51 protein-coding genes and 1 pseudogene (2 of these 52 only partly in view) are annotated in these 57,458 nt (G+C 71.5%); 40 read left to right on the forward strand and 12 right to left on the reverse strand.

Going from position 1 to position 57,458, the window contains the following annotated elements; genetic code table 11:
* From AB0I71_RS13345 to AB0I71_RS13395, 11 genes are all read left to right on the forward strand, one after another.
* On the forward strand, positions 1-736 hold the 3' portion of the coding sequence (locus AB0I71_RS13345; RefSeq protein WP_357584127.1) for a proline dehydrogenase family protein. Its footprint begins 185 nt before the window's first position; only the last 736 of its 921 coding nucleotides appear in the window; its start codon lies off the left edge, out of view; the stop codon is at positions 734-736.
* Between the two features lie 92 nt (positions 737-828).
* On the forward strand, positions 829-1,629 hold the full coding sequence (locus tag AB0I71_RS13350) for an alpha/beta hydrolase (RefSeq protein WP_357584129.1): 801 nt from the start codon (positions 829-831) through the stop codon (positions 1,627-1,629).
* Positions 1,622-2,209: a WHG domain-containing protein gene (locus tag AB0I71_RS13355; protein WP_357584131.1), complete on the forward strand. Its 588-nt coding sequence runs from the start codon at positions 1,622-1,624 to the stop codon at positions 2,207-2,209. The genes AB0I71_RS13350 and AB0I71_RS13355 overlap by 8 nt, the downstream gene beginning before the upstream one ends.
* Before the next feature lie 71 nt (positions 2,210-2,280).
* On the forward strand, positions 2,281-3,672 hold the full coding sequence (locus AB0I71_RS13360) for a hypothetical protein (RefSeq protein ID WP_357584133.1): 1,392 nt from the start codon (positions 2,281-2,283) through the stop codon (positions 3,670-3,672).
* A gap of 42 nt (positions 3,673-3,714) precedes the next feature.
* Entirely contained in the window at positions 3,715-5,103 is a 1,389-nt protein-coding gene (locus AB0I71_RS13365; protein ID WP_357584135.1) for an HlyD family efflux transporter periplasmic adaptor subunit, read from the forward strand.
* Positions 5,100-5,876 carry an ABC transporter ATP-binding protein gene (locus tag AB0I71_RS13370; protein ID WP_357584137.1) on the forward strand — a complete coding sequence of 259 codons (777 nt, stop codon included), beginning with the start codon at positions 5,100-5,102 and terminating at the stop codon, positions 5,874-5,876. The genes AB0I71_RS13365 and AB0I71_RS13370 overlap by 4 nt, the downstream gene beginning before the upstream one ends.
* Positions 5,873-7,057: an ABC transporter permease gene (locus tag AB0I71_RS13375; RefSeq protein WP_357584140.1), complete on the forward strand. Its 1,185-nt coding sequence runs from the start codon at positions 5,873-5,875 to the stop codon at positions 7,055-7,057. The genes AB0I71_RS13370 and AB0I71_RS13375 overlap by 4 nt, the downstream gene beginning before the upstream one ends.
* 226 nt (positions 7,058-7,283) lie before the next feature.
* The gene (locus AB0I71_RS13380; RefSeq protein WP_007465625.1) at positions 7,284-7,493 is read left to right on the forward strand and encodes a helix-turn-helix domain-containing protein; all 210 of its coding nucleotides are present in this window, start codon (positions 7,284-7,286) and stop codon (positions 7,491-7,493) included.
* A 221-nt stretch (positions 7,494-7,714) separates the two neighbouring features.
* Positions 7,715-7,816 (forward strand): AURKAIP1/COX24 domain-containing protein, encoded by a 102-nt coding sequence (locus AB0I71_RS13385; RefSeq protein WP_007465623.1) that lies wholly within the window; start codon positions 7,715-7,717, stop codon positions 7,814-7,816.
* A gap of 117 nt (positions 7,817-7,933) precedes the next feature.
* A complete protein-coding gene (locus tag AB0I71_RS13390) occupies positions 7,934-9,007 on the forward strand; it encodes an NAD-dependent epimerase/dehydratase family protein (protein WP_357584142.1) in 1,074 nt (357 codons plus the stop codon).
* Between the two features lie 62 nt (positions 9,008-9,069).
* Entirely contained in the window at positions 9,070-9,975 is a 906-nt protein-coding gene (locus AB0I71_RS13395) for a lysophospholipid acyltransferase family protein (protein WP_357584292.1), read from the forward strand.
* On the opposite strand, the gene AB0I71_RS13400 is transcribed toward AB0I71_RS13395, so the two are convergent.
* Positions 9,917-10,591: a hypothetical protein gene (locus AB0I71_RS13400; protein WP_357584144.1), complete on the reverse strand. Its 675-nt coding sequence runs from the start codon at positions 10,589-10,591 to the stop codon at positions 9,917-9,919. The two genes, AB0I71_RS13395 and AB0I71_RS13400, sit on opposite strands and share 59 nt — an antisense overlap.
* A 215-nt stretch (positions 10,592-10,806) precedes the next feature.
* Here AB0I71_RS13400 and AB0I71_RS13405 point away from each other — a divergent pair, with 215 nt between their 5' ends.
* Both AB0I71_RS13405 and AB0I71_RS13410 read left to right on the forward strand, forming a co-directional pair.
* Positions 10,807-11,292 carry a hypothetical protein gene (locus AB0I71_RS13405; RefSeq protein WP_357584146.1) on the forward strand — a complete coding sequence of 162 codons (486 nt, stop codon included), beginning with the start codon at positions 10,807-10,809 and terminating at the stop codon, positions 11,290-11,292.
* A gap of 51 nt (positions 11,293-11,343) precedes the next feature.
* Positions 11,344-14,298, forward strand: a complete 2,955-nt coding sequence (locus tag AB0I71_RS13410) for a hypothetical protein (RefSeq protein WP_357584148.1) — start codon at positions 11,344-11,346, stop codon at positions 14,296-14,298.
* A gap of 144 nt (positions 14,299-14,442) precedes the next feature.
* Here the strand turns inward: AB0I71_RS13410 and AB0I71_RS13415 are convergent, their stop codons facing one another.
* Both AB0I71_RS13415 and AB0I71_RS13420 read right to left on the reverse strand, forming a co-directional pair.
* Positions 14,443-15,303, reverse strand: a complete 861-nt coding sequence (locus AB0I71_RS13415; RefSeq protein WP_357584150.1) for a DUF5667 domain-containing protein — start codon at positions 15,301-15,303, stop codon at positions 14,443-14,445.
* Between the two features lie 283 nt (positions 15,304-15,586).
* Complete coding sequence (locus AB0I71_RS13420; RefSeq protein WP_357584152.1) at positions 15,587-16,537, reverse strand: ECF subfamily RNA polymerase sigma factor, BldN family; 951 nt, start codon at positions 16,535-16,537, stop codon at positions 15,587-15,589.
* 604 nt (positions 16,538-17,141) lie between these two features.
* Here AB0I71_RS13420 and AB0I71_RS13425 point away from each other — a divergent pair.
* The 9 genes from AB0I71_RS13425 to AB0I71_RS13465 all read left to right on the forward strand — a co-directional run bounded on the left by AB0I71_RS13425 (position 17,142) and on the right by AB0I71_RS13465 (position 26,726).
* Positions 17,142-18,716, forward strand: a complete 1,575-nt coding sequence (locus AB0I71_RS13425; RefSeq protein WP_357584154.1) for an AMP-binding protein — start codon at positions 17,142-17,144, stop codon at positions 18,714-18,716.
* Positions 18,709-18,960, forward strand: coding sequence for a glutaredoxin family protein (locus tag AB0I71_RS13430; RefSeq protein WP_357584156.1), 252 nt, complete (start codon positions 18,709-18,711; stop codon positions 18,958-18,960). Before AB0I71_RS13425 ends, AB0I71_RS13430 begins: the two co-directional genes overlap by 8 nt.
* 39 nt (positions 18,961-18,999) lie before the next feature.
* On the forward strand, positions 19,000-19,668 hold the full coding sequence (locus tag AB0I71_RS13435; RefSeq protein WP_357584158.1) for an HAD hydrolase-like protein: 669 nt from the start codon (positions 19,000-19,002) through the stop codon (positions 19,666-19,668).
* A gap of 336 nt (positions 19,669-20,004) precedes the next feature.
* Complete coding sequence (locus AB0I71_RS13440) at positions 20,005-20,775, forward strand: redox-sensing transcriptional repressor Rex (protein WP_357584160.1); 771 nt, start codon at positions 20,005-20,007, stop codon at positions 20,773-20,775.
* A complete protein-coding gene (locus AB0I71_RS13445; RefSeq protein ID WP_357584162.1) occupies positions 20,772-22,100 on the forward strand; it encodes a glutamyl-tRNA reductase in 1,329 nt (442 codons plus the stop codon). The genes AB0I71_RS13440 and AB0I71_RS13445 overlap by 4 nt, the downstream gene beginning before the upstream one ends.
* On the forward strand, positions 22,097-23,095 hold the full coding sequence (hemC, locus tag AB0I71_RS13450; RefSeq protein ID WP_357584164.1) for a hydroxymethylbilane synthase: 999 nt from the start codon (positions 22,097-22,099) through the stop codon (positions 23,093-23,095). The genes AB0I71_RS13445 and hemC overlap by 4 nt, the downstream gene beginning before the upstream one ends.
* Entirely contained in the window at positions 23,092-24,672 is a 1,581-nt protein-coding gene (locus AB0I71_RS13455; protein WP_357584166.1) for a uroporphyrinogen-III synthase, read from the forward strand. The genes hemC and AB0I71_RS13455 overlap by 4 nt, the downstream gene beginning before the upstream one ends.
* A gap of 35 nt (positions 24,673-24,707) precedes the next feature.
* Positions 24,708-25,691 (forward strand): porphobilinogen synthase, encoded by a 984-nt coding sequence (hemB, locus tag AB0I71_RS13460; protein ID WP_357584168.1) that lies wholly within the window; start codon positions 24,708-24,710, stop codon positions 25,689-25,691.
* A 528-nt stretch (positions 25,692-26,219) separates the two neighbouring features.
* Entirely contained in the window at positions 26,220-26,726 is a 507-nt protein-coding gene (locus AB0I71_RS13465) for a helix-turn-helix transcriptional regulator (protein WP_357584170.1), read from the forward strand.
* Positions 26,727-26,744: 18 nt separating this feature from the next.
* Here AB0I71_RS13465 and AB0I71_RS13470 read toward each other — a convergent pair whose 3' ends face one another.
* Positions 26,745-27,761 carry a GNAT family N-acetyltransferase gene (locus tag AB0I71_RS13470; RefSeq protein WP_357584294.1) on the reverse strand — a complete coding sequence of 339 codons (1,017 nt, stop codon included), beginning with the start codon at positions 27,759-27,761 and terminating at the stop codon, positions 26,745-26,747.
* Positions 27,762-27,833: 72 nt separating this feature from the next.
* Positions 27,834-29,102: a lytic murein transglycosylase gene (locus AB0I71_RS13475; RefSeq protein ID WP_357584172.1), complete on the reverse strand. Its 1,269-nt coding sequence runs from the start codon at positions 29,100-29,102 to the stop codon at positions 27,834-27,836.
* Positions 29,103-29,158: 56 nt separating this feature from the next.
* Between AB0I71_RS13475 and AB0I71_RS13480 the strand changes: the two genes are divergently transcribed.
* Both AB0I71_RS13480 and AB0I71_RS13485 read left to right on the forward strand, forming a co-directional pair.
* A complete protein-coding gene (locus tag AB0I71_RS13480; protein ID WP_357584174.1) occupies positions 29,159-29,377 on the forward strand; it encodes a zinc ribbon domain-containing protein in 219 nt (72 codons plus the stop codon).
* A gap of 165 nt (positions 29,378-29,542) precedes the next feature.
* Positions 29,543-32,371 carry an adenylate/guanylate cyclase domain-containing protein gene (locus tag AB0I71_RS13485; RefSeq protein WP_357584176.1) on the forward strand — a complete coding sequence of 943 codons (2,829 nt, stop codon included), beginning with the start codon at positions 29,543-29,545 and terminating at the stop codon, positions 32,369-32,371.
* Positions 32,372-32,420: 49 nt separating this feature from the next.
* Here AB0I71_RS13485 and AB0I71_RS13490 read toward each other — a convergent pair whose 3' ends face one another.
* From AB0I71_RS13490 to AB0I71_RS13505, 4 genes and pseudogenes are all read right to left on the reverse strand, one after another.
* Entirely contained in the window at positions 32,421-32,957 is a 537-nt protein-coding gene (locus AB0I71_RS13490) for a phospholipase (protein ID WP_357584178.1), read from the reverse strand.
* A gap of 183 nt (positions 32,958-33,140) precedes the next feature.
* Positions 33,141-33,866, reverse strand: a complete 726-nt coding sequence (locus AB0I71_RS13495) for a methyltransferase domain-containing protein (RefSeq protein WP_357584180.1) — start codon at positions 33,864-33,866, stop codon at positions 33,141-33,143.
* A gap of 136 nt (positions 33,867-34,002) precedes the next feature.
* Positions 34,003-34,254, reverse strand: a pseudogene (locus AB0I71_RS13500) (hypothetical protein); the annotation flags it as partial.
* 38 nt (positions 34,255-34,292) lie between these two features.
* A complete protein-coding gene (locus AB0I71_RS13505) occupies positions 34,293-35,930 on the reverse strand; it encodes an ABC-F family ATP-binding cassette domain-containing protein (RefSeq protein WP_357584182.1) in 1,638 nt (545 codons plus the stop codon).
* 61 nt (positions 35,931-35,991) lie between these two features.
* Between AB0I71_RS13505 and AB0I71_RS13510 the strand changes: the two genes are divergently transcribed.
* The 3 genes from AB0I71_RS13510 (at position 35,992) to AB0I71_RS13520 (ending at position 37,615) form a co-directional block, all read left to right on the forward strand.
* On the forward strand, positions 35,992-36,744 hold the full coding sequence (locus AB0I71_RS13510) for an ROK family protein (RefSeq protein ID WP_357584184.1): 753 nt from the start codon (positions 35,992-35,994) through the stop codon (positions 36,742-36,744).
* A gap of 99 nt (positions 36,745-36,843) precedes the next feature.
* Positions 36,844-37,212 (forward strand): tetratricopeptide repeat protein, encoded by a 369-nt coding sequence (locus tag AB0I71_RS13515; RefSeq protein ID WP_357584186.1) that lies wholly within the window; start codon positions 36,844-36,846, stop codon positions 37,210-37,212.
* A gap of 148 nt (positions 37,213-37,360) precedes the next feature.
* The gene (locus tag AB0I71_RS13520; RefSeq protein ID WP_013736060.1) at positions 37,361-37,615 is read left to right on the forward strand and encodes a Smr/MutS family protein; all 255 of its coding nucleotides are present in this window, start codon (positions 37,361-37,363) and stop codon (positions 37,613-37,615) included.
* A 5-nt stretch (positions 37,616-37,620) separates the two neighbouring features.
* On the opposite strand, the gene AB0I71_RS13525 is transcribed toward AB0I71_RS13520, so the two are convergent.
* The gene (locus AB0I71_RS13525) at positions 37,621-39,999 is read right to left on the reverse strand and encodes a M28 family peptidase (RefSeq protein ID WP_357584188.1); all 2,379 of its coding nucleotides are present in this window, start codon (positions 39,997-39,999) and stop codon (positions 37,621-37,623) included.
* 159 nt (positions 40,000-40,158) lie between these two features.
* Here AB0I71_RS13525 and AB0I71_RS13530 point away from each other — a divergent pair, with 159 nt between their 5' ends.
* The 7 genes from AB0I71_RS13530 (at position 40,159) to AB0I71_RS13560 (ending at position 49,086) form a co-directional block, all read left to right on the forward strand.
* Positions 40,159-41,409 (forward strand): fused response regulator/phosphatase, encoded by a 1,251-nt coding sequence (locus tag AB0I71_RS13530; protein WP_357584190.1) that lies wholly within the window; start codon positions 40,159-40,161, stop codon positions 41,407-41,409.
* Entirely contained in the window at positions 41,406-43,181 is a 1,776-nt protein-coding gene (locus AB0I71_RS13535; protein ID WP_357584192.1) for an ATP-binding protein, read from the forward strand. Before AB0I71_RS13530 ends, AB0I71_RS13535 begins: the two co-directional genes overlap by 4 nt.
* Complete coding sequence (locus AB0I71_RS13540; RefSeq protein WP_357584194.1) at positions 43,178-43,630, forward strand: response regulator; 453 nt, start codon at positions 43,178-43,180, stop codon at positions 43,628-43,630. The genes AB0I71_RS13535 and AB0I71_RS13540 overlap by 4 nt, the downstream gene beginning before the upstream one ends.
* Positions 43,623-44,432, forward strand: a complete 810-nt coding sequence (locus AB0I71_RS13545) for an inositol monophosphatase family protein (protein ID WP_357584196.1) — start codon at positions 43,623-43,625, stop codon at positions 44,430-44,432. Before AB0I71_RS13540 ends, AB0I71_RS13545 begins: the two co-directional genes overlap by 8 nt.
* A 314-nt stretch (positions 44,433-44,746) precedes the next feature.
* Positions 44,747-45,751, forward strand: coding sequence for a hypothetical protein (locus AB0I71_RS13550; RefSeq protein WP_357584296.1), 1,005 nt, complete (start codon positions 44,747-44,749; stop codon positions 45,749-45,751).
* Between the two features lie 36 nt (positions 45,752-45,787).
* Positions 45,788-47,341, forward strand: a complete 1,554-nt coding sequence (locus AB0I71_RS13555; RefSeq protein ID WP_357584198.1) for a fused MFS/spermidine synthase — start codon at positions 45,788-45,790, stop codon at positions 47,339-47,341.
* 71 nt (positions 47,342-47,412) lie between these two features.
* Entirely contained in the window at positions 47,413-49,086 is a 1,674-nt protein-coding gene (locus tag AB0I71_RS13560) for a serine/threonine-protein kinase (protein ID WP_357584200.1), read from the forward strand.
* A gap of 9 nt (positions 49,087-49,095) precedes the next feature.
* On the opposite strand, the gene AB0I71_RS13565 is transcribed toward AB0I71_RS13560, so the two are convergent.
* The gene (locus AB0I71_RS13565; RefSeq protein WP_357584202.1) at positions 49,096-49,767 is read right to left on the reverse strand and encodes a TrkA family potassium uptake protein; all 672 of its coding nucleotides are present in this window, start codon (positions 49,765-49,767) and stop codon (positions 49,096-49,098) included.
* On the reverse strand, positions 49,757-51,091 hold the full coding sequence (locus AB0I71_RS13570; protein ID WP_357584204.1) for a potassium transporter TrkG: 1,335 nt from the start codon (positions 51,089-51,091) through the stop codon (positions 49,757-49,759). The genes AB0I71_RS13565 and AB0I71_RS13570 overlap by 11 nt, the downstream gene beginning before the upstream one ends.
* 193 nt (positions 51,092-51,284) lie before the next feature.
* Here AB0I71_RS13570 and AB0I71_RS13575 point away from each other — a divergent pair, with 193 nt between their 5' ends.
* The 6 genes from AB0I71_RS13575 to AB0I71_RS13600 all read left to right on the forward strand — a co-directional run.
* A complete protein-coding gene (locus AB0I71_RS13575; RefSeq protein WP_357584206.1) occupies positions 51,285-52,406 on the forward strand; it encodes a glycerophosphodiester phosphodiesterase in 1,122 nt (373 codons plus the stop codon).
* 392 nt (positions 52,407-52,798) lie between these two features.
* The gene (locus tag AB0I71_RS13580) at positions 52,799-54,004 is read left to right on the forward strand and encodes a substrate-binding domain-containing protein (RefSeq protein WP_357584208.1); all 1,206 of its coding nucleotides are present in this window, start codon (positions 52,799-52,801) and stop codon (positions 54,002-54,004) included.
* A gap of 6 nt (positions 54,005-54,010) precedes the next feature.
* Positions 54,011-54,754, forward strand: a complete 744-nt coding sequence (locus AB0I71_RS13585; protein ID WP_099849466.1) for an ABC transporter ATP-binding protein — start codon at positions 54,011-54,013, stop codon at positions 54,752-54,754.
* Entirely contained in the window at positions 54,751-55,575 is an 825-nt protein-coding gene (locus AB0I71_RS13590; protein ID WP_357584210.1) for an ABC transporter ATP-binding protein, read from the forward strand. Before AB0I71_RS13585 ends, AB0I71_RS13590 begins: the two co-directional genes overlap by 4 nt.
* Positions 55,575-56,465 carry a branched-chain amino acid ABC transporter permease gene (locus AB0I71_RS13595; RefSeq protein ID WP_357584212.1) on the forward strand — a complete coding sequence of 297 codons (891 nt, stop codon included), beginning with the start codon at positions 55,575-55,577 and terminating at the stop codon, positions 56,463-56,465. The genes AB0I71_RS13590 and AB0I71_RS13595 overlap by 1 nt, the downstream gene beginning before the upstream one ends.
* Positions 56,462-57,458, forward strand: partial view of a branched-chain amino acid ABC transporter permease gene (locus AB0I71_RS13600; RefSeq protein WP_357584214.1) — the 5' portion only. Its footprint extends 134 nt past the window's final position; only the first 997 of its 1,131 coding nucleotides appear in the window; its start codon is at positions 56,462-56,464; its stop codon lies beyond the right edge, outside the window. Before AB0I71_RS13595 ends, AB0I71_RS13600 begins: the two co-directional genes overlap by 4 nt.

Consider the following 57,458-nt stretch of genomic DNA (forward strand, 5'->3'; position numbering starts at 1 on the left):
GGACACCGTCACCGGTGAGCAGGCGAACGCCACCCGGGACGAGTACCTCACGCTGCTGCGGATGCTCGCCGAGGCGAAGCTGACGCCCGCCGCCGAGGTCAGTGTGAAGCTTTCCGCGCTCGGTCAGGCGTTCGACGAGCAGCTCGCCTACGACAACGCCCGGGCGATCTGCGCCGCCGCCGAGGCGGCGGGCACCACTGTCACCCTGGACATGGAGGACCACACCACCACCGACTCGACCCTGGACATCCTGACCAAGCTCCGCAAGGACCACCCGTCGACCGGCGCGGTGCTGCAGGCCTACCTGCGGCGTACCGAGTCCGACTGCCGCGAGCTGGCGTCGGCCGGGTCACGGGTGCGGCTGTGCAAGGGTGCGTACCGGGAGCCGGAGTCGGTGGCCTACCAGTCGGCCCGCGAGGTCGACAAGTCGTACGTCCGGTGCCTCAACATCCTGATGTCCGGCGACGGTTATCCGATGCTCGCCACCCATGATCCGCGCCTGATCGCCATCGGCGAGGACCGGGCGCGCTGGTTCGACCGTGACCCCGACCGCTTCGAGTTCCAGATGCTGTACGGCATCCGGCCGGAGGAGCAGGCCCGTCTGGTCGGCGAGGGCTACACGGTGCGCACCTACGTGCCCTACGGCGACGACTGGTACGGCTATCTGATGCGCCGTCTCGCCGAGCGTCCCGCCAACCTGGCCTTCTTCGCCCGCGCGCTCACTTCGCGGAAGTAGCTCCGCCCGTACCCGTACCGCCGATCGACAGCCGGTCGGCGGTCCGTGGCATGCCCTTGACGGCGCTGGCTAATGGCATTAGCCTAGCGGCTATGACAACTAGCTTCGTGGAGCGTGTCGGCGGCCGGATCGCGTACGAGGTGCACGGGCAGGGGCCGCTTGTGGTGCTCTCGCACGGCATGGGGGAGAACCGCCACTCCTACCGACACCTGATTCCGCTGCTGGTGGCGGCGGGTTACCGGGTGGCCTCGATCGACGTACGCGGGCACGGCGACTCCAGTACCGGCTGGCCGTCGTACGCCCCGGTGGAGGTGGGCGCCGATCTGCTCGCGGTGGTGCGCGATCTCGGCGGCGGTCCGGCGGTCCTGGTGGGCAACTCGTCAAGTGGCGCGGCCGTGGTCTTCGCCGCCACCGACGCGCCGGACCTGGTCAATGGCATCGTGCTGGTCGGCGCGTTCGTCGGTCCGCCGAAGCTCAACCCCTTCATGCGACTGGCCCAGAGCCTGGTGCTACGCAGTCCACGGCTGTTCGGCCTGTTTCACCGCACGCTCTTCCCCGTGCACCGTCCGGCCGACGACGCGGAGTACCGCCGGGAGATGGTGGCGGCGCTGCGCCGCCCGGGCCGAATGGCACCCCTGCGGGGAGTGATCCACCCGGTGCAGCCGCACTGGACCAGTCGCGCACCGCAGGTGCGCCAGCCGGTGCTGGTGCTGATGGGCACGAAGGACCCCGACTTCCCCGACCCCGGTGCCGAGGCCCGGGCCGCCCGGCGGCTCTTTCAGGTCGCCGAGGCGAGGATGATCACCGACGCCGGCCACTACCCGCACGCCGACCGTCCGGAGGCGACGGCGAACGAGCTGATCGGCTTCCTGACGGCGGCCAACCGTGCCTAGGGCCGGGCTCAACCAGCAGGTCGTGGTGCGCGAGGCGGCCCGGCTCGTCGACGAGGTCGGTCATGACCGGCTCACTCTCGCCGCGCTGGCGAACCGGCTCGGCGTGGCGCTGCCCAGCCTCTACAAGCACGTCAAGGGTGCCGACGCGCTCGCACAGCAGCTCTCCGCGTTGGTCACCGCCGAGATCGCGGACGAGATGACCACGGCCGCCGCCGGCCGTAGCGGTGAGGAGGCGCTGCGGGCGGTCGCCGCCGCCTACCGTTCGTACGCCCGTCGGCACCCCGGCCGCTACCCGGCCACCCAGCGGGTACCGGATCCGGGCGACCCGGCACACCTGGCCGCCGGGGCACGCGCGGTCGGCGTCGTCTACGCCATCCTGCGGGGGTACGGCATCGAGGGCGACGCCGCGGTGGACGGGGTCCGGATGTTCCGCGCGGCGGTGCACGGCTTCGTCTCCCTGGAGGCGACGGGTGACTTCGGACTGCCCCGCGAGGTCGACAATTCCTTCGACCGGATGGTCGCCGCGCTGGGCGTCGCGTTCCGTTCCTGGCCCGCGTCGGGGGAGCCCGGCGCTGCCTGACCCCGTGGGCGACGGCGACGCCCGATCGATCAGCCTTCCGTCGGCACCACCGCAGGCCTTACCCTTCGCCGGTGAATCACGGGGGCCCTGCGGGCGACGACAAACCCATGCCGGCGGCCGAGGCGACGCATCCTCCGGCGGTGGTGGCGCCCGATGTCGGTCCGGTGCCCCCGGCTCGGCCGCGTCGACGGTGGCCGCTGTGGACGGCACTGGGTGCCGTGCTGCTGATGTTGAGCGGCGGTGTCCCGGCGGTGCTGCTGACCGGCGTGCTGTCCGACGTCGAGGTCGGCGAGCCGGCGACGGCCGCCTCGCCGACGGAGAACCCGACCACGATCGCCGCCCGGCAGCTCGCCGAACGGATCACCGCGCAGCTCGACAAGCAGTCCGCCGCGCTGCTCAGCGGCGACCGGTCCGGTTTCCTGGCGATCGCGGCCCCCGCCGCCCGAGGCGACCTGCGCCAACGCTTCGCCGCGCTGCGGGCGCTGCGGGTGACCCGCTGGGAGGCCCGCCCGAGCAGCCTGCCCATGACGGCCGGCAAGGCCGGAGAGTGGCGGCTGGCGGTCGAGTTCCAGTACTGCTTCGTGGTGCCGGACTGCCGTCCCAGCCCACTCATCGTCGAGACCCGGTGGCGCGACGGCGCCGAGCCTCGACTGCTCTCGCTCGGCCGGTCGAAGCCCGCCCCGACCGTCGGCGACCGGGCCAACGGACAGCCGGGCAGCCTTCCCTGGGAGGTCAGCGCGCTGGCCACCAGGACGGGTAAGCGGACCATCGTCGCCGTGCCGCCGGCGCACCGCCACCGCCTGCCCGGCCTGTCGAAGCGGGCCGAGGCGGCGGCGAAGGTGGCCGACGAGTACGTGGTGGCCGGCAAGAAGCCCGACCGGTACCGGATCTTCTACGCCGGACCGAAGGAGTGGAAGCGCTGGTACGGCGGCGACCATCCGGAGTGGAGTGCCGGGTATGCGGTGAACGTCGGTGGGGGTCACTACGAACTGGTGCTCGCGCCGGACAGTTTCGACTACGGCCCCGGCCTGGACGCGGTGCTCCGGCACGAGTTGGCACACGCCGCGACGTTGCCCGAGAAGAGGGACTACTCGGACGAGTCGTCCTGGTGGCTGGTCGAAGGGCTGGCGGAACTCGCGGCGGTGGACGGCCAACCTGTCGCCCGGTACGCCGGACTGAGCGACACCCGGCGGCTGGTCAAGGGCGACTGGGACGGCAAGCTCGACACGCTCGCCCCCGACGAGGACACCTCGGACAAGGCGGTGACCGGCAGTTACGGGATCGCCTACCTCGCCGCCCGCTACTTCCTTGAGCGGTTCGGTGAGGAACGCCTGCTGGCCTTCGCCAAGGTGGTCCTGCACGACCGCCGGATTCCGCGGCAGACCTCCGAGGAGATCTTCGACGAGACCTGGGCCAGCCTGCACAAGGAGTGTGTCGCGTACATCCGGGCGGCGGTGCGCTGACCCGGCGGCCTGGCAGGAACGACATCGACAGGGGCTCGTAGCATGTGTCCCGTGCGCCGCTCCGACTCGCCGCGGCTGCCAGCCACGCGGCTCCGCCTGCTCACCGTCCTGCTCGCCGTCACCGTACTGACCCTCACCACCGCAGCCTCCTGCGGTGGCGACGAATCGTCGATCACGCTCGCCGCAGCGGCACGAGCCGCCGTGGCGGAGGAGATCGACGCCCCCGCCACGGTCGTCGCCCGGGCGGCGGCGACCCTCACCGCCCCGGCCGACGGCACGCTGGCCCGCCTCCGGGTGGAGCCGGGTCAGCGGGTCAAGCGCGGCCAGGTGCTCGCTGTGATCAACTCACCGTCGGCCCGGGAACGACTCCGCCAGGCCCGCACCGCGTTGAACGCCGCGAAGCGCGCCGGTGGTGGCGGTGGCGGCGGTGACCTCGCCGGTTCGCTGCGCGGCACCGACCGCGCCGCCGACGAGACGCACGCCGCCGCCCGTGCTGCGGCGGCGAAGATCAGCGACCCGGAACTTCGGAAGGCGCTGCTCACCCAGGTCGAGGCGGCACAGCGACGGTACGACGCGGCGGCCCGGGCCGCCGACCGGGCGGTACGTGAGGTGCAACGCGGCGTCCGCAACCTGAACAGCGCGGTGAGCGCGCTCGCCACCGCCCAGCGACTTCAGGCACAACAGGCGTACGACCTGGCCAAGGCGACTGTCGACGCGTTGACCCTGCGCGCTCCGATCGCCGGGGTGGTGCAGCCGGGCGGTGTCAGCACCGGCGGTGGCTCGGCGGGGGCACTCGCCGGGCTGCTCGAATCGGGTGGGATGTCGTCCGGGATCGGCGCGGAGGCCCTCGGTGCGCCGGCCGGCCCGCCGCCGGGCGTGGACACCGCCGTCCCGGTGGGTGGTCGGGTCACCGCCGGTACGCCGGTGCTGACCGTGGTGGACACCCGCGAGCTGGGTCTGCTCGCCGAGGTCGACGAGACGGACGTGCTACTGGTCCGGCCCGGGCTGACCGGCACCGTCGAACTGGACGCCGTCACCGGCGCCAGCTACGAGGCGACGGTCCGTTCGATCGACGTACTGCCCAGCACGTCGGCCCGGGGTGGGGTGAGTTACCGGGTGCGCCTCGCCCTCGGTGCCGGCCGCTTCGGTGAGGCCGAGCCGGCGCCCACCCCGCGCCCCGGGATGAACGCGGTGCTGCGGCTGCGGGTCCGGGAGGAGGCGGACGCGGTGACCGTGCCCGCGTCGGCGCTCTTCTCGGTCGACGGTCGGGACACCGTCTGGCTGGTCCGCGACGGTCGGGCCGACCGGGCCGTGGTGACCGTCGGCGTCCAGGGCCAGGACCTGGTGCAGATCGTCGACGGGGTGCAGGCCGGCGACCGGATCGTGGTCCGGGGCACCGACCAGGTCAGCGAGGGCCAGGAGATCGGGTGAGCCGGGATTCGGCGATCGAGGCGTTCGACGTGTCCCGGACCTACGAGTTGGACGGGGTCTCGGTGCCTGCCCTGCGGGGTGTGTCGCTGACCGTCGGTGCCGGGGACTACGTGGCGCTGATCGGGCCCTCCGGGTCCGGCAAGTCCACGCTCATGCACCTGCTCGGCGGCCTGGACCGGCCCAGCGGCGGCCGGTTGGTGATCGGTGGCCGGGAGGTGGGCACCCTGTCCGCCCCGGAACTGGCCCGGCTGCGCAACGAGACGATCGGCTTCGTGTTCCAGGCGTTCCACCTGCTGCCGCGTACCTCGGCGGTGGACAACGTGGCGTTGCCGCTCGTGTACCGGGGGGTGGGTGCGCGCCAGCGGCGGGAGCGGGCCGCCGCGATGCTCGGCCGGGTCGGCCTGGGGCACCGGCTGCACCACCGGCCCAACCAGCTCTCCGGTGGCGAGCAGCAGCGGGTGGCGATCGCCCGGGCCCTGGTCACGGACCCGACGGTGCTGTTGGCCGACGAGCCGACCGGCAACCTGGACAGCACCACCGGCGCGGCCGTACTGGAACTGCTGGAACGGCTCAACGTCGAGTCCGGGGTGGCGCTGGTGATGGTCACGCACGACGCGGAGGTGGCGGCCCGGGCCCGGCGACGCATCGCGATGCGGGACGGCGTGATCGTCGCCGACAGCGCGGCCACCCCGGCCGGCGAGGCGACGGCGCCGGCGGGTGGCGGCGACGCAGCGGGCGGGGCACGGCCGACGGGCGACGGGGCCGGCGCGTGAGGTTGGCCGAGGCGTGGCGGGTGGCGTGGGACGCGCTGCGCGCGAACCGGATGCGCAGCGCGCTGACCATGCTCGGGGTGGTCATCGGGGTGGCCTCCGTGGTGTTGCTGGTGGCCATCGGCACCGGCACCAAGCAGCGGGTGGAACAGCAGGTGGAGGGCCTCGGCTCCAACCTGCTGCTGGTCGTGCCGGGGCGACTCGACGTGGGTAGCGCGCCGGCGCTCTCCCCGCTCACCCTCCAGGACGTGGATGCCGTCGGCCGGGTGGTCGGTGATCCGAGCCGGGTGGCCGTGACTGTCGCCTCCGGTGCGACGGTGCGGGCCGGCAACCGGGAGGACTTCACCACGGTCCAGGGGGTGCTGGAGACGACCCCCACCGTCTTCGCCCGGGAACTCGCCAGGGGGCGTTACCTGACCCGCTCCGACGTGGACACCGGCCGGCGGGTCGCGGTGCTCGGCGACTCGGTCGCCCGTTCGCTCTTTCCCGACCGGGAGGCGGTCGGCCAGCAGATCAACGTGGCCGGCGTCCGCTTCCGGGTGATCGGCGTCTTCGTCCCGCTCGGGCAGAGCCTCGGGGTCGACCGCGACGACGAGGTGCACGTGCCGGTGACGGCGGCGCAGCGGCTCTACGGCACCCAGCGGGTGGACGCCATCGCGGTGAAGGCGCCGGACCGGGAGCGGATCGACGAGCTGGGTGGGCGGATCGTGGCCGAGCTGAACGGCCGACACCCGGGTACCGAGTTCAGCGCCGTCACCCAGGAGCAGATCCTCGGTGTGCTTGGCGACATCCTCGGCATCCTGACCGGCGTACTGGCCGCCATCGCGGGCATCTCGCTGCTCGTCGGTGGGGTCGGCGTCTCCAACATCATGCTCGTCTCGGTCCGGGAACGGACCCGGGAGATCGGGTTGCGCAAGGCGGTCGGTGCCCGCCCCCGGGACATCGGCGTGCAGTTCCTGCTGGAGGCGGTGCTGCTGACCTCCGTCGGTGGGCTCACCGGAATGGCCCTCGGTGTGGGCGGTGCACTGCTGGTGGCCGCCCTGTCACCCATCCCGGCGGCGGTGACCTGGTGGTCGCTGGCACTGGCGTTCGGCGTCTCGGCGGCGGTCGGCATCGTCTTCGGGGTGGTGCCCGCCCAGCGGGCCGGTCGCCTCGATCCGGTGGTGGCCCTGCGCGCCGAGTGATCTCTCCGATACCCGCGGCCGAGGTTGATCGTTGCCAAAATCCCGGTTACTGCACCCGACCAGGGGTTTTTCGCCGTCAGGCGGGAAGCGGGTCATGATCAGTTGCAGGAAGGGATCGCGCCGGTCACAGCCGTCCCGCTACCGTACTGGTAACACGCGCGTCGCCGGCCGCGCGGGAGGACCCGTGTGGCGGCACGCGCCGGGCATGGGATGGGTCGGGTGAGCCATGGCCGGGTCGCAGTCCGACGGTCGGCTGTCGGAGGTCAAGTTCCTGACCGTCGCCGAGGTGGCGACGGTCATGCGGGTGTCGAAGATGACTGTCTACCGCCTGGTGCACAGCGGTGAGCTGACCGCAGTGCGGGTGGGCAGGTCGTTCCGGGTACCCGAGCACGCGGTGCACGAGTACCTGCGTGGCGCCTTCCAGGAGACCGCCTGACCCTGGTGCTCACCGGGTCACGCGGCCCGGTGGAACGGGCATCGAGCGGGGGCGCGTTGGTCCTGCTGACGCATCCCCGCTACGCTGGACTCTGATCGTGACCGCTGGTGCGCTCCGCCGCCCATCCCGCCGGTCCGGTCCCTGTCCGCAAGCGGTCGCTGACGCCACGGTCTCGTGGTGTCCTCCCGGTCGCGCCGCACGTTGCATCGAAAGGCTGTCGTATGGGCTCGGTGGTCAAGAAGCGCCGCAAGCGCATGGCTAAGAAGAAGCACCGCAAGCTGCTGCGCAAGACCCGCGTCCAGCGTCGCCGTCTCGGCAAGTGACCGACGCCGGGCCCGGTCCCGGCGTTCGTCCCTCGCCAACTGTCGACCCTCGGAGGCTCAGGTGATCAGGCCGTGGCTGCCCCGGCTCGGTCCCAGCCGCCGGGGTAGGTGCCAGACATGACCCCCGGTGGCTCCCAGAGCCCTCCGGGGGTCGTCGTCGTGACCGGAGTCAGTCGATACCTCGGCGCGCACGTCGCCGCCCGGCTCGCCACCGATCCGCGGATCGACCGGGTCATCGGCATCGACCTGCCGGAGCCGGGGCCTGAGGTCGACGCACTGCTCGACCGGGTCGAACGGATCCGGGTCGACGCCGGCTCGGTGGGTGGTCTGCTCGCCGACCTCGACGTGGACACCGTGGTGCACCTGGCCCTGGTCAGCTCCCCGGATCCGCAACACGGTGGCCGGGCGGCGATGAAGGAACAGAACGTCATCGGCACCATGCAACTGCTCGCCGCGTGCCAGCGGGCACCACGGCTGCGCAAGATCGTGGTCCGCTCCTCCACCGCGGCGTACGGTGCCTCGTTCCGCGATCCGGCCGTCTTCACCGAGGAGACCGAGCCGCGCGAGGTGCCGCGTGGCGGCTTCGGCCGCGACATCCTCGACATCGAGGGGTACGTCCGCGGCTTCCGTCGTCGGCGCGGTGACGTCACCGCCACCGTGCTGCGCTTCGCTCCGTTCATCGGCTCCACGGCGGACACCACGCTCACCCGCTACTTCGCGCAGCCGGTGGTGCCCACCATCTTCGGTCGGGACGCCCGGTTGCAGTTCCTGCACTTCGAGGACGCGCTGGAGGTGCTGCACCGGTCGGTCGTCGAGGACCATCCCGGCACCTTCAACGTCGCCGGGCCCGGGGTGCTCGCGCTGTCGCAGGCGATCCGCCGAGCCGGCCGGGTCGCCGTACCGGTGCTGGAACCGGGCCTGTCCGGTGCCGCCGCGCTCGCCCGGGTCATGGGCTTCGGCCGCTACGGCCTCGACCAGGTCGACCTCTTCGTGCACGGCCGGGTCGTGGACATCTCCCGGCTGGAGCGGGAGTACGCTTTCACGCCCCGCTCGACAGCTGCCGCCTTCGACGACTTCATCCGGGCGCACCACGGGCGTGCCGTGGTGACCCGGGCGCAGTTGGCCGCCGCCGAGCAGGTGGTGCTGAACCAGATCAGGCAGGTTCGCGCCGCCGTCCAGGAGCGGTCGTGACCGGTCCCGAGGAGCAGCATGACGAGGCGCGCCTCGACGACCGGTACGCCGTGCCGGCGCCGGTGACTGCCGACGCGGACCCGGCCCGGCGCAACGGGCACCGCCCGGCCGCACCGGATCAGCCGGGCGACGTCTGGGACCGCCGGGTCGCCACCGGCCTGGCCTTCCTGCGGCGACGGCTGGCCGGCGACTACGAGGTGGACGAATTCGGCTTCGATCCGGAGCTGACCGACGCGGTCTTCCATCCGCTGCTGCGCCGGCTCTACCGTGACTGGTTCCGCACCGAGGTCACCGGCTTGGAGAACGTACCCACGGACGGGGCGGGACTTGTCGTCGGCAACCACTCCGGCACCGTGGCCCTGGACGCGCTGATCCTTTCCACCGCGCTGCACCACGAGCACCCCGACCATCGCTACCTGCGGCTGCTCGGCGCGGACCTGGTCTTCCGGATGCCTGTGGTATCCGAGATCGCCCGCAAGACCGGCGGCACGATGGCCTGCAACCCGGACGCCGAGCGGCTCATGCGCAACGGCGACCTGGTGGGGGTCTTCCCGGAGGGCTTCAAGGGCGTTGGCAAGCTGTACGCGGATCGCTACAAGCTGCAACGGTTCGGTAGGGGTGGTTTCGTCTCGGCGGCGCTGCGCACCGGCACCCCGATCATCCCGGTGGCGATCGTCGGTGGCGAGGAGATCTACCCGATGCTCGCCGACATCAAGCCACTGGCCCGGCTGCTCAAGCTGCCGTACTTTCCCGTGACACCGACCTTCCCCTGGCTCGGGCCGCTGGGCATGGTGCCGTTGCCGAGCAAGTGGCTCATCGAGTTCTGCCCGCCGATCCCGACCGCTCACCTGATGGACTCGGCGGACGATCCGCTTGTCGTGTTCAATCTCGCCGACCAGGTACGGGAGACTATCCAGCAGACCCTGCATCAGTTGCTGGAGCGCCGGCCTGACCCGTTCGGCCCTTAGATCTCAGGTGCAGGGAGAAACTGCCCCGCACGGCCGTCACCGTCGCGTCGAACCGGGCGAGCGGTAGTTCCTCATAGACGTCGGCGGAATAGTCCTGCTGGGCCAGCCAGGACAGCAGAGCCGCCGGCTCTTCCGACCGTAGGGCGGGAGCGAGACAGGCGTCGACCACGGCCTTGAGGAACCGCTCGTCGATGTCCACTTTGCTGTCAGGGACCAGGCAGAACAGGGTGGCGACCGACTTGCCGTCGCCGATGGGACTCTTGAGCACGCCGTAGCGGGTGCGAAGACCGGTGCCGGGCATCGGCGCGGTGGTGTCGTAGCCACGGCTGAAAGCCTTCGGTGGGGTGTCCCAGCGTTTGCGCCAGCCGGCTGCGACGGATTCCACAGTGGTGCCCGGGATGGGTGGTAACGGCGCGGCGGACGACGTGTCGCTCGCCGCGCCGCTGGGTGCCGGCTCCGGCACCTGTGGAGTGGCTCCCGGTGGAGTAGCGCCCGGTGGGGCTACGGGTGTGGGCACCGCCGGCCCGGCGGTGCCGGAAGTTTCACGCCCGCCGTACCACCATGCGCCGCCGAGGCCGACCGCGATCACGATCAGCAGGGCCAGTCCCGCCAGCAAGGTCCTTCCGCGCCGCGGAAACCGCGGTGACGGGCGTGCTTCGGCTCCGACCTGGTCCGTCATGCGTGTCCCCCGTCGTCGTGCACCGTGGCCACAACGGACCCCGTTCGGCCGGGCCAAGCTAGCACCGGGTCTGAGTGCGGTCAACGTTGTGTCACGGAACGAAAGCTGTAAGACTTTCGATGTCTTGTAAGCGGTCACCACACGGGGGAAACGTGAGCGGCTTCCGCGCGCAATTATCCTATTTGTCAATCCTTATCCTTGGGTTGCTGTTCCTGCTGCCGGCCGCTCCGGCGGCGGCCGCACCCGGCTGTGTCGGAGCCGGATGTCGCGGCAAGATGGCGGCGGCCCAGGGCTGCCGGGACGGCGCCTTCGCCATCAACGGCTTCACCCTCGTCGATCCGGACGTGACCCAGGCAACGCGTGGCGACCTGTGGTACAGCCCGGCCTGCAAGGCCATGTGGGGTGAGCTGAACGCCCCCGAACTCATCGGCTTCCTTTACGCGCAGCTCTGGACGCAGAGCGAATACGGCGGCGTCAACGACCTGGCGGACTTCTTCCAGATGGGCAACGCCGGAAACTACACCACGCCGATGGTCGACTGGCAGCAGTCGGTCAAGTTCTGCGGCAGCCACAAGGGCACCGACCCGGACATGGACTTCCCCTCCGGCGGCTTCAACGCGTGCACTCTGTGGCGCTGACCCGCCCAGCCGTAAAGAAATGACCATTCACAGTGTGATGACGGGGGAATCGTGCGTTCACTGAAGAGAAAGCTGCGGCGCTTCATCGCCGCCGCGACAGCTCTGGTCGTGATACCGGCCGCAGGCGTGCAGGTATCGACTCCGGCCGGTGCGGCCGAGCCGGAGCGTCAAACGACGCCGGCGGCCTTCACCGCGCCGGACGCGGCGCTGGGTAAGGCATGGCGGAAGTCGACCGACCTGCTGGTGACTGGGGCCGGTGACACCGACGGATACCACCTCTACGTGGCCCGGGAGTCCGATGCCTTCGGCTGGTCCACCCTGGCCACCCTGACGTCCAGCTCACTCGCCGTCGGTCCATGGACGGGCACCGTCTGCGTCACCGGATCCGGTCGGTACGCCGTCGCCGTCTTCGCCCCGAAGAAGGCCGCCAACAAGCCGGAGTTGTCCCGCGCGGGTGCCCTTGCGGCGGTGGTGGAGATCGCCACCGGTAAGGCCACCCACGTGGCCACCGGCGTCGAGTTGGCCTACTTCAACCCGGCCTGCGGCCCGGGCGACCGGGCCCTGCTCACCCGATCCGTGGGTGACGACTTCGCGCTCACCACCGAGCTGCTCACCGTCGACGCCGCCGAGGGCCGGGTGACCAAGACCCGTCGCGTCGACGGCCAACTCACCACGCCCGCGCCGGCGCCGGACGGCGACTACGGCATCCTCGGCGGTCAGCTGGTACGCGTCGAGGCCACCGGTAGGACCACCCGACTGGCCCGGCCGCAGGGCCAACCGTTCGCGGTCCAGGCCACCGCCGGCAGCGGCATCGACCTGGTAAGCGTGGACGGTGAGCAGGCGGTCGCCCAGCGGTTCCGGGACGGCAGGCTGACCGTAACGGCGACCGGCCCCCGCGACCGGCTCCAGCTTTTCGGACAGCGCGGCGGTCGCAACGCCCTGGTCGGGCAGGTGAGCATGCGCGGCAGCATGCCAGAGCTGAGCGTTCTCCCGGCGGTCAGCCAGGTGCGCGCGCTCTCCGCCGAGGGACACCTCATCGCCGAGGAGGTGGTCACGCAGCAGAACATGCGCTCGGTCGGCCAGCCCCTGAGCCCGGCGGACCCGGCCGATGCCGGAGACGTACGGGTGGCGGTGCGGGCCACAGCCAGCGGCCAGGGCGCCGTCCACACCCTGGATACCACCCTGGCGCCGACCCTCGACGTCGAACTGGGCACCGGCACCGCGTCGGGCCGTGCCGCCGTGAGTGCGGCCGACATCGGCACCCCGACATGTGCGATCCCGCGCAACGACCCCCGGGTGCAGCCCCTGCAGCCCAGCCCGGACATGGTCGAGTGGGCGGTCGACCAGGCGGTGCACGGACGGCTCAACGTCACCCGGCCGGCGAACTACCTGAAGGCGGGCCTGTCCGCGTACCAACCGCAGGGCCTGTTCCCGCTGCGCCAGCTGGTCGGCGGTGGTCGGGTACCGGCCCAGATCATGCTCGCAGTACTGGCGCAGGAGACGAACCTGTCCCAGGCGTCGTGGCGGGTCGTGCCCGGTGACACCGGCAACCCGTTGATCGCCAGCTACTACGGCAACGAAGACAACCTCGACGTCATCGACTACAGCAAGACCGACTGTGGGTACGGCATCGGTCAGGTCACCGACGGGATGCAGGTGGACACCAATCTGTTCACCGACACGCAGCGTCGGGCGATCGCCGTTGACTACGCGGCCAACATCGCCGCCGGCCTCAACATCCTGATCGAAAAATGGAACCAGATGAACACCGAGCTGGACGAGCACAAGAGCTACATGAACAACAACGACCCGACCTGGGTCGAGAACTGGTTCCTCGCCGTCTGGGCCTACAACAGCGGCTACTACCCGTACGACCGGCGTAACAGCGCCCTGCAGAAGGGTCGGTTCGGCATCGGCTGGTTCAACAACCCGGCCAACCCGAGGTACCCGGCCAACCGGGCACCGTTCCTACGCGAGACCATGGCCGACGCAGAACGGCCGAACGAATGGGCATATCCCGAGCGGATCATGGGCTGGGTGGAGACGCCGCAGCTCAAGGGCTTCCCGGTTATGACGGAGGCGTACTCCCACCCGGAGTACAGCAGCAACTCGCCCAACTACCCGCCGCGTTTCACAAAGGTGCTCTCGATCCCGGACCGGTACGCGTTCTGCTCCGCGGTGAACAGCTGCTCGCCGGCCACCAACGGCTGCCCGGCGGACTCCGAAGCCTGCTGGTGGCACGGCCAGGCGACTTCAGGCAACTGCCTGCTGGAGGAGTGCGCCCGGGAAAAACTCAGCTACGGGTCTGGTGCCGCCGAGCCGGGGGTGAAGCGCATCTACCCACGCAACTGCGAGACGTTCACCGGCGACAAGAACGGCAACCGCAACCGGAACAAGCGGATGTCGATGGTCTACTCGCTGAACGACACCGGGCAGTACAACCTCGGGTGCGACATCGGCGCTACCGATGGCAAGTTCACCATCCGACGTGGCCTACCGGCCGGCGGTGGCACGGCTCCGTACGCCGAGATCGACCTGCACCAGATCGGCGCGGGCTACAAGGGCCACATCTGGTTCACGTACGTCAACAGCAGCAACCCGAAGCGCCGCATCGTCGGCTCCTGGACACCGAACCTCGATCTCGTGCCCGGCGAGCGTGCCCGCTACGACATCGTGGCGCACGTGCCCAGTCACGGTGCGGACTACCACCACGCCGAGTATCTGATCACCACTGGCACGATCGGCGAACAACGTACCTGTGTGCTCGACCTCGCCCGGGAGGCCGGTTGGGCGTTGCCGGGGGGCATCCCGGACCCGAATCCCGCCAACCTCGGTGAGGACAAGTGGGTCTACCTGGGCTCGTACGAGTTGGGTCGGGGCGCACAGGTGCAGCTCAACAACGTGGGTACGGTGCTGACGCGGAACTTTGACGCGGTCGCGTTCGACACCATCGCATTCGTGCCGATCGGGAGCAACCCAGGTCACTCCTGCGGCGACGACTACTGACGTCCTTCGCACGCACGGCCAGCCGTCCGTCCGCCTCGGGCACCTGATTGGTGTCCGAGGCGGACAGCTCGGTATCGGTGAGGTTCCTGCGCGGCGACCAGCCGGGCCGGTCCGGACCCCCGGCGGGCTCGGAGGGCCGACGGGTCAGGAGCAGGTGGCGGGGATCGGACCGAGTGTGTCGCTGGTGGCGGTGAGTTCCTGGCCGCAGCCGATGGCAGCGCGCATGGCCTTGGCCCGTTCGGCGACGGACTCAAGCAGAGCCAGCGATTCGCTGGTGCGCACCCGGTCGGCCCGGGAGCCCCGGCTCTCCAGGGCATTGAGGGAGCGCCGCTGCTCGATCAGGAACGCGTCGACCGCGGCCAGCGCCGCGGGATCCGAGCGCTGCGCGGCGGCTCCGGTGAGCAGGCGTACGCCCTGCCGGGTGTCCGCGTCCATGTCGTCGAGCACCGCGCTGTACCCGTTCTGGCTGCCCCGCAACGTGGACGCCTCGGTCAACCGGGTACGGGCGAAGTCCAGGAAGAGCTGGCCCCGGCTGATGTCGGAGCTGGTGAGCGCGAGTTGGGCCCGTTCGGTGCCGCGCTTCATCCCGTACAGCGCGTCACCGGGCACCGCGTTCTCGCTGGCGGCCGAGATGCCGGAGACGGCCACGGCGCCAGCGGCGATGCCGATCAGGATCGCGCCGCGGGCGCGGGCCCGGCGGGCGGTGACCGCAGGTAGCAGCGACCCGCGACCGGACGTCGCCTTCTCTGCCGGCCGGGCGGCGGCCGACGTGCCGACACCCTCGCGAGCCGCGGTGGCCAGCAACATCGCCCGCAGGCCGGTCCGGAACTCCGGGTCGACCTCGGCGGCCGGCGGGTTGGCACCGAGTCGCCGGCCGAGCGTGACGAGCGGCACGAGCCCGTCGTCGTCCCGGGATCGCACGTGATGACGTCGGCCGCCGTTGGCTTCGTCGAGAAGCTGCGCGAAGCGCTCGGCGCGCCGACGGGAGAAGAGGGCGTTGTCCACCGTGGCACCTCCTCTCGCTGGTCACGGCCGGTCGGCCGCGTTCACCGCCAGCGACCGATCACCTCGTGACACCACGGCGGACGGCAGTCGTCGGCACCGTCGCAGGTCATCCGGAGGACCCTGGGGGTTCCCGGCCTGTCATCGGTCGCACCCGGAGAAACGCGCCGTGCCGGGGGCGGGTTACGGCCCGGCCGGTGCGGAAATTACGCAAAGTGATCGCTTCCCGGTCGAAGGAGCCCAGATGCTGCCCGGGAGCGGCGGTGGCCGTGCCGGTACCGAGGGATCACGGCTGGAATCCGTCCGGGAGCAGCCGTGCCAGGGCCCGGACCGCTCGGTACTGGAGTGCCTTGATCGCGCCCTCGTTCTTGCCCATCGCCCGGGCCGTCTCGGCCACCGAGAAGCCCTGGAGAAAGCGGAGCACGATGCACTCCTGCTGCTCGGGGTTGAGGCGCTTCACGGCGCTCAACAGCGCGACGTTCGTGATGTGCTCCACCACCGCCGCCTCCGGGCTGCCCTCCGGGCCGCGGTCCTCCCGATCGGCGTCGAGGACATCGCCGGTGGTCACCTCCAGCCGGTACCGGCCGGACTTGAAGTGGTCGGCGACCAGGTTGCGCGCGATGGTCACCAACCACGCCCCGAGGTCCCGGCCCTGCCAGGTGAAGCTACCGATCCGCTTCAGGGCGCGCAGGAAGGTGTCCGAGGTGAGGTCCTCGGCGAGCTGTCGATTGCCGACCCGGAAGTAGACGAAGCGGAACACCGTGTCCACGTAGCGGTCGTAGATCAGCCCGAACGCCTCGGCTTCACCTGCCTGGGCGCGTTCGACGAGGGCCCAGACCTCGGTCGCCGGGTCGGACGGATCCGGGCGGCTCGGGAACCCGGTCGAGGTGCCGGTCTTCTCGGCGGTGACCGCCGGAAGCACCGCGGTCTCGGTGGTGGACACCTCGGTGACCGGCGCGTCCCCGCTGCGTCGAGCCTGTGCCGGCATCGTCGGCCGGTTCGGTGAGGCGACCCGCCCACCTGCGGGTTTCGCGTTTCCCCCGGGTACGGGTGGTCGATGCGGCGGCTCGTTCTGATGAGGTCGGCTGCCCACCCGGCGCGCGGTGCCGTCGCCCCGGACAGCGAGGTTGGCCGACGCGTCCGGCACGCCGTGGGCGCCGCCGCGTTCGTTAATCGGAGTGCGGGCGGCCGGACCGGTCAGGCCGACCGGACGCTCGGCGAAGCCGAAGGCGGTCATCGCGCCGCCTCCGTTCCGCCGGTGGCCGCCGGGCCGGCAACCACCGGTCGACCGGTCGTTGCCCCGTCGGGCAGGGTGGCTCCGGGGTGTGCCGGCGGGCGGCAGATCCCCTTGAGGTGCTGGTCCAATGCGCTCAACGGCACGGGGGCCTCCTCGGGCTGAGGGGTGTCGACTCACGGCAAATGGGGTGAGCCGACCCGAGTGATGATAGGGCCAACGTCACCCGCGTGTGGCAAGTCCGTTACACAGGGCCGAAGTATTTCCCGACGTGTCGCAGACCTGGCGGACCGGTTGTCCGTCGGGTGTGGTTGACAACCGGCGGTCCGGCTGATCCGCAGTAGAGACGCTGTTAGTGCTGGTGAGGGGCGGGATCGGCAGCGGGCGTCCCGGCCCGGTCGGGGGCGGTGCCGGGCGCTGGCCGGACGCCTGCGGTGCGTTGCCGTCGCACTCGTTCCGCACCGTCGGTGATGTCGTCAGGTTCCGTCGACGGGACTCGCCGTACCCTCCTGGACGGTTGACGCGTTCACCCGAGCGAGGCGGACGACGGCGACCCGTGGTTCGCGGGCATGGCCGTGCGGATCGGGCTGTGCCAGACTCAGCCACCGTGCAGGATCCTGACTCAGTCGCCGGTCCCAACCTCGCCGATCGCCTCCGCCACGCCGCGGAGCTGCACGCCGGCAAGCCCGCACTGCACTGGCAGGACCGGACGATCACCTGGTCCGAACTGGACGAGGCGGTGAGCGGGGTGGCCCGGGCACTGACCGACGCGGTGCCGGGGGGCGACGCGACCCAGCCGGGTGCGCGGGTCGCCGTGGCGCTGCCCAACGTGCCGGAGTTCGTGATCAGCCTGCTCGGTGCGCTGCGGGCCGGTTTGACGGCGGTACCGGTGAATCCCGGCTTCACCGCGCGCGAGCTGCGGCACGTCCTGGCGGACTCGGGTGCGTCGGTGCTGATCGGTACCGAGCGGATCCGGGATCTGGTGGCGGAGCTGGAACTGCCCGCGCTTGTCGCGGTGTACACCGACGCGCCCACGGCCGGCGGCGACCGGACGTTTCCGACCCGGGCTGCCGACGACCTGGCGGTCCTGCTCTACACCTCGGGCACCTCGGGCTGGCCGAAGGGGGCGATGCTCTCGCACGGGGCGTTGGCGGCCAACCACGAACAGGTCGCCCGGATCGAACCCCCGGTGGTCGGCCCTGACGACACGGTGCTGCTGGCCCTGCCGCTGTTCCACGCCTACGGGTTGAACGCCGGGTTGGGCGCGGTGATCCACAATGGTGCCACCGGGGTGCTCGTCGACGATTCGGGCTCCGACGCGGCGCTGGCCGAGATCGCCCGACACCGGGTGAGCGTGCTGGTGGGCGTACCGTCGATGGTGCAGACCTGGTCCCGGGCGGACGCCGACAGCCTTGCCGCGGCGATGGCGGCGGTGCGGATCGTGGTCTGCGGCGCGGCGCCACTGGAGCCGGCCGACGCGGCGCGGTTCACCGAGGCAACCGGTCGCCCGGTGCACGTCGGGTACGGCCTGACCGAGACCGCCCCGGTGCTCACCTCGACCCTGGTCGCCGGTGAGCCCAGGCCCGGATCGATCGGTCGTCCCCTGCCCGGGATCCAGGTGCGGCTGGTCGGGGCGGACGGTACGGAGCTGTGGCGCGACGGAGTCGCCGCGCCCGACGACGACCCGGACGAGATGGACCTCACCGACCCCGCCTCGGGCACCGATCCGGGTCAGCTCGTGGTGCGCGGCGCGAACCTCTTCTCCGGGTACTGGCCGGACGGCGCGGGTGGGCCGGACGCCGACGGGTGGTGGGCCACCGGTGACGTGGCGTACGCCGACGCCGACGGCGATCTCTTCCTGGTCGACCGGCTCGGCGAGCTGATCCTGGTCAACGGCTTCAACGTGTACCCGCACGAGGTGGAACTGGTGTTGTCGGCACATCCGGCGGTGGTGGAGTCGGCGGTAGTGGGCGTGCCGCACCCGAGGACCGGGGAGACTGTCCGGGCGTACGTGGTGCCACAGGCCGAGGTGGCCGGTACCGAGCTGATCGCCCACTGCACGCGTAATCTGGCCAGATTCAAGTGCCCGACCGAGGTCGAGTTCGTCGACGTGCTGCCGCGCTCGGTGATCGGGAAGGTGCGCAAGACCGTGCTCGGCACGACGGAGGAGACCGATGCGTGAGCCCCGCCTGACCCTGATCACCCGCCCCGGCTGCCACCTCTGCGAGGACGCCAAGGCGGCGCTCGACCGGGTGGTCGCGGTCACCGGTGACCGGTGGACCGAACGGGATGTCAGCGGTGACGTGGAGATGGAACGTGAGTACGGTGACCGGCTGCCGGTGGTGCTGCTCGACGGCCGGGAACACGGGTACTGGCGGGTCGAGGAGGAGCGGCTGCTGCGGGACCTGACCACCCCGCAGCTCTGAGGTCTCCACGCCACCGGGGCTGCCGGATAGGGTGCGGCGATGACCCCTGCGAGCCCTCATCTGGTGTGGGACTGGAACGGCACCCTGCTCAACGATCTCAGCCTGGTGGTGGCCTGCACCAACGCGGTGTTCGCCAGTGAGGGTGGGCCGAGCGTCACCCCCGACGAGCACCGGGTCCGGTTCCGCCGGCCGATCGCCGACTACTACGCGGAGGTGCTCGGCCGGGCGGTGGACGACGACGCCTTCGGGCGGCTGGACAAGATCTTTCACGACGCTTACCGGGTCGGCCTGACCACGTGTGAGCTGGCACACGACGCCGTGGACGCGATGGCGGCCTGGTCCGGCAGCCAGTCCCTGTTGTCGATGTGGTTCCACGACGAACTGGTGCCCACCGTCGAGACGTACGGCCTGAGCGCCCGGTTCGCCCGCGTCGACGGGCTACGGGCGCAGGTCGGCGGCGACCGTAAGGCGGAGTCACTGGCGCGGCACCTCGACGCGCTGGGCGTCGACGGTCGGTCGGTGGTGCTGATCGGCGACTCGCTCGACGATGCCGACGCGGCCCTTTCCGTCGGTGCCCGGGCCGTCCTCTACACCGGCGGTTTCACCGACCGTTCCCGCCTGCTCGCCTCCGGCCACCCGGTCGCCGACACCCTCACCGAGGCCGTGACCCTCGCCACCACTTTCGCCGATCCACCCCGTCGATCATGAAGTTGTCGCCCTCAAAATCGGCGTGTCGGGGCGATAACTCCATGATCGACCAATTGGAATGGGGTCGGGGGCGGTGTGGGATTGGTCAGAGAAGTCGGGATTGAGGGATAATCGCGCGGGTGCTTACGGCGAGGTGGTGATCGATCTTGTGGGATGGAGGGGCCGGTGGGGGCGCGGGCCGTGCCAGCAAGATCGCGATTTGTGCACGTCTTCACAAGCGCCTACTCTGTAATTCCGACGCGCCCTGCTAGCACAGCCGGCAACATCGGTCGCCAGTGGGAGTCCCGAAACGGCCGACCGGTGGAGTTGGTCGAGGATCGCACCGCACGGAGTCTCATGAGTCAGCACCGTCACCCTGGCGCGCCCGGTCGCGCCGGTGCCGTACCGGCGCTCCCGGACCTGCCCGAGGCGACGGTGGCCCGGCTCCCCGAATACCTCCGTGCCCTGCACAATCTCGCGGAAACCGGTCACGAGACGGTTTCCAGCGAAGGGCTGGCCAACGCCGCCGGAGTGAACTCGGCAAAGCTCCGCAAGGACCTGTCCCAGCTCGGCTCGTACGGCACCCGGGGCGTCGGCTACGACGTCGGGCTGCTGATCGATCAGATCGAGTACGTGCTCGGGCTCACCCAGCGCCGAGCCGTCGCCCTGGTCGGAGTGGGTAACCTCGGTCACGCCCTGGCCGGCTACGACGGTTTCGCCAGCCGCGGTTTCCGGATCGCCGCGCTCTTCGACGCGGACCAGGAGCGGGTCGGCGAGGAGATCAACGACCTGGTCGTACAGCACATCGACGAACTGCCCCGGGTGGCCGCCGAGGAATCCATCGCGATCGGGGTCATCGCCACCCCGGCCGCCGCCGCACAACGGGTGGCGGACCAGTTGGTCGCCGTCGGCGTGACGAGCATCCTGAATTTCGCCCCGTGCGTACTCTCGGTTCCCGAGGGGGTCGACGTGCGCAAGGTCGACCTCGCCATCGAGTTGCAGATCCTGTCGTTCCACGAGCACCGCAAGGCATCCCTGACCGCGCTCCCCGCCGCCGGTGGGTCCGCCCTCACCGCCCTGCCAGGTGGTCTCGCGGTCACCGAGAGCCAGGAGGCGATCGGCACGTGAAACTCCTCGTCGTGGGCGCGTCCTACCGCACCGCACCGGTCGCCACCCTGGAACGGCTCGCGGTGTCACCCAGCGGGCTCGACCGCACCCTGGGGCGCCTGGTCGCGCAGCCGTACGTGAGCGAGGCCGTCCTCGTCTCCACCTGCAACCGGGTGGAGGTCTACGCGGCGGTGTCCGGCTTCCACGGCGGCCTCGGCGACATCTGCGCCGTCCTCGCCGAGCAGGCGGGCTGTCAGCCGGCCGCGCTGGCCAACAACCTCTACGTGCACTTCGACTCGGCGGCGGTGGATCACGTCTTCCGAGTGGCCGCCGGCCTCGACTCGATGGTGATCGGCGAGGCGCAGATTCTCGGGCAGTTGCGCGACGCCTACCACTGGGCCAGTGCTGCGGACACCGCCGGACGCCTGCTGCACGAGCTGATGCAGCAGGCGCTGCGGGTGGGCAAGCGGGCGCACTCGGAGACCGGCATCGACCGTGCCGGCCAGAGCGTGGTCACCGCCGCGCTGGGCCTCGCCGCCGGTCACCTCGACGACGACCTGACCGGTCGTCCCGCGCTGATCGTCGGGGCCGGGGCGATGGGCTCACTGGGCGTGGCGACGCTCTCCCGGCTCGGTGCCGGGCCGCTGACCGTGACGAACCGGAGCACGGACCGGGCCGTCCGGCTGGCTGAGTCGTACGGCGCCGGTGCGCGGCCGATGGCCGAACTGGCCGACACCCTCTCCACGGTGGACATCGTGGTGGCCGCCACCGCCTCTCCGGAGCCGGTCCTCACCCGCGAGGTGGTCGCCGCGGCGGCCGCCGGCCGGGACCCCGGGCGTGGCCCGCTGGTCCTGCTCGACCTCGCGGTACCGCGAGACGTCGGCCCCGGCGTCGCCGAACTACCCGGCGTCGAGGTGATCGACATCGACCGGATGGCGGCGTTGCTCGCCGACGGTCCGGTCGCCGCTGACGCCGCCGCCGTCGAACGGATCGTGGCCGGCGAGGTCGAGTCCTTCCTCAGTTGGCTGCGTGGTGCCGACGTGGCGCCGACCGTCGCCGCCCTGCGCGGCCGGGCCGACGACGTGGTCACCGCCGAGCTGCGCCGGCTCGCCCAGCGCCGTCCCGACCTCAGCGACGACCAGCGCGCCGAGGTCGCCCGCACCGTGCACCGGGTGGTCCAACGACTGCTGCACCAGCCGACCGTCCGGGTCCGCCAGCTCGCCGCCGAACCCGGCGGTGACCAGTACGCTGCCCTGCTGCGTGAGCTGTTCGATCTCCAGGTCCCGCAGACCTCGCCGGTGGACACCGTGCCCGACATCACCCCACCCGCAGGAGGCGAGCGATGAACGAGGCCCCGCTGCGCCTCGGTACCCGGGGCAGCAAGCTGGCGATGGCCCAGTCCGGGCACGTCGCCGAAGCGCTGACCGCCCGAACCGGACGCCCCGTCGAGCTGGTCGAGGTGGTCACCGCCGGCGACCGGTCCAACGCGCCGGTGCACCGCCTCGGCGTCGGCGTGTTCGTCTCCGCGCTGCGTGACGCCCTGGTGGCCGGGACGATCGACTTCGCGGTCCACTCGTACAAGGACCTGCCCACCGCGACCGCGGCGGGGCTGCACATCGCCGCGGTGCCGCCGCGCCAGGATCCGCGCGACGCGCTCGTCGCCCGCGACGGCAGGACGCTTGCCGAACTCGATCCCGGCGCGGTGGTCGGCACCGGCGCGTTGCGCCGGATCGCCCAGCTGCACGCGTTGGGCATGCCACTGTCGGTCACCCCGATCCGGGGCAACATCGACACCCGGCTGGCCCGGGTGCTCGGCCCGGAGGCCGACCTGGACGCCGTCGTCCTGGCCCGGGCGGGCCTGGCCCGCATCGACCGCGCCGACGCCGTCACCGAGACGCTCGACCCGATGCTGATGCTGCCGGCTCCCGCTCAGGGGGCCCTGGCGGTGGAGTGCCGGGCCGACGACACCGACCTGGTCGAGCTGCTCGCGACGCTCGACCACGCACCGTCACGCGCCGCGGTCACCGCGGAGCGGGCGATGCTGGCCACCCTGGAGGCCGGATGCTCCGCACCGGTCGCCGCATACGCCGTCGTCGCCGAAGGCGAGCCAACCGGCTCAGGTGTCGAGGGTGACGTTGTTGAAGAGATCTACCTGCGCGGGGCGGTGATCAGCCCGGACGGCACCCGCGAGATCCGGCTGTCCCGCACCGGAACGCCCGCCGATGCGGCGGAGATCGGTAAGGCACTCGCCGCCGAACTCCTCGACCTCGGCGCCGACTCGATCCTCGGCCCGCAAGGACACGACGGCCCGGGGACCCAGCAATTTGGGAGCACAGAATGACCCGCACCCGTAAGCCCGTAGGCCGCATCGCGTTCGTCGGGGCAGGACCCGGCGACCCGGGCCTGCTGACCCGCCGGGCGCACGACGCCCTGGTCGACGCCGACCAGGTGGTGTACGACCGGGGAGTCCCCGAGTCGCTGCTCGACGCCGTCCGGGTCGAGGCCAGGTCCGACGCCCAGTTCACCCCGGCCGAGGGCGCGCCGGGCGACGTGGCCAAGATCCTGATCTCGGCGGCCCGTTCCGGGCAGAACGCGGTGCACCTGGTGGCCGGCGACCCGTTCGGTCACGACTCGGTGGTCAAGGAGGTGCAGGCGGTGGCGCGAACCGCCGCGCACTTCGAGGTGGTTCCCGGGGTCGGCCAGGCCGAAGGGGTGGCCACCTACGCCGGCGTGCCGCTGCCGGGCGTACGCACCGCCGCCGACGTCGAGGACGTCAGCAACCTGGACTTCGACGCGCTGGCGGCGGCCGTGCAACGCGGCTCGCTCGCGCTCGCGGTCGACGCCGGTGACCTGGCCGCGATCCGGGACGGGCTGCTCGCCGCCGGCGTGGACGGCACCACCGACGTCGGGGTGACCGGCGACGGCACCGGGGAGACGCAGTACACCACCACGTCGACCGTGGACTCCTTCGTGGCGGCGGCACTCGGCTTCACCGGCCGGGTCGTGCTGACCGTCGGCGACGGTGTGGGCCAGCGGGACAAGCTCAGCTGGTGGGAGAACCGTCCGCTGTACGGCTGGAAGGTGCTGGTGCCCCGCACCAAGGAGCAGGCCGGCGCGATGAGTGCCCGGCTGCGGGCGTACGGGGCGATCCCCTGCGAGGTGCCGACCATCGCGGTGGAGCCACCGCGTACCCCGGCCCAGATGGAGCGGGCGGTCAAGGGGCTTGTCGACGGCAGGTACGCCTGGGTGATCTTCACGTCGGTCAACGCGGTACGGGCGGTCTGGGAGAAGTTCGCCGAGCACGGTCTGGACGCCCGGCACTTCGGTGGCGTCAAGATCGCCTGTATCGGCGACGCGACAGCCGACGCGGTCCGCGCCTTCGGCATCCAGCCGGAGCTGATTCCCTCCGGTGAGCAGTCCTCCGAGGGCCTGTTGGCCGAGTTCTCGCCGCACGACGAGGTGCTCGACCCGGTCGGCCGGGTGCTGCTGCCGCGGGCCGACATCGCCACCGAGACGCTCGCCGCCGGGCTCACCGAGCGCGGCTGGGAGGTCGACGACGTGACCGCGTACCGGACGGTCCGGGCCGCCCCGCCGCCCGCCGAGATCCGGGACGCGATCAAGTCGGGCGGGTTCGACGCGGTGCTGTTCACCTCGTCCTCCACGGTCCGGAACCTGGTCGGCATCGCCGGCAAGCCGCACACGCGTACCGTTGTCGCTGTCATCGGGCCCAAGACTGCGGAGACCGCGACGGAGTTCGGCCTGCGGGTCGACGTCCAGCCGCCGCACGCGTCGGTGCCCGATCTGGTGGAGGCGCTCGCCGGCTACGCCGTCGAGCTGCGGGAGAAGCTCGCCGCGATGCCGGCGAAGCAGCGCCGTGGTTCGAAGGTCCAGGGGCCGACCGCGCTGAGGTTCCGGTAGCCGATCCGGCTCCGGCTGGTCGTCAGGGAGGGTTCATGCCGTACCCAGAGATTCGGCCCCGTCGGCTGCGCCGCACCGCGGCGATGCGTCGGCTGGTCTCCGAAACCCGCGTCGACCCGGCCGAGCTGGTCGTGCCGATGTTCGTCAAGGAGGGGCTGACCGAGCCACGCGCCATCTCCTCGCTGCCGGGTGTGCTTCAGCACTCGCGCGATTCGTTGCGCAAGGCGGCGGTGGAGGCGGTGCAGGCCGGCGTCGGCGGAATCATGCTGTTCGGGGTGCCGGCGTCGCGCGACGAGTACGGCTCCGGCGGCATCGACCCGAACGGGATTCTGAACGTGGCGATCCGTGACGTGGTCGCCGAGGTGGGCGACGCCACCGTGGTGATGAGCGACCTCTGCCTGGACGAGTTCACCTCGCACGGTCACTGCGGGCTGCTCACCCCGGCGGGTGAGGTCGACAACGACGCCACCCTCGCCGCGTACGCCGAGATGGCGGTGGCCCAGGCCGCCGCCGGGGTCGGGGTGGTCGGTCCGTCCGGGATGATGGACGGCCAGGTCGGGGTGGTACGCCAGGCACTGGACGCGGCCGGTCACACCGACGTGGCCGTGCTCGCGTACGCCGTGAAGTACGCCTCGGCCTTCTTCGGCCCCTTCCGTGACGCGGTGGAGTCGGCGCTGGAGGGGGACCGGCGGGCCTACCAGCAGGATCCGGCGAACCTACGCGAGTCGCTGCGCGAGGTCGCGCTGGACGTCGCCGAGGGTGCCGACATGGTGATGGTCAAGCCGGCACTGCCGTACCTCGACGTGGTGGCGGCGGTCCGCGCCGCCGTGGACGTCCCCGTGGCGGCCTACCAGGTCTCCGGCGAGTACGCGACTGTCGAGGCGGCCGCCGCGAACGGCTGGATCGACCGGGAGCGGATGATGCTGGAGACCCTCACCTCCATCCGCCGCGCCGGCGCCCAGATCATCCTCACCTACTGGGCAGTCGAGGCCGCCCAACTGCTCCGCCAGCGTTACTGACTGGCCGACCGCAGCGCACGCCATGATGCTGCCGGCTGGCGGCTGGCTGGTTCGCGCAGCACCCCCCACGGCGATGGCAGACCGGCTTCGTCCGAGCGCCCTCCGGCCACAGCCGGTCGGAGCGCGCCCGGCCAGCCGTAACCCTGAGTACTTTCTGTTACCCCCGCCGATCTACCCCGCACATCCTTTGCTCTGCTTCAACCCACGCACAGCTCGCGGAGGGTAGTTGTAGGCGCGATAGCGGCGTCGCCGCGCCCTGAGCCATCGCTGGTCACAGCCCTTTGCGTGGATTGAAGCAGAGCAAAGGCGCGGAGGTGTTGTTGGTTGGAGCTGAGGGAACGGCCGCCGCCGTCACTCCAAGTGATTGTTACTTACGGTAGTGGGTCGGTCGTCGCCTCCGCAGCCGTCGGCTCGGCCGGGAGCGGCTCTTCCGGCGACCCCGGGGCGGGGATGACGCGGGCTGTGTGGCGAGGGCGGGTTATCCACAGGCTTTTCCACAGGGGTTTTCGGCGGCGGCAAGGTCGGTGCATGCCTTCCGTCTTCGAGCCGCCGGACCTCGGCCCCACGGTCGGTCCCTTTCCCATCGCCGGTCTGGTGCGGCGCGCCCGGCGGATCGTCGGGCTCAGCCAGCTGCGGATGGCCCGGTTCGCCAAGGTCGCCCCGTCGACCGTCGCGCGCGTCGAGGCGGGCAGTTTGACACCGAGCCTGGCCGTGCTGGAGCGGCTGCTGGGTGCGGCCGGGCTCTACCTCGTGGCCGTCGATCAGGACGGGCGGGTCGTGCTGCCGATGGAAGTCTGGGACGACACCCGGGACGGCGCGGAGCGTCGCTACCCGGCGCACCTGAACACCATTCTCGATCCGGAACCGGGCGAATGGTGGGCGGACATCTACGGTCTGGCCCGACCCCCGGAGACCTACCACCGTTCCCGAGCCGACCGGGAGGCGCGGCGGCGCCGCAGCCAGTGGGAGGTGCGGGTGGCCAAGTACCGGAACGTGCCCCCGCCGCCGGACCCGCGCACCTGGTACCAGGACTGACGGCCGGGAGTCGACAGGTCAGCGCGTCGCGTCGAGGCGGTGGACCAGCTCGGCTACGTCGACGCTGTATTCGCACCAGTCCCGGTCGGTGCGGTAGCCCAGCTCGGCGTTGACCTTGAGCATGGCCTCGTTGGCCTGGGCGTTCCAGGTCTGCACCTCGGTCAGCTGCGGCTCGGCCGAGCGCAGCTCCAGCAGCATCCGGGCCTTGATCGCCCGGTCGATGCCGTAGCCCCGGTGGTCCTGCACCACGATCGTGTCGTACTGGTCGGCGCGGGTCGGATGCTGAGCCGGCACGACCACCTCGGTCAGGCCGGCCACCTCGCCGGTCTGCTCGTGCAGGGCGAGCACGATGTACGGCTTCATGCCCCGCCGGTGCAGGCAGTCGAGGCTGTCCCGGAGCCGCTGCGGATCGTACGAGCTGGGTCGGAGCTCGCCGTCCTCGATGTCCCGGACCTCGGCCTTGGCCCGCGCGTACGCGTCGATCAGCTCGTCCGGCGGGCCACCGGGATGGAACTGGACGCGGTAGCCCGCGCCGACACCTGTGGACATCTCCGCCAACTCGGCCCAGTCGACGCCGGCGAGATCGAGGACGCTGCGGGTCTCGACGTACTCCCGGGTGAAGCCGAGCGATTCGTAGAAGGCGACGGCGGGAGTGTCGCCGACCACCTCCACCCCGATCGACTCGAAGCCCTCCTGGTAGACGCGGCGAGCCGCGCGCAGGACCAGATCACGGCCCAGACCGCTGCGCCGCACGGACGGGTGGACCAGGACCTCCAGCACGCCGATGTTGCCCAGCAGCAACACGTGCACCTGGCCGAGAATGGCACCGGGGCTGCCGTCGACGTCCGGATCCTCCTGGGCGATCCAGGAGATCCTTCGTTCGCCCGGCATCACCTCGGCGAGGTACTCCCGCAGGGAACTCTCCCGCCACGGCGGATCCTGCGGGAGATCGGCCGCCAGGACCGCGTTCAGCGTGTCCAGCAGCGACGCGATCTCGGCGGACGACGCGGTCCTGGGGTCCCACTCGCGCACCATCACCCGTCTAGCTTGCCGTTAACCGCAGCCGGGGGGAAGTGTCCAGTTCTCCAATGTATGCGGACGATCACTTCACGTGCGACTGGCCTGTCCGTACCGGTTGGCGGCGTCGAAGACGTCCTGGGCGTACCTTCGGACATCGTTGTACGACAGGATCGCGTTCCACCAGTCACCCGGAATGGTGAGGTTCCGGCCGCCCTTGCACAGGTACATGCCGGCGGCGAGCGCGGCGTCGTGGATGTTGTGCGGGTCCTTGCGGCCATCGTTGTCCGCGTCGGCGCCGATCTCCTGCCAGGTGGTCGGGATGAACTGCATCGGCCCGATCGCCCGGTCGTAGGTGGTGTCGCGGTCCAGCTCACCCCGGTCGGTGTCGGCGATCCGCATCCGGCCGCCCTGGCCGTCCAACGGCAGACCGATGATCTCGGGGACCGCTCGGCCGTCCGCACCGAGCTGGGCGTTGTTGGCCTGGCCGTGGCGGGACTCGACCAGACCGATAGCGGCCAACGTGGTCCAGCTCAGGCCGCAGCTGCGATCGGTTTCGGCGAGCACCAGCTCGGCGTACCCGTACGCCTGCATGGCGATCGGGTCGATGCCGACCTTGGCACCCGTGTCGCGGGCCCAGCCGGCCAGGGCGTCGGACGGGCGTCCACCGGCGGGAACGGTGCTGCCCGGCGGGGTCGCGCCCGGCGGGAGGGTCGCGGTGGGTGGCGGGAACTGCCCCGGTGGCGGTACCGCACCGGACGGCGGCAGGTCGCTGGGCAACGCGTCGGGCGCGTCGGCGGTGGCGTCCACCGCCACCGGACGCGGGGCGCCGAGGGTCGCGGGCACCAGCAGCGCGCCGGCCGTGGCGGTCGCGGCGACCAGGGCGAGCAGGAACACGCCGGGCAGGGTCAGCCGACCGCTGGGCCGGCGTGACCAGTCACGGGTCGCCCGAGCCGCGGCGCGGGGTCCCGGCAGACGTACGGCGTGTGCGAAGCGCACCCGGCGACGCCGGGTTGCCGGCGGACCGGATTCCGGAGTGGACCCCTCGACAGTGGTCTTCGGCGTCGACCCGGCACCGGAAGTGTCATCCGGCCCGGTCGCGGCGCCGTCCACAGCGGTATCGGTGGCGGTGACCCGGCCGGCGGCATCATTCGGGGCCTTGTCGGCGGGCTCGGCGGGAACCGACTCGGTGATCGGTGCGTCCGGAGCCGCTTCGTCGACCGGTCTGCCGGGCCCCAGCCAGGGCCGGCGGGGCCGGGGCAGCCCGGTCGCCGGCCCGTCCGGGTCGGCGCCGGAGCCGGCGCGCGGCGTGGCCGGTCGGAGGGGCCGAAGGGTCGTGCGCTCTTCGCCGTCTGCCACCCGTCGAGTATCACCCATGTCTCCGTCGACGTCAGGTCCGGTCGTAGGCTGATGGCATGCCCCGGTACGAGTTCCGTTGTCGCGCCTGCGGCGACACCTTCGAGGTCAACCGTCCGATGGCGCGGTCCGGTGAGCCGGCGCCCTGCCCGCAGGGGCACGCCGACACGGTGAAACTGCTCTCCACGGTCGCGGTGACCGGTCGTGGTGGTGGCGGGTCCGGTGCCTCGCCCGCGCCCGCCGGCGGCGGCTGCTGTGGTGGCGGCTGCGGCTGCTGATCACGCCGGCACGGTTCGTGGATGGGTGGTACGGGTGATGCCGGCCTTGCCCGGACGCAGGGTCCGATGGCACCTTGGGTCGGAGTCTCGGCCGGCCGTTCTCACGATGCGTGATGATCTGGTCTCGGGAAGTATGGTGCCGAGACCAGGGGGGAGGTTCCACGCATGCCGCCACGGATCCACCTCCCGACCGGCTGGGTGACATTCGTCTTCACCGACATCGAGGGCTCCACCCGGTTGGCGCAGCTGCTCGGGTCCGGCTACCGACCGGTGCTGGCCGAACATCGGCGGCTGCTACGCCTGACGATCGCGGCGACCGAGGGCGCGGAGCTGCTGACCGAGGGCGACTCGTTCTTTCTGGCCTTCGACGATGCCGGGGCGGCGTTGACCGCCTGTCTGACCGCGCAGCGGGCCCTCGGTGAACACGACTGGCCGACCCCCGAGGCGGCCCCCCGGGTCCGGATGGGACTGCACACCGGCTGGGCGGAGCCACGGGACGGCGAGTACGCCAGCCCAGAGGTGCACCGGGCGGCCCGGGTCGCCGCCGCCGCGCACGGCGGGCAGATCCTCTGCTCGGGTGCCACGGCACGGCGGGCCGATCCACTGCCGAGCGGTGCCTCCCTGCTCGACCTCGGGCTGCACCGGTTGCGCGGCTTCGACGACCGGGAGCGGCTCTTCCAGCTCGTCGCGCCCGGCCTGGAGCGGCAGTTTCCGCGACCGCGTACCGCCGACGCGGTGGCGCACAATCTGCCGATCCAGGTCACCACGTTCGTCGGTCGGCAGACCGAACGCGCCGAGCTGAGGCGGCTCGTGGCCCGGCATCGGCTGGTCACCGTGCTCGGCGCGGGTGGCAGCGGCAAGACCCGGCTGGCCGTCGAGTTCGCCACCGACCTGGTGGACGAGTACCCGGACGGGGTCTGGTTCGTCGACATCGCCGCGGTCACCGACCCCGGCCTGGTCGCGTTCGCGGTCGCCGCCGTGCTCGGGCTGCGTCCGGAGCCGGGTCGCCCGATGGTCGACACGCTTGTGGAGTACGCCGCGCCCCGCCGGATGCTGATCGTGCTCGACACCTGCGACGCCCAGCCGGCGTCCTGCGCCGAGGCGGTGTCCCGGCTGCTGGCGGGCGGCGGTGGCGTGCGGGTGCTGGCGACGACCCGGGAACCGCTGGCGCTGCCGGGCGAGGTGGTGTGGCGGATCCCGCCGCTCTCCGTCGACCCGGCGCCCGACGGCACCGAGAGCGATGCGGTGGCCCTGCTGTTGGACCGTACGGCGGCGGCCCGGGGCGGGCGGCAGCCCGACCCGTCCGAGTCGGCCGACGTACGGCGGGTGGTGCGAAGACTCGACGGGTTGCCGTTGGCCATCGAGTTGGCCGCGGCCCGGCTACGGGTGCTCTCGGTGGGCCAGCTCGCCGAGCGTCTCGACGACGTGCTCGGCACGCTCGACGCCGGCCGCGAGGATCCACTGCCGCCACCAGCCGACCGGGGTAACGCCGGCAACCAGCGGGACACCGTCGACCTGGCCGCGGCGGCTGCCGGCGTCAGCCCCTCGACCCCGGCCACCCGGGCGGTGGCCCGCTCGGCTGTCGAACGGCACCTGACCATGCAGGCGACGGTGACCTGGTCCTACCGGACGCTCGGGCCGCGTGCCGCGCGTCTGCTGCGCTGGTTGGCGGTCTTCGCCGGCCCGGTCGACCTGCCGACTGTGGAGTGGCTGCTCGACGACGACCCGCTCGACCCGCTGTCGGTGCTTGTCGACAAGTCCATGGTGCTGGCGGAGCCGCACGCGGCCGGCTGCACGTACCGGATGCTCGACCCGATCCGGGCCTACGCGGCGCGCCGGCTCGCCGAAGCCGGCGAGGAGCAGGCTGCCCGTGACCGGCACGTGGCCTGGTCGGCGCACGCCCTGGAACGGGCGCACCTCGGCCCGGACGGGCAACCTGTGACGCTCTCGCTGTACGCGCTGGATCCACTCGCCGGGGAGCTGCGCGCCGCGCTGCGCTGGTGTGCCACAGGTGGTAGCGCCCGGGCTGGTCTCCGCCTGGCCGGCGGGCTGGACCAGTGGTGGCGCGAGCGCGGACTGGCCCGGGAGGGGCGGCTCTGGCTGTTCCGGTTGTACGGGCGACTTGCCGAGACCGGCGAGCCGATCCCGGAGGACGAACTGGCGGCGGCCTACCACATGCACTCGCTGCACGCCGGGGGCGACGGTGAGTTCGGCGAGGAGCTGCGCTTCTCACAGCGGGCCGAGGCGGCCGCCCGTCAGGCCGCGGACGCGGGTCTGCTGGCCCGGGTGCTCGCCGGTCGCGCCGCCCCGCTCGTCGACATGGGGCAGTTCGCCGAGGCGGAGCGGGTCTGCCGGGAGGTCATCGACTGGGCGCAGGGACAAGGCGTCGAGTCGGAGGCGTTGTTCGCCGTGTTCCGGTTGGCCGAGCTGCTGTGGCGGCGGGGTGCGCTGGACGAGGCGGCGGAACTGCTCGGTGCGGCCCGGCCGGTGGAGGCGTCCCGGCCGGTCGACCGGGGGCGACGCTCGGTGGACATGCTGCTCGGCATGGTCGCGTTGGCTCGGGGCGACCTGGTGGCCGCGCACGAGCATCTGCTGGTGGCGCTCCGGTCGCGAATGAATCACGGCTTCCACGGGCGGGCCTGCGACACGTTGAACGCCATCGCGGTGCGCTGCGCCGTCGGTGACCAGCCGCTGACCGCGGCCCGGCTCTTCGGTGCCGCCCAGGCGACCCGGGCGGGCCTGCGGTCGACGTCGGGCATCTACGAGGGTTACTGGACGGAGCGGCAGGCGGCGCTGCGGCGGCTGCTGGGCGACGCCGCCTTCGACGAGGCGTACGGCGAGGGGGCCGAGCTGGGGCTGGACGAGGCGGTCGCGCTGGCGCTCGGTGTCGAACATCCCGATCTGGCTGCCGACTCCGGGCGGTTCGCGACGGGGGCGGGTCGCGCCGCGCCGCGCCAGCCCAGCACCGTCGATCGTCACACCGAGCACGCCTGACCAGGCGGACGCCCGGCCAGCACCGCGGCCGGGCGTCCCTCTGTGCTGGTCAGACGCGAGCGCGGCGCTCGGCGTCGGCCTTCATCCGAGCCGCCCGGTCGATGTCGGACTGCTGGACGGCGGCTACCGATCCGAAGATGGCGACCGCCTGGTAGTAGGTCCACGCCAGGCTCAGGCAGGCCGGCCGGACGACGGAGTTGTAGGTGGCACAGGACCGCTTCAGATCCTCGTAGAAGGCGCTGTCGAGGCGCGGCTTGTTGGCACTGAACTGGCCGACCGCCTTGTAGTTGCGGTAGCCGAAGTCGTGGCGGGCGCAGGAGAGGCTGAACTTGAACCCGAGCGGGTTGTCCGGGCTGGACGAGCAGTAGTCGGTGGACCAGTCGAAGTTGTACTCGGCCCAGGGCGCCCGGTTCTGCCGGGCGGAGTTCCAGGCGTTGTAGCTGCTGGCGCTGGTCTGGGTCCAACTGGACAGGACGGACAGCTTCTGCTGTGGAGTGACGGCGGCCGTGGCGGGGGAGGCGACGGCGAGGGCGGTGAGCAGCGCGAGTACGCCGGAGGCGAGGATGGTGGCGAGACGTCTGGGCACGGTGATACCTCCGCGGGGGTGTGCGGTGGAGCCACTTGTTACCGGCGAGTTACCGGGGTTCGATCAGTGTCGATCAATGGCGCGGCCTGCCGGTGTTACCCGCGAGAAATATTGGTGACCTGTGCCGAAACAGACGAATGCCCTGGACACCTGTGGTGTCCAGGGCACTGGTAGGCGGGCGGTCTAATCGAAGAAGCGGGCCAGGTGGGTGGCGGAGGGGCCGTCGTCGTCCGGTCCCAACGGAGTGAGGTCGGCGAAGATCGACGCACCGTCGCTGCCGGCGTGCAGTGGATACCAGCGCGGGGTGCCCGGCGGTCGCATCACGCAGACGCCCTTGACGGTCTGCACGTCCAGCAGCCGCACGTGGGTCGGGTCGGCCACCGCGTTCACATGACCCCACCAGGGGCTCATCACGTGCAGCACGCCCCCCGGCCGGAGCACCCGGTGACACTCGTCCACCAGGGGCAGGAAGTCGATCAGGTGTTCCAGGATGTGCACCGCGAACAGCACGTCGACCGAGTCGTCGGCCAGCGGCAGGGAGCCGGACAGATCGGCGACCGCGTCCACCCCGGGGGCGGGGAAAATGTCGAGCCCGAGATTGCCCGGCCACTGCTTGGTGGCCCCGCAGCCCAGGTCGACCACCACCGGGTCGCGTCCACCCACCCGCACCCGGCACCAGACACCGAAGACGCCGGCCAGTCGGCCGACCTGCTCCCGTACCAGTCGTAGTTGGGCCGGCTCGTCGACCTCGCCGGTCAGGTGGGCGACGCCCCGGTCGAAGCGGACCTCGACGCCGAGCGGGCGTAGTCGCTCGTCGTGGCGGACCTGGTCCGTCCACGCCTCGGTGAGGAACCCGTCGACCGCCCGCAGCCGCTCGGCGGAGGGCGGAGTGTGTGCCAACGCGACCATACCGGCCACCTCCGGCCCGCCCGTTACCCGGATAGTTGACCGGTATGCGTTGGTTGTTCCTTGAATTCGCGCCGGGTCAGCGCGGGAGTGGCCGCCGGGGACGTCCGGTGCGCATCCGCTGCCGTGGCGCGGCCGCCGTCCTGGGCCGCTTCAGGTGGTAGCGGTGCAACTCGTTGTTCCCCGGCAGGGACGGGTCCTCGCTCATCGCGACGAGTTCCCAGCCCTGGTCGCCGGCCCGGTTGAGGTGGGCCAGCGCGGTGTCGCCGTACGGCGTGACGTCGATCATGGAGCCGTCGGGGCCGTACCAGGAAAAACTGACCTCGAAGCCGAGGTCGTTGGCGGCGGCTTGGCGGCGCCGCACCAGCAGGGCGTACTCCCACCTGAGCATGGGGTCATTCTCGCCCCGCCGTCCGGATTCCGCCCGGATCAAAACTCGGTGATCCGCCCGCTGTCCACCCGCAACCGCCGGTCGAGGCGTACCGCCTCCAGCATCCGCCGGTCATGGGTCACCAGCAGCAGCGTGCCCGGAAAACCGGCCAGGGCGGACTCCAACTGCTCGATCGCCGGCAGGTCGAGGTGGTTCGTCGGCTCGTCCAGCACCAGCAGGTTCACGCCGCGCCCCTGCAACAGAGCCAACGCGGCCCGGGTGCGTTCGCCCGGGGATAGCGTCGCGGCCGGTCGCAGCACGTGCTGTGCGCGCAGGCCGAACTTGGCCAGCAGCGTACGCACGTCCGCCGGGGAGATGTCCGGTACCGCGGCCCGGAAGGCGTCAAGCAGCGGCACGTCACCGAGGAACAGGCCCCGGGCCTGGTCCACCTCGCCGACCACCACACCAGGCCCGAGGGCGGCCTGGCCGGCGTCCAGCGGCAACCGGCCGAGCAGGGCCGCCAGCAGGGTCGACTTGCCGGAACCGTTCGCCCCGGTGACCGCCACCCGGTCCGCCCAGTCGATCTGAAGGTTCACCGGGCCGAGGGTGAAGTCGCCCCGGCGTACCACAGCATCGCGGAGAGTGGCCACGACGGCGCCGGCGCGGGGCGCGGCGGCGATCTCCATCCGCAGCTCCCACTCCTTGCGCGGCTCCTCCACCACCTCCAGGCGCTCGATCAGCCGCTCGGTCTGCCGGGCCTTCGCCGCCTGCTTCTCGGACGCCTCGGACCGGAACTTGCGGCCGATCTTGTCGTTGTCGGTGGCCTTGCGTCGGGCGTTGCGGACGCCCTTCTCCATCCAGGCCCGCTGGGTACGCGCCCGTGCCTGGAGCCCGGCCCGCGTGTCGGCGTACTCCTCGTAGTCGGCGCGCGCCTGGCGGCGGGCCACCTCCCGCTCCTCCAGGTACGCCGTGTAGCCGCCACCGAAGTGGTTGACCTGCTGCTGGTGCACGTCCAGTTCCAGCACCGAGGTGACCGTGCGGGCCAGGAACTCCCGGTCGTGGCTGACCAGCACCGTGCCGGCGCGCAGCCCGGTGACGAACTCCTCCAGCCGGTCCAGGCCGGCCAGGTCGAGATCGTTCGTCGGCTCGTCGAGCAGGAAGATGTCGTACCGGCTGAGCAGCAGCGACGCCAGCCCGGCGCGGGCCGCCTGCCCACCGGAGAGGCTTGTCATCTCCTGATCGAGGTCAACGGAGAGTCCCAGCTCGGCGGCCACCGCCTCGGCCCGCTCGTCCAGGTCGGCCCCGCCGAGCCCGAGCCAGCTCTCCAGGGCGGCGGCGTACGCGTCGTCGGCGCCGGGCAGGCCGGCGGTAAGTGCTTCCGTCGCCGCGTCGAGGGCGGCCTGCGCAGCGGTCACGCCGGTGCGGCGGGCCAGAAACGCCCGCACCGTCTCCCCGGGGCGGCGCTCCGGCTCCTGGGGCAGGTGCCCGACGCTCGCGCCGGGCGGGCTCACCGTGACGCTGCCGGCCTCGACCGGCAACAGACCGGCGAGCGTACGCAGCAGCGTCGACTTGCCGGCTCCGTTGGCCCCGACCAGGCCGACCACGTCGCCGGACGCGACCACGAGGTCCAGACCGGTGAAGAGGGTTCGTTCCCCGTGCCCGGCGGCGAGGTCCCTGACGATCAGCGTGGCGCTCACAAGCAGCCGAGCCTACCCGTCACCGCGCGGGCGACCCCCGGGACGAGGCAGACTCACATTCGTGTTGACCACTCTGGCGATCGACTGTGGGGGCGGCGGGATCAAGGCGTCGGTTCTCGACGGCGCGGGCACGATGCGGGCCCAGCCGATGCGGGTGCCGACGCCGTACCCCCTGCCGCCGGACCTGTTCGTCCAGACGCTTGTGGAACTCGGCAACCGACTGCCGGCGGCCGGGCGGGTGACGGTGGGGATGCCCGGCATGATCCGGCACGGCGTGGTGGTGGCCACCCCGCACTACGTGACCCGGTCGGGCCCGCGCAGCCGGATCGACCCGGCGCTGCTCGCCGAGTGGTCCGGGTTCGACGCCCGCAGCGCTCTCTCGGCCGCGTTCGGCCTGCCCGCGCTGGTCCTCAACGACGCCGAGGTGCACGGTGCCGGGGTGGTCGCCGGCACCGGCTGCGAACTGGTGCTGACCCTCGGCACCGGGCTGGGCAGCGCCCTCTTCGACGGCGGGGTGCTCGCCCCGCACCTCGAACTGTCACACGCCCCGGTGCGCTGGGGCACCACCTACGACACGTACGTGGGTGAGCCGGAGCGTCGGCGGCTGGGCGACGCGTTCTGGTCCCGGCGGATCCGGCAGGTGGTGGAGGGCCTACGCCCGGTGTTCCGCTGGGACCGGCTCTACCTGGGCGGCGGCAACTCGCGACGGATCCGCTCCGAACAGCTCACCCGGATGGGTGACGACGTGGTGGTGGTCCCCAACAGCGCCGGCATAGTCGGCGGCGTCCGCGCCTGGGACCTCGCCACCGTCTGAAGACCGTCTCTCAGGCAGGGAAAGCGACCGGGAACAGTCGCGGTACGGCCGGTGTTGTGCCAGCGTCGGAGCAGTGGTGCGAACGGAGGGGGTGGCGGCATGGATCTTCTGGCCGAGTACCGGCGGGCGACCCTGTTCTTCGAGGCGGGCGACCCGAGCAGCGCGGCCCGCCTGCTCGAACCGATCATCGAGGCGGAGCCGGACAACGCCGCCGTGCGGCAGTTGCTGGCCCGGGCCTACTTCCAGTCGGCCCAGCTCAGCCGGGCCGAGCAGCAACTGCGGGAGCTGGTCGACCGCAACCCCAGCGACCACTACGCCCACCACGTGCTGGGCCGGACGCTGGAGCGGCTCAACCGCTACACCGACGCGCTGCGTCACCTGCGCATCGCGGCGGCCATGCACTCGTCGAACGACGACTACACAGCGGCCCTGCGCCGGGTCGAGACCCGGGTGGGCAACGGCCGCTGACCCCGGACACGTATCGAGAGGGCAGCCCGTCCGGGCTGCCCTCTCGACGTCTGCCGGGTTCCGGCAGCCGGCGTGCCCAGGATCGCCGGACCCGCGCCCGGCGTGCCTACGATGGCCGCATGAGAGCCGATCGGGCGGTGGACGTGGCATGAAGCTGAAGCTGGATCTGCACGACATCTTCAACAAGGGCCACGACATCGACCGGGCGCTGCGCGGGATCATGGACGAGGCGGTGGCCAAGAAGGCCACTCTCGTCGAGATCATCCCGGGCAAGGGCTCCGGCCAGCTCAAGAAGCGCGTGCTGCGCTTCCTCGACCAGAAGGACGTCAAGCAGCTCTACCACCGGGTCGAGAAGGACTCCAAGAACTTCGGCCGCCTCTTCGTCCACTTCCGCTGGAAGTAGCCGCCTCAGAGGGGGTAGGTGCGGGCTACGGCGAGCATTTCGGAGGTGTGGGAGCCGGCGACGCCGACGTCCGGTGGGCGGGGGCGGAAGCCGGGGAGGGCTGCTAGGCCGTCGCTGGCGTCCATCGCGCGCAGCGCGATGCGGTCCGCCTTCGGCGTGACGGTCAGCGTGACCTCGATCCCCTCGGGCGGCGGGGCGTGGAAGACCACCCCGAACCCCCAGCGGCCGTCGCGTTCCTCCACCGGCACCGCCCGGCCCGCCACCCGGGCTTCGCGCACCGTCGCGGTGGACGTGTCGACGTGCAGGGTGGTCAGGCGTACCTGGCGTTGCGGGGTGAGCCGAAGGGTCAACGTGCGCTCACTGCCGCTGGTGGTGTCGGCCAGCACGTCCAACCGGGGCGCGGGCAGGTCGGCGGGCTGTGCCGGGCCGCCGAGCAACTCGTCGCCGCCGATCCCGGGGAACTCGTCGGCGACCTGGACCGGTCCGTCGACGTACTCGTCGGTCCAGGGCTGTGGCTCGCTCTCGTGGCTGAGCCAGCGGGCCTGGCCGGTGCCGGCGTCCAGCGCGTACATCAGGTGGGTGGGCGCGGGGTGCGCGGCGTCGAACCGGTCGACGGCGATGCCGGTCCCGGCGAGGACCACCGCGGCGAGCGCGGCGGCCCCGGCTGGCAGGCCACCGAGTCGGCGGGCCCGCAGCGCCACCATGCCCCGCTGGCCGCCGGCCTGCGGGTGCAGCAGGTCGATCACGGGCAGCGCGGCCAGACCGAGCAGTACCGCGAAGAGCGCCGCGACCCCACCCATCGCCATGCCCAGCGCCGAGAAGAGCAGTACCACTGTGGGGAGCAGCAGGATCACCGCGACCGCCGCCGAGGCGGTCACCGCGATCACCGGTACCGGGCCGTCGATGCGGGTGGCCAGCGCCACCAGCCCGCCGAGCGCCCCGGCCAGGGCGGGCAGGGTCGCCAGGTAGGCCCCGCCGGGTGCCAGGAACGCGAGCAGCACGCCGAGCAGCGCCAGCCAGCCGAGCCCGCCGATGGCCAGGGCGGCCGGGCCGATCCGGCGTCGGGTCAGCGCGTACCAGGCGAACACGACGGCGGCGGCGAGCGACAGCACGGCCAGCCGGTACCAGGTCGGCCGGTACGGGTCGAGCAGTTCGGCGTAGCCCGGCCGGAGAGCGAGGATCGCCGCCCAGAGGAGCTGGGCGCCCACTGGCGCCACCACGATCGGCACCAGGGCCAGGCCGAAACCGGCGGCCAGCCGGCCAGCGGTGACCCGGTTCCGGCGCCGGGCCAGCCAGCCGAGCACGACCACGCCGCTCAGCGCGAGCAGCGCCAACGGCAGCACCAGCCAACCGGGGTAGCGGGCCAGCCCACCGGGGACGGGGAAGTAGGTCGCGTCGTGGTCGGCACGCAGGTCACCGAAGTCGATCCGCCCGAACTCCCGGGTGAGACCCAGGGTGTTGTCGCCGTGGTGCTGGAGGCTGGCCCGGTCCATCGAGGCCGGGGTGTCCAGCGGCGTGTGGTAGATCGCACCGCCGTCCAGGTACGCCGAGTTGAGCCCGAGGAACCCTTCGTCGAGGAAGGCGGTGAAGTCGGTGTCGTTGGGCAGGGCGCGGTACACCTCCACCGCGAACGAGGTGCCCACCGGGTGCGGTGCGGCGCGGCCGAAAACCTCGACCAGGCGGGCGTTCTCCGGCGACGTCTCGAACATGATCACCGGACCGGTACGCCCCCGTGCCTCCAGGTTGAGCACCACTCCCTTGCCGGCGGCCAGCGGGTGCTCGGAGGCGAACGCCGAGGCCCCGCAGAGGCACGCCTCCTCGGCGTCGGTGAGGACGAAGACGACGTCGTTGCGGGGTGCCGGGCCGCCGGACAGCGCGCGGGCCACTTCCAGGATGGTCGCGACCCCGGCGGCGTCGTCGTTGCCGCCCGGCCCGGTCTGCACCGCGTCGTAGTGCGCGACCAGGAACACCGTGCCGGTGGGATCGGTGCCGGGCAGCCGCGCCACCACGTTGCGGACCCGGGCCAGGGTGGCACCACCGGCCGCGCCGCTGAGCTGTCCGGCCTCCTCGGCGACGGTGTCCTGCACCTGCGTCTCCAACCCGAGGCCACGCAGTACGCCTTCCAGGTAGCCGCGGACCTCGTCGTTGGCCGGGCTGCCCGCGACGTGCGGCCGCCCGGCGACCTGCGTCACGTGCGGGTACGCGCGCCCCGCGCTGAACTCGCCGGTCGGCGTGTCGGCCGGCCGGGGCGCCGGAGGGCGAAGATCGAGCAGGGCGCCCGCGCCGACGGCGACGAGCGCGACGAGTGCCGCCAGCGCGGCGAGGGCACGTCGACGTGGCCGGGTGAGGGCGCGGTCGGCGGCGGGGCTGGGGGGTGCGCCCACGGGTGACTCCTCGCGAGGGGGTGGTTCAGGGGTGCACATCATCCTCCATGCCACCTGAGGGTGCCCGGTCGTGTTGTGTGCGAACGTTGTCTAATACAGGATCAGCAGGGCACTCGGAAGGAGCCCGACATCACCAGCGATCTTCCGCCAGTCGCGGCGGTGACCCGGCCGACCCGGGGGACCGGGATGACCGGTCCCTCCGTCGTGTCGTGGCCGTACCCGCAGGGAGGGCTGGGTGGCAACCCGAACCTGCCCCCCGGGGAGCGGCTGCGCGTGCTGCTGGTCGAGGACGACGAGGGTGACGCCTTCCTGGTCGGCGAGCTGCTGGCCGAGACGAACTCCGGGATCGACCTGCTGGTGGCGACCAGCCTCAGCGAGGCCCGCCGACGGATCGCGGGGGTTGACTGCGTACTGCTCGACCTGGGCCTGCCCGACGCGCAGGGGCTGGACGGGCTCCGGCAGGTGCTGGAGATGTCCGGCAGCGCGGCCGTCTGTGTGCTCACCGGTCGTACCGACGAGCACCTCGGCATTGTGGCGGTCGCCGAAGGGGCCCAGGACTACCTGGTCAAGGGCCAGGTCGACGGGGTGCTGCTGACCCGGGCGCTGCGCTACGCGGTGGAGCGTAAACGGGCCGACGAGAACGCCCGCCGGCTGCGGGAGGTGGAGCTGCGCCAGGCCGAGTCGGCCCGGTTGGAGCGCGGTCTGCTGCCTCAGCCGCTGATGTCGACCGACCAGATCGCGGTACACACCTTCTACCGGCCCGGCCGGCACGCCGCCCTGATCGGCGGGGACTTCTACGACGTGGTGCAGACCCGGCCGGACCGGGTGGATCTGATCATCGGTGACGTCTGCGGACACGGCGTGGACGAGGCGGCCCTCGGAGTCGAGCTGCGGGTGGCCTGGCGGGCACTGATCCTCGCCGGGGTACCTGACGACGAGGTGCTCCCCGCGCTGGAACAGGTGCTGATGAGCGAGCGCCGGCTTCAGGAGATCTTCGCGACCGTGGCGACGGCCCGGCTGGACCTCGCCGCCGGCCGGGCGACGGTGCGGCTGGCCGGCCACCCGCCACCGGTGCTGCTCGCCGGTGGGCGGGTGACTCCGGTGCCGGCACCGGGTGGTCTGCTGCTCGGCGTACGGCCCCGCCGGCCGGTCGCCTTCGACCTGAAGTTCGACACCGAGGACTGGTCTCTGCTGATGTACACCGATGGTCTGATCGAGGGCCGGGTGGGCGCGGGCGACGAACGGCTCGACGTGCCCGGCCTGACCCGCCTGCTGGCCGAGCCGGCGAGCCGGGCGGTTCCGCTGCCGGACCTGCCGGCCTGGCTGGTCGGCCGGGCCGAGCAGCTCAACGACGGTCCGTTCGCCGACGACGTGGCGATGCTGCTGGTCACGCGGGGTGGTGGCCGGTGACGAGTACGGGTGCCGGCTGGAGTCTGCGCGGTCGGCTGGCGGTGCTGGTCGCGGTCGTCGGGTTGCTGCTGATCGGGGTGGCTGTCGCGGAGGCGGTGGTCGCCACCCGTAACCGGGCGCACATCGATGCGGTGCTCAACGTGACAGGTCCGCTGCGCGCCCAGTCTCAGGAGCTGCTCGCGGTCCTGGTCGATCAGGAGACCGCCATCCGGGGGTACGCGTTGACCGGCGAGCGGGAGGACCTCGCCCCGTTCGACACCGGCCGGCAGCGTGAGCAGGAACTGGCCGCCTCGATGGACCGGCTGTTGACCACATACCCGGAGCTGCGCGACGAGTTCCAGCTGGTGCAGCAGCGGGCGGAGCAGTGGCGGCAGACTGTCGCCCTGCCGGTCATCGGCGCCATCGAGGCCGGTGGCACCGCCGCTGGCCAGCAGCTGCTCACCGACCAGTCGCGGCAGCAGTTCGACCAGATCCGGGTCGCCGTCGACGTGCTTCAGACGGGCATCCTCGAGGTGCGCGAAGAGGCCGCCACGGACGTACGCAGCACCAGCAACCTGCTGGTGCTGCTGCTGGTCATCGCCGCGCTCGTGGTGCTGGTCGCCGGGGTGGTGCTGCTCACCTCGCTGGAGCGGATGGTGATCCGTCCGTTGACCAGCCTGGCCGGGCAGGTGCGGGAGGTCGCCATCGGCGACTACGGCCACGGCATCTCCGGCACCGGTCCGCCGGAGTTCCGGCGTCTCGGCGAGGACGTGGACGCCATGCGCCAGAAGATCGCCGCGGACCTGGCCGAGGTGCGTGAGGCCCGGGAGCGGATCGAGTGGGTCAACACCCAGTTGCAGAAGCAGGCCGAGGAGCTGACCCGGTCCAACCGTGACCTGGAGCAGTTCGCCTACGTCGCCTCGCACGACCTGCAGGAGCCGCTGCGCAAGGTGGCGAGCTTCTGTCAGCTCCTCCAACGGCGTTACGCTGGGCGGCTCGACGAGCGGGCGGACCAGTACATCGCCTTCGCGGTGGACGGCGCGCAGCGGATGCAGCGGCTGATCAACGACCTGTTGGCGTTCTCCCGGATCGGACGGCTCACCGCGGGCTTCACCGATGTCGACCTGAACCACCTGATGGAGGAGGTGGCGGCGCAGACCGAGCCGGCCCGGCAGTACGCCGACGCCGAGCTGACCTGGGGCGAACTGCCGGTGATCCGCGGTGAGGAGCCCCTGCTGACCAACCTGCTGGTCAATCTGGTCAGCAACTCGGTGAAGTTCCGTCGGGCGGATGTTCCGCCGAAGGTGCACGTCTCGGCCCGGCTGATCGGCGAGGATTGGGAGATCACCTGCCAGGACAACGGCATCGGGATCGAGCCGGAGTTCGCCGACAAGATCTTCGTCATCTTCCAGCGGTTGCACGCCAAGGACGCTTACCCGGGTACCGGGATCGGGTTGGCGATCGTCAAGAAGATCGTGGAGTACCACGGTGGTCGGGTCTGGGTGGACACGGACGTGCCCGAGGGGACGGCGATCCGTTTCACCCTGCCGGCGCTGCCCGCCGACGTCGAGGCCGCGAAGGGCGCGACGGGTGCGGACGGGTCCGGTGCGGACGGGTCCGATCCGGCGGAAGTCGGGACGGACGAGGCGTCGGACCGGGCCGATGACGAGGCCCGGGCGGGTGACGGTACCGTCGGCGCCGAGGCCGGCGGCGGATCGGAGCGCCCCTCGGCCGTCGCTGGTCTGTCACAGGCCAGCGGTGGGACAGGTGGCATGAAGGAGGCGGTGGGATGACCGCGCCGGCGGACGGCAACAGCCCGATCGAGGTGCTGCTGGTCGAGGACGACCCGGGCGACGTGTTGATGACCCAGGAAGCGTTCGAGGAGCACAAGCTGCGCAACCGGCTCAACGTCGTCTCCGACGGTGCCGAGGCGCTGGCCTACCTGCGGCGCGAGGGCCAGTACGCGGACGCGGAGCTGCCGGACCTGATCCTGCTCGACCTGAACCTGCCCCGGCGGGACGGCCGGGAGGTGCTGGAGGAGATCAAGAAGGACGAGCAGCTCTGCCGGATCCCGGTGGTGGTGCTGACCACGTCCCAGGCCGACGAGGACATCCTGCGCAGCTACCAGCTGCACGCGAACGCGTACGTCACCAAGCCGGTCGACTTCGAGCAGTTCATCGCGGTGGTCCGGCAGATCGACGAGTTCTTCGTCAGCGTGGTGAAGCTGCCGCCACGTGGCTGACACCCTGCTCGACGACGTCGCCGGGCTGTTGCGGGAAGCCGCCGACCACGTCGTACTGCCGTTGTTCCGTCATCTCGACGCCGCTGACGTGACCGAGAAGGCCCCCGGTGAGCTGGTCACGGTCGCCGACCGGCGGGCCGAGGAAATGATCAGCGCCGAGTTGCTCCGGCTGCGCCCCGGTTCGGTGGTGGTCGGCGAGGAGGCGGTGGCCGACGATCCTGACCTGCTGCGTCACCTGCGCGCCTCCGGGGACGTGTGGCTTGTCGACCCGGTCGACGGCACCGCGAACTTCGCGGCGGGCCGCCGTCCGTTCGCGTTGATGGTCTCCCTGCTCACCGATGGTGAGCCGGTGGCCGCGTGGGTGTTCGACCCGCTGGCCGACGCGCTGGCGACCGCCCGTACCGGCGAGGGCACGTACCTGGACGGTCAGCCGTTGCAGCTGCCCGACGGGGCACCGCCGGTGGGTGAGTTGCGGGGCGCCGCGATGACGAAGTTCCTGCCGGGGCCCTCCCGGCGCACGGTGGAGGCGGGCGGTGCGCGGCTCGGCGAGCTGCTGCCGGGGCAGCATTGCGCCGGTCGCGAGTATCTCGACGTGCTCACCGGCCAGCAGCAGTTCGTGTTGTTCTGGCGGACCCTGCCCTGGGACCACGGCCCGGGCACCTTGCTGGTGCGGGCCGCGGGCGGCGTGGCCCGCCGACTCGACGGCACGGACTACCACCCAGCCGACACCGAACACGGCCTCCTGGTCGCCGTCAACGACAAGGTCTGGACCGAAGTCCACACCACTCTCCTCTCCACCTGACCCCTCCAACCCCGCGTTGATTTCGCGTTGATCATGAGGTTGACGGCAGTCTCAGAGATCAAAATTGCCGCTAATCTCATGATCAACGCGGGCGGGACGCGGGGTGAGGTGCGGAGGGTGAGGGGGTGGTTGCGGGGGGTCGAGGGTTGGCTGGGGTTGAGGGTCGGGGGGCTGGTGGGGAGGGCTGCTTCCGGTATCCTGACCGGCGGCCTTCCGCCAGCAGGCCGCCGACCGGCGCCGGCGGGGGCCGCCGCCGCGCAGTGAACTCATCGGGGGCCGGCGGCCGACGAAAGGATGCTTTCGTGCGCAGGTCCATGCCCGTCCGGCGGTACGCCCACCGGCCGCTGATCGCCCTGCTCGCCGCCGTGGCGCTGCTGCTCGGCGTGGGTGCCGTGCCGGCGTACGCCGAGCCCAACGAGGGCGGCAGCAAGAAGCTGCGCGACGCCCTGGAGGCCACCGCCAAGGCGCACATCGACGCCAAGCGAAAGCTGGACGGCTCGAAGAAGCGGCAGAAGCAGATGGCCAAGGAGCTGGCTGCGATGGAGGGCCGGCTGGACGAGCTGACCGCAATGGTCGGTGAAGTGGCCGCCCAGTCCTACCGGGTCGGGCGGCTCAGCCCGGCGGCCGTGCTGCTGGACAGCACCACCCCGGAGGCGTTCGTGCAGCGGGCGGCCAACCTCGACATGATGGCCCAGCGGGACGGCCGGCGGATCCGCGAGCTGAGCGAGGCGCGTGAACAGGCCCGGCAGGCCAAGCTCGCGATCAACGCCGAGGTGCGTGAGCAGACCAAGCAGCTGGCGGTGATGGCGAAGAAGAAGCGGGAGGCCGAGGCGGCCCTGGCGGCGGTCAGTTCCGGCAGCAGCGGCGGGTTCAGCGGTGGCAGCTCCACCTCGGCGAAGCCGGCGCCCCGCAACTCCGACGGCTCCTGGCCCGGCGAGTCGTGTTCGGTGAACGACCCGACCACCTCGGGCTGCATCACACCGCGCACCCTGCACGCGCTGAAGCAGACCCAGGCCGCTGGCTACAAGCGGCACGTCTCCTGCTACCGCAGCGGCGGCTCCGGCGAGCACCCCAAGGGGCGGGCCTGTGACTTCTCGGCCGCCACGAACGGCTTCGAGGACCGTACCGCCACCGGCGGCGACAAGTCGTACGGAGACAGCCTGGCCGCCTGGCACGTCCGCAACGCCGACCGGCTCGGCGTGCTCTACGTGATCTGGTACCGCCAGATCTGGCACCCGGGTACCGGGTGGCGAGCGTACGGCGGAAGTGGCAGTCCGGCCGCCGACCACACGAACCACGTTCATCTTTCCATGCATTGACGTACGCGCGGCGGATCGCTGCGTACCATCGCCACGATGAACTCTCCATCGCCTGAGGTGGCGGCACCTACCGTGTCGTCCTCGCCGGAGGTGCCCCGGGCCCTGCCCAACGGGCTCGCCGCGTTCCTGGTCTTCTACTCCAGCGGCGCTGTCCTGGTCCTGGAGACCGCCGCGTTGCGCCTGGTCGGGCCGTACGTCGGGGTCACCCTTCAGGTGACCAGCTCGGTCATCGGGATCGCGCTGGCGGCGATCGCGTACGGGGCGTGGGCGGGCGGTTGGCTGGCCGACCGGCGCAACCCGCGTACGCTCCTGGCCCCGGCGCTGGTGCTCTCCGGCATCGCCACCGCGATCACCCTGCCGGCGGTGCGGTACGCCGGTGAGGTGCTGCGCGGCGGCGCGGCCAGCGCCGTCCTGCTGCTGGTCGCGGTCGCCGTCTTCGCGCCCGCGATGCTGCTCTCCTCGGTCAGCCCACTGGTGATCAAGCTTCAGCTCGCCGACCTGCGCCGCACCGGCCAGGTCGTCGGCCGTCTCTCCGGCATCGGCACGCTCGGCGCCGTCACGGCCACCCTGGTCACCGGCTTCGTGCTGGTGGCCGCCCTGCCCAGCACCGTCATCCTGTTCGGGCTGGCCGCCTCCCTCGGCATCGTCGGCATCGCGCTGGGCGTGTACCTGCACCGGCAGGACCGCGCCGCCCTGCCCGGGCCGGCCCGGGTCAAGGCCGCGCTGGCGGTGCTCGGTCTGGCCGGGGCCGGGCTGACCATGGTCGCCCCGAATCCCTGCGACGTCGAGACGGCGTACCACTGCGCCCGTGTCCAGGCCGATCCGGGCCGGGACAGCGGACGGACCCTACTGCTCAACTCGGCCCAGCACTCGTACGTGGACCTGGCTGACCCGACCCACCTGGAGTACGCGTACACCCGGTGGATCGGCGCGGTGGCCGACGTGCTCGCTCCGTCCGGCCAGCGGCTCGATGCGCTGCACCTGGGCGGTGGCGGGTTCACCGTGCCGCGTTACCTGACCGCCACCCGGCCCAGTACCGACAACCTGGTGTTCGAGATCGACGGTGGGCTTGTCGAGTTGGGGGAGCGGCGACTCGGCGTACGCCAGGGGCCGGACCTGCGGGCGGTGGTGGGCGACGCCCGGCTGCTCGTCGCCGCCGAGGCGACCGACAGCCGGGACTTCGTGGTGGGCGACGCCTTCGGACATCTGGTGGTGCCGTGGCACCTGGCCACCCAAGAGATGGCCGCCGAGATCCGTCGGGTGACCCGGCCGGGTGGGATCTACGTGCAGAACGTCATCGACTACCCGCCGCTGCGGTTCATCCGCAGCGAGGTGGCCACCGTCGCCGCCGAGTTCGGGCATGTCGCGCTGATCGCCCCGCCCGAGGCGCTGGCCGGGGAGCGGGGTGCGAACTTCCTCATCGTGGCCTCCGACGCGCCGCTGCCGCTGGCTGCGGTACGGGCCCGCCTCGACGACGCCAACGAGCCGGTCAGCCTGCTCAGCGGCGGTGAGCTGACGGACTTCGTCGGCGACGCGTTGGTGCTCACCGACGATTACGCGCCGGTGGACCAACTGCTCGCCACCGCCTGATCGGGTGACATCCGTGACCGAATCAGACCAGAAAGGTGTAGGCGGCCTCACGTCGGGCAACAACGCCGACCATGGGTGGTGGGGTAAGTAGGGGAGCAGCGCAACTGCTCGGTGAGCGGTACCGGCTGATCGAGCAGCTCGGCGCTGGCGGCATGTCGGTGGTCTGGCGGGGCTACGACGAGGTGCTCGGCCGGCAGGTGGCGGTCAAGGTCCTCGCGTCCCGGCTGGCCAGCGACCGGGCGTTCCGACACCGGATCAGGATCGAGGCCCAGGCCGCCGCCCGGCTGTGCCACCCCAACATCACGAACGTGTACGACTACGGCGAGTCCGTCCAGGTCGGGTTGACCGTGCCGTACGTGGTGATGGAGTTGATCGACGGCGGCCCGCTGACCGCGCGGCTGGCCCGGGACGGACGCCTGCCGTGGCGGGAAGCGGTGACGGTGGCGGCCGAGGTCGCCTCCGCGCTGGCCACCGCGCACGCCCGAGGCGTGGTGCACCGCGACGTCACCCCCGGCAACGTGATGCTCACCGCGACCGGCGTGAAGGTTGTCGACTTCGGCATCTCCGCCCTGGTCGGTGAGAGCGAGAAGGGGCCCGACGGCACCCTGCTCGGCACCCCGGCGTACCTCGCTCCGGAACGGCTCGACAACGGTCAGGTCAGCCCGGCCACCGACGTGTACGCGGTCGGGTTGCTGCTGTACCGGATGCTCACCGGCCGGCTGCCCTGGCAGGCCGACACCACCACGCAGATGCTGCGGGCACACATGTACCGCGAGCCGGAGCCGATGCCCGAGGTGCCGGGCCTGCCCGGCGGCGTCGCCGACCTCGTCCAGAGGTGCCTGGCGAAGCGACCGGCGGACCGGCCGGCCACCGCCGAGTTGGCCCGGGTCCTCGCCCAGGCCGCCGGAAAGGTGCCGACGGTGCCGGTGGGCGTCGGCTCCGGTGAGACCACCCCGTCGTCGTTGGCCGACGCCGGCACCACGATCCTGCCCTGGTCCGCGGCGACCGGCGCGTTGCCCCTGGCCGGCCTGCGCACCCGTCGCGGGCTGACCCGCCGGCGCCGGGTGGAAGCGGTGGCGGCCGCCGCCGGGCTGATGATCGTCACGGCAGCGGTCTGGGGTGTCACCTCGCACAGCCCGGCCAGCGGCGGGATCGACCAGCCGACCCAGGCGCGCATCGGCGGCGAGCAGGAACTGCCCTGCCAGGTCACGTACGCGCTGCGTAAGGACTCCGGCAAGGACTTCACCGCGGAGTTGAGCCTGACCAACACCGGTGACCGTGAGCTGCGCGACTGGACCATGAGCTTCGCGTTCCCCGGCGAGCAGGAGGTGACCGCCGCGACACCGGCGCCGGTACGGCAGCAGGGTCGGGCCGTGGCGGTGCAACCGGCACCGCAGCGGCCCGCACTGGCACCCGGTGCCACCGAGAAGCTGAACCTGACCGGGCGGTACACCGGGACGAACCCGTTGCCTGTGGAGTTCCGGGTCGGCACGGCGGTGTGCGGGGTGCGGGTCTCCGGGGTGGCCGGCACCACCCCCACCACCAAGCCGGCACCTACCAAGTCGGCCCCGGCCAAGACGGTGAAGGCGACCGCGGGGAAGGCCGGTTCCGGCGGCTCCGGTGAGACCAAACCGAAGGCAAAGAAGTCCAAGGCCGAGAAGCCCAAGCCGGACGACGGCAAGGGAAAGGGCAAGGGCGGGGGCAAGCCGCAGCCGGGTAAGCCCGGCAAGGGCCCCGGCAGGTGAGCTGACCGGTCAGGACAGCGTGGAGAAGCGCTGGACCTGTTCGATGGTGCCCTCCACGATGAGCACTGTGTCCTCGGCGAGTTCCAGGCCGTCCGAGACGTAGCGGTACCGGCCCTCGCCCGGTCGCTTGATCCCGATCACCCGTACGCCGTAGCGGTCCAGCAGTCGGACCTCGGTGGTGGGGCGACCCACGAGCGACGCCGGTACGCGGATCCGCGCCACCGCGAAGGCCTCACCGAACTCCACGAAGTCGAGCATCCGGCTGATCATCAGGTGGGCGAGCCGCTCGCCGGTCTCCGCCTCGGGGAAGATCACGCGGTGCGCGCCGACCGAGGAGAGGATCTTCGCGTGCTGCCCTGATGTCGCCCGGGCCCAGATCTGCGGTACGCCCAGCTCCACCAGGGCGAGCACGGTGAGCACGCTGGCCTCGACGGAGGCGCCGATCGCCACCACCGCCCGGCCCAGGTCGGTCACCCCGAGCTGGCGCAGTGCCTCCTCGTCGGTGGCGTCGGCCTGCGCCACCTGGTCGAGCATCGGCGACCACTTCTGCACCTGCTGGGCGTCGCGATCGATGGCCAGTACCTCGCGCCCGAGGGCGGAGAGCGATTCGGCCAGGTGGCTGCCGAACCGGCCGAGGCCGATCACCGCGATGCCACCCTCGTCTGGCTTCCTATCCGACAACGGGTTGCTCCTCTGGGTAGCGGTAGAGCCGGCGTCGCGTGTTCAGGGCGATCGCCGAGCCGAAGGTGAGCGGCCCGACCCGGCCGACGTACATGAGCACGGTCAGCAGCAGATGGCCACCGTCCGACAGGGACGACAGGACGCCCACCGAGAGCCCGGTGGTGCTGAACGCCGACGTGACCTCGAACAGCGCGGCGTAGAACGGAAGCTTGTCGGTCATCGCGATGAGCGCGGCGGTCCCGGCCGCCACGATCGCGACGCTGAGCAGCGCGACGGTGAGGGCCTGCCGCTGACTGGCGGTGGCGACCCGACGGTGCCCGACCGTGACGTCCGGCTCGCCGCGGACCTCGGCCCAGATGACGAAGGCGAGCAGGAAGAACGTGGAGACCTTGATCCCACCGGCGGTGCTGGCGCTGCCGCCACCGATGAACATCAGCCCGATCAGCAGGGTGTAGCTCTCCTCCCGGAGCAGGTCGGTCGGCACCACCTCGAAGCCGCCGGTGCGGGCCAGCGCGATCTGCGTGAACGCGGCGACCACCTTGCCGGGAACGTTGTACTGACCGACCGTCCACGGATTGGCCCACTCGGCGGCCAGGAACGCGACCGCACCCAAGGCGATCAGGGCGGCGCTGCCCCAGATGGTCAACTTGGTGGCGACCGCCCAGCGGGCCGGCTGCCGCCATTCGCGGACCGCCTCGAACAGGGCCGGAAAGCCGAGACCGCCGACGATGGCGCCGAGGGCCAAGGGCAGGCTGACCCAGGGGTCGCGGGAGAAGGCCAGCAGCCCGTCGCTGTAGAGCGAGAAGCCGGAGTTGTTGAACGCCTGCACGGCGTGGAACGAGCCCGTCCAGAGGGCCTGCCAGAACGGATAGTCGTAGGCCAGCCAGAGACGTGCCGTGACGAGGAGCGCCATCACCAGCTCGCAGGCGAACACCGTGGCGGCGATGTGCAGCAGCAGCCGGCGTACGTCACCGAGCCCGTACTCCGCGGTCTCGGCCTGCACCAGCAGCCGGTTGTGCAGGCCGAGCCGCCGGGACACGGTGAGGATCACCAGCGCGGCACCGGTCAGGATGCCGAGCCCGCCCAGTTGGGTGAGCACCGTGATCAGTACCAGTCCGGGCCCGGACCAGTAGTTCGGGGTGTCGGTGACTGTCAGGCCGGTGACCGAGATGGCCGACGTGGCGGTGAAGAGCGCGGTCATGAACGGGGTGTGCTGGTACTCGATGGTCATCGGGCGCAGCATCAGCAGGCCGGTGCCGATCAGGATCGCCACCAGGAAGACCAGCGGCACGAGCCGCACCGGGTGACGAAGGAACCGACGCACCAGACAATCTTCCGATTTCACCCACCCGTTCCGGGCCGGAACCGGCATCCCGCCACCCCGCCCGCCGGCCTCCCTTGCTCTGCTTCAACGGACGCACGACGGAGGATTCACCGGATGGTCAGGCGCGGACCAACTGACGGTCAGCCCGGGCAGGTCTGCTGAGGCGGTTCCCCGACGAGTCAAGGAGACCGCGTTGCGACGTACCCTTTCCGCCCTCGGTGTGTCGGTGACCCTGCTCGCCGCCGCCGTGGCCACGCCCATGGTCGCCACGGCGAAGCCGGCAGGCGGCACGGACCCGGCCCGCGTCGGTGACCAACCCATCGTCATCGGTCACCGGGGTGCCAGCGGATACCGGCCGGAGCACACGCTTGAGGCGTACCGCCTGGCGATCCGGATGGGTGCCGACTACATCGAGCCTGATCTGGTCGCGACCGCCGACGGTGTGCTTGTCGCCCGGCACGAAAACGAGATCAGCGGTACGACCGATGTGGCGGCCAGGCCGGAGTTCGCCGACCGCCGGACCACGAAGACCATCGACGGGGTGTCGGTGACCGGCTGGTTCACCGAGGATTTCACCCTCGCTGAGCTGCGGACGCTGCGGGCCAAGGAGCGGCTGCCCCAGGTACGGGTCACCAACACCGCGTTCGACGGCCAGTTCCAGGTGCCCACCTTCCAGGAGGTGATCGACCTGGCCCGGGTCGAGGGCAAGGCACGTGGCCGGGTGATCGGTGTCTACCCGGAGACCAAGCACCCGACGTACTTCGCGTCGATCGGCCTGCCGCTGGAGGAGCCGCTGGTCGAGACGCTGCGTCGGGCAGGATGGACGAAGCGGAACTCGCCGGTCATCATCCAGTCCTTCGAGACGGCGAACCTGCGGCGGTTGGATCGGCTGACCGACGTCAGGTTGGCCCAGCTGCTCGACGCCGCCGGCCGTCCGTACGACTTCACCGTGGCCGGTGACACCCGCACCTACCGCGACCTGGCGACCCCCGCCGGACTGAAGTGGATCTCGCGCTACGCCGACGGTGTCGGCGCCAACAAGAACCTCATCGTGCCGCGCGACACCACCGGCAAGCTGCTCGCCCCGACGACCCTGGTCCGGGACGCGCACAAGGAGAAGCTGATCGTGCACGCCTGGACCTTCCGGGCGGAGAACCAGTTCCTTCCAACGGACTTCCGGATCGGCGCCGACCCGAACGCCCGCGGCGACATCCAGGCCGAGTACGAGCTGTTCTACCGGCTAGGCCTCGACGGCGTCTTCACCGACCACCCCGACACCGCCGTGGCCGCCCGCGCCGCCCTACCCCGCCGCTGAACCCCGCGCAGCACACCCTTCGGCCCGCCGCCATCCCCGGGCGGCGGGCCGCCCTGCTTCCGCGCACGCTGCCGGTGCGCAGGACACCGCAACTCGTGCCTTCGGCTTGCCCGGAGGCCCCGACATGTCGCAACCTGCCATCGCCAGAGAGCAGCCGCGCCTGCGAGTGGGCGGCGGACCGTGGGGGTGGGCGACACATGGCGGGCCGGTGTCGTGGGAGCGGTGCCCATCGCTGCGGCGGACCGGACCGCCCCGGGCGCCGAGCTTGTAAGGGCTGGCCACCCCAACCCTGTTACTTGTGTGTTTCCGCCACATAGCCCGTGGGTGACGTCACTTCTAGCGTGAGCCGACACATAAGGTTTCCTCCCTCTGAGTCCTCACGTGGAGTCGCAATGACGGTCCGGACGACACGGCGGGTGTTCCTCTCCGCCGCCACGATGATGGCCGCGGCGATCGCCGCCACGGCCTGTGGCAGCCCCCAGGACACCGCCAACGGCGGCGGCGACAGCGCCGCGCCGGTGAAGGTTGGTCTGGTCTACTCCCAGTCGGGAGCGCTGGCCAGTTACGGAAAGCAGTACATCGAGGGGTTCAGGGCCGGCCTGGACTTCGCCACCAACGGCACAAACAAGGTGGGCGATCGGGCGATCGAGATCACCGAGGTCGACGACGCGGGCGACCCGGCGAAGGCGGTCTCCGCGGCCAAGGACCTGATCGGCAAGGGCAACAAGATCATCGCCGGTTCCACGGCCTCGGGGGTGGCGCTCCAGGTCGCCCCGATCGCCGCGCAGAACAAGGTGCTGTTCATCTCCGGGCCGGCCGCCACCGACGCGGTGACCGGCGCGAACAAGTACACGTTCCGTTCCGGTCGGCAGTCGTACCAGGACGTGGTGACGGCGAAGTCGTTCATCGGTGACCCGGCCGGCAAGAAGGTGGTGGTCTTCGCCCAGGACGGTGCCTTCGGCGACGCCAACGAGGCGGCGGTCAAGGCGGTCATCGGCGGAGCCGGTGCGAGCGTCAGCGCCGTCCGGGCACCGGCCAGCGCGACCGAGTTCACCCCGTTCGCCAGCCAGATCAAGTCCGCCAAGCCGGACCTGCTCTTCGTCGCCTGGGCCGGCACCACCGCTCCGGCGATGTGGCAGACCCTCGACCAGCAGGGTGTGCTCACCTCCACCACTGTCGTCACCGGCCTGGACATCCGTGCCTCCTGGCCCACCTTCGGCGCCGCCGGCAGCAAGATCTCCTTCCTGTCGCACTACTTCGACGGGGCCAGCGACACCGAGGCGGCCAAGGCCGCGAAGGCGAAGGTCCCCGGCGGCACGCTCGACCTGTTCCACCCGGACGGGTTCGCCGCCGCGCAGATGGTGGTCCGCGCCGCGGCCGAGGGCGGCGACGACGTCGACAAGATGGTCACCGCGCTGGAGGGCTGGAGCTTCGAGAGCGTGAAGGGCACCATGACCATCCGCGCCGAGGACCACGCCCTGCTCCAGCCGATGTACCAGGCGAGCCTGACCGGCAGCGGCGACGCCTTCACCGCGGCCGCGCAGAAGGCGCTCACCGGTGACGAGACCGCACCGCCGGTCCAGGCGATGAAGGGCTGACCGGAGATGCTCGCCACCCGCGGTCTGACCTGGCGGATCGGTGAGGTCTCCATCGTCGACTCCGTCTACCTGGACCTGGCACCCGGGGAGTTCCTCGGCGTGATCGGCCCCAACGGTGCCGGCAAGACCTCACTGTTCAACCTGATCACCGGCCTGCGCCGGGCCACCGAAGGCCGGGTCACCCTGGACGGGCAGGACATCTCCGACCTGCCGCCGTACCGGCGGGCCCGGCTGGGCCTGGGCCGTACCTTCCAGGCGTCCTCGGTCTTCGGCTCGCTGAGCGTGCGGGAGAACGTCCGGCTCGCTGTGCAGGCACACCGCGGGGGTTCGCTCAAGCTGTGGCGGCGGGCGGCGGCCGACCGGGAGGTCGCCGCCGCCGCCGACGCGGCGCTCGACCGGGTCGGCCTGGCCCACCGGGGTACGGCGTTGGCCGGCACCCTCGCCCACGGCGAGAAGCGGAAGCTGGAGATCGCGCTGCTGCTGGCCGGCGAGCCACGGGTGATGCTGCTCGACGAGCCAATGGCCGGGGTCAGCGCCGAGGACGTGCCGGAGCTGGTCCAGGTGATCCGTTCGTTGACCGGCGACAGCGGCCGGGCGGTGCTGATGGTCGAGCACCACATGGACGTGATCCTCGAACTGGCCGACCGGATCGCCGTGATGCACCACGGCGCGCTGCTGGCCTGCGACACACCGGAGACGGTGATGGCCAACCCGACAGTACAAGAGGCCTATCTCGGGGAGTCGCTGTGACCGAACCCGTACTCACCGTGGAGGATCTGTCGGTCCGGATCGCCGGGCTGCACATCCTCCAGGGAGTGTCGTTCACTGTCGCTCCGACCGGAGTCACCGTGCTGCTCGGCCGCAACGGGGTTGGCAAGACCACCACGCTGCGCGCCGTCGTGGGGCTGACCCCGCGTAACGGCGAGGTGCGTGGCACGGTCCGGATGGGTGCCCAGAGCCTGCTGTCCCAGCGGACCCACCGCCTGGTCCGCGGCGGGCTCGGATACGTGCCGGAGGACCGCTGCGTCTTCGCCGGCCTCACCGTCGCGGAGAACCTGCGGCTCGCCGAGCGGCGCGGCACATCCCCGGCGTACGACCGGGTGTTCGCCCTCTTTCCCGAGTTGGACAGGCGTTCCCGGCAGCGGGCCGGCTCGCTCTCCGGTGGGCAGCAGCAGATGCTCGCCATCGGCCGGGTGCTGCTCAACGACAACCGACTGCTGCTTGTCGACGAGCCGACCAAGGGGTTGGCGCCGAAGGTGGTGACCGAGGTGGCCGAGGTGCTGGAACGGGTCGCGGAGTCCGTACCGGTGCTGCTTGTCGAGCAGAACCTGGCGGTGGTCCGGCGGCTGGCGCGCGACGCGGTGGTGCTCGCCGCCGGCCGCGTCGCCTGGACCGGTGACGCCCAGGAGTTGCTGTTGGAGACCGCGCTGACCCGGTCCCTGCTCGGCGTCGGGTCGGCGGAGGGCCACCATCCTTCCGGGCCGGCCACCGGGCACCAGCCCGCCGGGGCGGCAGTAGAACGGGTCGACCACCCGGCCGCCGCCGCGTCGGCCCCGGAGGACGGTAGCTGATGGACGCGATCATTCTGCTGACGCTCACCGGCCTCGGCCTGGCAGCCCTCTACTTCCTGGTCGCCTCCGGGCTGTCGTTGGTCTTCGGTCTGGCCGACGTGCTCAACTTCGCCCACGGGCTCTTCCTCGGCGTCGGCGCGTACGCCACCTGGTGGGCTGCGGGCAACCTGCCCGGCGCCGGCCCCGACGGCCTCGGCTTCGTGGTCGCGGTCGCCTTCGGGGTGGCCGCCGGCACGCTGATGGCGATCCTTGTCGAACTGGTGCTGATCCGGCCGCTCTACTCGCGCACCATCGAGCAGGTGCTGGTCACCGTCGGTCTCTCACTCGCCGGCGTGGCGCTGTTGCAGGCCACCTGGGGTGCGGACGCCCGACCGTTCCCGCGTCCGGCCTGGACCCGCGAGGTGACCTCGATATTCGGCGCGCAGGTGCCGAACGGAGGGCTGCTGCTGATCGTCGCCGCGACGTTGGTACTCGGCGCGATTCTCGCCTTCCTCCGCTGGACCCGCTACGGCCTGATCATCCGGGCCGGGGTGGAGAACCGGGAGATGGTGACCGCGCTGGGTATCGACGTACGCAAGGCGTTCACCCTGGTCTTCGCCATCGGCGGGGCGGCGGCGGCGTTGGCCGGGGCGCTGGGCAGCGTCTACTTCGGCACCGTCTCGCCCCAGCAGGGCGGCTCGCTGCTGATCTTCGCGTTCATCGTGGTGGTCATCGGCGGCATGGGCTCGGTGGTCGGGTCCGCGTACGCGGCGGTCGCGGTCGGGCTGCTGCAACAGTTCGTCAACTACTACGGCACCTCCGGGCTGGGCGACATCTGCGTGGTGGCGCTGCTGGCCGTGGTGCTGCTGCTGCGCCCGCAGGGCATCGCCGGAAAGGCGGTTACGGCATGACCGAGGTCAAGAGTCCCGAGGTTCCGGCACCCCCGGCGGCGGTGCCCGACGAGCTGACCGAGGAACCGGGCCGCTGGGGCCGACTCCGCCCGTTCCTGCCGCTTGTCGCCCTGGCGGTGGCGTTGATCCTGCCGTATTCGACGCTGCACCTGCCCGGCATCTTCGAGGGTGCGCTGAACTCGCCGGGCACCCTGCAACTGCTCGCCGTGTGCCTGGTCTTCGGCGGTCTGGCAGCCGGCTACGACCTGCTGTTCGGGCGCACCGGGATGCTCTCCTTCGGTCACGCCCTCTACTTCGCCGCCGGCGTCTACGGCACCGACATCCTGATCACCCGGGTCGGGTTGCCGCTGTGGCAGGCCGCACCACTGGCCATCGTCGGTGGCACGATCCTCGCCGGTCTGCTCGGCGCGGTGGCGCTGCGTACGGTCGGCATCGCCTTCGCCATGGTGACGCTGGCGTTCGCGCAGGTCGGGGCGATCCTGGTGGCCCGGGACTTCGGCGGGCTCACCGGCGGTGAGGAGGGGTTGCCGCTGGACGTCGCCGGGCTGCCGGAGGGGCTGGTCGGGGTCGCCAACACGGTGAACCTGTACTGGCTGGCGCTGGCGTACCTCGTGGTGGTGGTGTTCGTGGTGCACCGCGTCAGCGGCTCACCTACCGGTCGGGTGCTGGCCGGGCTGCGCGACGACGAGCGCCGCATCGGCGTGCTCGGGTTGGATCCGTACCGGTTCAAGCTCGTCGCCTTCACCCTGGCCGGTGGTCTCGCGGCGGCCGGCGGGGTGGTCTACTGCCTGATCGTCGGCGGCGCCTCGCCGCACATCACCAGCAGCGAGTTGACCCTGTCCCTGCTGGTGATGGTGGTCCTCGGCGGGCCGGGCACCCGGTGGGGTCCGGTGCTGGGCGGCATCCTCTACATGTACCTCGATCACCGGCTGGTGTCCTTCGGCACCTCCGACGCGGTGAACGCGTTGCCGGCGTTCCTCAGCCGGCCACTGT

The organism is Micromonospora sp. NPDC049891 (genome assembly GCF_040660295.1).
GTDB lineage: Bacteria > Actinomycetota > Actinomycetes > Mycobacteriales > Micromonosporaceae > Micromonospora.

Bases quoted from the DNA above. Each gene is read 5' to 3' on its own strand.
- AB0I71_RS13350 (WP_357584129.1), top strand. From the start codon at position 829: ATGACAACTAGCTTCGTGGAGCGTGTCGGCGGCCGGATCGCGTACGAG.
- AB0I71_RS13365 (WP_357584135.1), top strand. From the start codon at position 3,715: ATGTGTCCCGTGCGCCGCTCCGACTCGCCGCGGCTGCCAGCCACGCGG.
- AB0I71_RS13380 (WP_007465625.1), top strand. From the start codon at position 7,284: ATGGCCGGGTCGCAGTCCGACGGTCGGCTGTCGGAGGTCAAGTTCCTG.
- AB0I71_RS13385 (WP_007465623.1), top strand. From the start codon at position 7,715: ATGGGCTCGGTGGTCAAGAAGCGCCGCAAGCGCATGGCTAAGAAGAAG.
- AB0I71_RS13390 (WP_357584142.1), top strand. From the start codon at position 7,934: ATGACCCCCGGTGGCTCCCAGAGCCCTCCGGGGGTCGTCGTCGTGACC.
- AB0I71_RS13420 (WP_357584152.1), bottom strand. From the start codon at position 16,537: ATGACCGCCTTCGGCTTCGCCGAGCGTCCGGTCGGCCTGACCGGTCCG.
- AB0I71_RS13430 (WP_357584156.1), top strand. From the start codon at position 18,709: ATGCGTGAGCCCCGCCTGACCCTGATCACCCGCCCCGGCTGCCACCTC.
- AB0I71_RS13435 (WP_357584158.1), top strand. From the start codon at position 19,000: ATGACCCCTGCGAGCCCTCATCTGGTGTGGGACTGGAACGGCACCCTG.
- AB0I71_RS13440 (WP_357584160.1), top strand. From the start codon at position 20,005: ATGAGTCAGCACCGTCACCCTGGCGCGCCCGGTCGCGCCGGTGCCGTA.
- hemC (WP_357584164.1), top strand. From the start codon at position 22,097: ATGAACGAGGCCCCGCTGCGCCTCGGTACCCGGGGCAGCAAGCTGGCG.
- AB0I71_RS13455 (WP_357584166.1), top strand. From the start codon at position 23,092: ATGACCCGCACCCGTAAGCCCGTAGGCCGCATCGCGTTCGTCGGGGCA.
- hemB (WP_357584168.1), top strand. From the start codon at position 24,708: ATGCCGTACCCAGAGATTCGGCCCCGTCGGCTGCGCCGCACCGCGGCG.
- AB0I71_RS13465 (WP_357584170.1), top strand. From the start codon at position 26,220: ATGCCTTCCGTCTTCGAGCCGCCGGACCTCGGCCCCACGGTCGGTCCC.
- AB0I71_RS13470 (WP_357584294.1), bottom strand. From the start codon at position 27,761: ATGGTGCGCGAGTGGGACCCCAGGACCGCGTCGTCCGCCGAGATCGCG.
- AB0I71_RS13480 (WP_357584174.1), top strand. From the start codon at position 29,159: ATGCCCCGGTACGAGTTCCGTTGTCGCGCCTGCGGCGACACCTTCGAG.
- AB0I71_RS13485 (WP_357584176.1), top strand. From the start codon at position 29,543: ATGCCGCCACGGATCCACCTCCCGACCGGCTGGGTGACATTCGTCTTC.
- AB0I71_RS13495 (WP_357584180.1), bottom strand. From the start codon at position 33,866: ATGGTCGCGTTGGCACACACTCCGCCCTCCGCCGAGCGGCTGCGGGCG.
- AB0I71_RS13515 (WP_357584186.1), top strand. From the start codon at position 36,844: ATGGATCTTCTGGCCGAGTACCGGCGGGCGACCCTGTTCTTCGAGGCG.
- AB0I71_RS13520 (WP_013736060.1), top strand. From the start codon at position 37,361: ATGAAGCTGAAGCTGGATCTGCACGACATCTTCAACAAGGGCCACGAC.
- AB0I71_RS13540 (WP_357584194.1), top strand. From the start codon at position 43,178: ATGACCGCGCCGGCGGACGGCAACAGCCCGATCGAGGTGCTGCTGGTC.
- AB0I71_RS13550 (WP_357584296.1), top strand. From the start codon at position 44,747: ATGCCCGTCCGGCGGTACGCCCACCGGCCGCTGATCGCCCTGCTCGCC.
- AB0I71_RS13555 (WP_357584198.1), top strand. From the start codon at position 45,788: ATGAACTCTCCATCGCCTGAGGTGGCGGCACCTACCGTGTCGTCCTCG.
- AB0I71_RS13560 (WP_357584200.1), top strand. From the start codon at position 47,413: ATGGGTGGTGGGGTAAGTAGGGGAGCAGCGCAACTGCTCGGTGAGCGG.
- AB0I71_RS13580 (WP_357584208.1), top strand. From the start codon at position 52,799: ATGACGGTCCGGACGACACGGCGGGTGTTCCTCTCCGCCGCCACGATG.
- AB0I71_RS13585 (WP_099849466.1), top strand. From the start codon at position 54,011: ATGCTCGCCACCCGCGGTCTGACCTGGCGGATCGGTGAGGTCTCCATC.
- AB0I71_RS13595 (WP_357584212.1), top strand. From the start codon at position 55,575: ATGGACGCGATCATTCTGCTGACGCTCACCGGCCTCGGCCTGGCAGCC.